At 51.4% G+C, this 57,671-nt stretch carries 50 protein-coding genes, 4 tRNA genes and 1 pseudogene (2 of these 55 only partly in view); 47 read left to right on the plus strand and 8 right to left on the minus strand.

All coding sequences use genetic code 11. The features are described 5' to 3' along the window. From ACFPOF_RS01145 to ACFPOF_RS01180, 8 genes are all read left to right on the plus strand, one after another. Positions 1 to 178, plus strand: the 3' portion of a protein-coding gene (locus ACFPOF_RS01145; RefSeq protein ID WP_378128783.1) for a Gfo/Idh/MocA family oxidoreductase. The gene continues 1,046 nt to the left of window position 1, outside the view; only the last 178 of its 1,224 coding nucleotides appear in the window; the start codon falls outside the window, past its left edge; it ends in the stop codon at positions 176 to 178. A gap of 15 nt (positions 179 to 193) precedes the next feature. Beyond that, complete coding sequence (locus ACFPOF_RS01150) at positions 194 to 934, plus strand: glucosamine-6-phosphate deaminase (RefSeq protein WP_378128785.1); 741 nt, start codon at positions 194 to 196, stop codon at positions 932 to 934. A 19-nt stretch (positions 935 to 953) separates the two neighbouring features. After that, a complete protein-coding gene (locus ACFPOF_RS01155; RefSeq protein ID WP_378128787.1) occupies positions 954 to 2,921 on the plus strand; it encodes an alpha/beta hydrolase family protein in 1,968 nt (655 codons plus the stop codon). Then, complete coding sequence (gene nagA, locus ACFPOF_RS01160; protein ID WP_378128789.1) at positions 2,918 to 4,081, plus strand: N-acetylglucosamine-6-phosphate deacetylase; 1,164 nt, start codon at positions 2,918 to 2,920, stop codon at positions 4,079 to 4,081. Before ACFPOF_RS01155 ends, nagA begins: the two co-directional genes overlap by 4 nt. A gap of 376 nt (positions 4,082 to 4,457) precedes the next feature. Beyond that, on the plus strand, positions 4,458 to 6,089 hold the full coding sequence (locus ACFPOF_RS01165; RefSeq protein ID WP_378128791.1) for a glycoside hydrolase family 13 protein: 1,632 nt from the start codon (positions 4,458 to 4,460) through the stop codon (positions 6,087 to 6,089). Positions 6,090 to 6,242: 153 nt separating this feature from the next. Further along, positions 6,243 to 7,058: a hypothetical protein gene (locus tag ACFPOF_RS01170; RefSeq protein ID WP_378128793.1), complete on the plus strand. Its 816-nt coding sequence runs from the start codon at positions 6,243 to 6,245 to the stop codon at positions 7,056 to 7,058. Between the two features lie 203 nt (positions 7,059 to 7,261). Continuing rightward, the gene (locus tag ACFPOF_RS01175) at positions 7,262 to 9,727 is read left to right on the plus strand and encodes a response regulator (RefSeq protein ID WP_378128795.1); all 2,466 of its coding nucleotides are present in this window, start codon (positions 7,262 to 7,264) and stop codon (positions 9,725 to 9,727) included. A gap of 26 nt (positions 9,728 to 9,753) precedes the next feature. After that, a complete protein-coding gene (locus tag ACFPOF_RS01180) occupies positions 9,754 to 10,221 on the plus strand; it encodes an SRPBCC family protein (protein WP_378128797.1) in 468 nt (155 codons plus the stop codon). Between the two features lie 26 nt (positions 10,222 to 10,247). Here ACFPOF_RS01180 and ACFPOF_RS01185 read toward each other — a convergent pair whose 3' ends face one another. Then, positions 10,248 to 11,063, minus strand: coding sequence for a WYL domain-containing protein (locus tag ACFPOF_RS01185; RefSeq protein ID WP_378128799.1), 816 nt, complete (start codon positions 11,061 to 11,063; stop codon positions 10,248 to 10,250). Next, positions 11,038 to 12,363: a helix-turn-helix transcriptional regulator gene (locus tag ACFPOF_RS01190; protein ID WP_378128801.1), complete on the minus strand. Its 1,326-nt coding sequence runs from the start codon at positions 12,361 to 12,363 to the stop codon at positions 11,038 to 11,040. The genes ACFPOF_RS01185 and ACFPOF_RS01190 overlap by 26 nt, the downstream gene beginning before the upstream one ends. A gap of 185 nt (positions 12,364 to 12,548) precedes the next feature. Here ACFPOF_RS01190 and ACFPOF_RS01195 point away from each other — a divergent pair, with 185 nt between their 5' ends. The 8 genes from ACFPOF_RS01195 (at position 12,549) to ACFPOF_RS01230 (ending at position 17,745) form a co-directional block, all read left to right on the plus strand. Continuing rightward, positions 12,549 to 12,722, plus strand: a complete 174-nt coding sequence (locus ACFPOF_RS01195; protein WP_378128803.1) for a hypothetical protein — start codon at positions 12,549 to 12,551, stop codon at positions 12,720 to 12,722. Between the two features lie 618 nt (positions 12,723 to 13,340). Continuing rightward, positions 13,341 to 13,418: transfer RNA gene (locus ACFPOF_RS01200), tRNA-Pro, on the plus strand. A 31-nt stretch (positions 13,419 to 13,449) separates the two neighbouring features. After that, a tRNA-Ile gene (locus ACFPOF_RS01205) sits at positions 13,450 to 13,525 on the plus strand. 1 nt (position 13,526) lies between these two features. Beyond that, a tRNA-Asn gene (locus ACFPOF_RS01210) sits at positions 13,527 to 13,602 on the plus strand. Positions 13,603 to 13,725: 123 nt separating this feature from the next. Continuing rightward, a tRNA-Ser gene (locus tag ACFPOF_RS01215) sits at positions 13,726 to 13,790 on the plus strand. A gap of 329 nt (positions 13,791 to 14,119) precedes the next feature. Further along, positions 14,120 to 15,625: a TROVE domain-containing protein gene (locus tag ACFPOF_RS01220; RefSeq protein ID WP_378128805.1), complete on the plus strand. Its 1,506-nt coding sequence runs from the start codon at positions 14,120 to 14,122 to the stop codon at positions 15,623 to 15,625. Positions 15,626 to 15,689: 64 nt separating this feature from the next. Further along, positions 15,690 to 16,472: a nucleotidyltransferase domain-containing protein gene (locus tag ACFPOF_RS01225; RefSeq protein ID WP_378128807.1), complete on the plus strand. Its 783-nt coding sequence runs from the start codon at positions 15,690 to 15,692 to the stop codon at positions 16,470 to 16,472. 46 nt (positions 16,473 to 16,518) lie between these two features. Next, positions 16,519 to 17,745 carry an RtcB family protein gene (locus ACFPOF_RS01230; protein ID WP_378128809.1) on the plus strand — a complete coding sequence of 409 codons (1,227 nt, stop codon included), beginning with the start codon at positions 16,519 to 16,521 and terminating at the stop codon, positions 17,743 to 17,745. A 49-nt stretch (positions 17,746 to 17,794) separates the two neighbouring features. Here ACFPOF_RS01230 and ACFPOF_RS01235 read toward each other — a convergent pair whose 3' ends face one another. Both ACFPOF_RS01235 and ACFPOF_RS01240 read right to left on the minus strand, forming a co-directional pair. Continuing rightward, positions 17,795 to 18,226: a hypothetical protein gene (locus tag ACFPOF_RS01235; RefSeq protein ID WP_378128811.1), complete on the minus strand. Its 432-nt coding sequence runs from the start codon at positions 18,224 to 18,226 to the stop codon at positions 17,795 to 17,797. Between the two features lie 24 nt (positions 18,227 to 18,250). Next, positions 18,251 to 18,724, minus strand: coding sequence for a DinB family protein (locus tag ACFPOF_RS01240; protein ID WP_378128813.1), 474 nt, complete (start codon positions 18,722 to 18,724; stop codon positions 18,251 to 18,253). A gap of 310 nt (positions 18,725 to 19,034) precedes the next feature. Between ACFPOF_RS01240 and ACFPOF_RS01245 the strand changes: the two genes are divergently transcribed. Further along, the gene (locus ACFPOF_RS01245; protein ID WP_378128815.1) at positions 19,035 to 20,459 is read left to right on the plus strand and encodes an MFS transporter; all 1,425 of its coding nucleotides are present in this window, start codon (positions 19,035 to 19,037) and stop codon (positions 20,457 to 20,459) included. A 21-nt stretch (positions 20,460 to 20,480) separates the two neighbouring features. After that, on the plus strand, positions 20,481 to 20,681 hold the full coding sequence (locus ACFPOF_RS01250; RefSeq protein ID WP_378128817.1) for a cation transporter: 201 nt from the start codon (positions 20,481 to 20,483) through the stop codon (positions 20,679 to 20,681). 99 nt (positions 20,682 to 20,780) lie between these two features. Here ACFPOF_RS01250 and ACFPOF_RS01255 read toward each other — a convergent pair whose 3' ends face one another. After that, a complete protein-coding gene (locus tag ACFPOF_RS01255; RefSeq protein WP_378128819.1) occupies positions 20,781 to 22,166 on the minus strand; it encodes a hypothetical protein in 1,386 nt (461 codons plus the stop codon). Positions 22,167 to 22,405: 239 nt separating this feature from the next. Here ACFPOF_RS01255 and ACFPOF_RS01260 point away from each other — a divergent pair, with 239 nt between their 5' ends. The 11 genes from ACFPOF_RS01260 (at position 22,406) to ACFPOF_RS01310 (ending at position 29,709) form a co-directional block, all read left to right on the plus strand. Continuing rightward, a complete protein-coding gene (locus ACFPOF_RS01260) occupies positions 22,406 to 22,732 on the plus strand; it encodes a hypothetical protein (protein ID WP_378128821.1) in 327 nt (108 codons plus the stop codon). A gap of 244 nt (positions 22,733 to 22,976) precedes the next feature. Further along, on the plus strand, positions 22,977 to 23,330 hold the full coding sequence (locus ACFPOF_RS01265) for an ArsR/SmtB family transcription factor (protein WP_378128823.1): 354 nt from the start codon (positions 22,977 to 22,979) through the stop codon (positions 23,328 to 23,330). Then, positions 23,327 to 23,833: an SRPBCC family protein gene (locus tag ACFPOF_RS01270; protein WP_378128824.1), complete on the plus strand. Its 507-nt coding sequence runs from the start codon at positions 23,327 to 23,329 to the stop codon at positions 23,831 to 23,833. Before ACFPOF_RS01265 ends, ACFPOF_RS01270 begins: the two co-directional genes overlap by 4 nt. A 27-nt stretch (positions 23,834 to 23,860) precedes the next feature. Beyond that, the gene (locus ACFPOF_RS01275; RefSeq protein ID WP_378128826.1) at positions 23,861 to 24,337 is read left to right on the plus strand and encodes a VOC family protein; all 477 of its coding nucleotides are present in this window, start codon (positions 23,861 to 23,863) and stop codon (positions 24,335 to 24,337) included. A gap of 181 nt (positions 24,338 to 24,518) precedes the next feature. Next, complete coding sequence (locus ACFPOF_RS01280) at positions 24,519 to 24,881, plus strand: DUF6220 domain-containing protein (RefSeq protein ID WP_378128828.1); 363 nt, start codon at positions 24,519 to 24,521, stop codon at positions 24,879 to 24,881. Between the two features lie 27 nt (positions 24,882 to 24,908). After that, entirely contained in the window at positions 24,909 to 25,673 is a 765-nt protein-coding gene (locus ACFPOF_RS01285) for an SDR family NAD(P)-dependent oxidoreductase (RefSeq protein WP_378128830.1), read from the plus strand. A gap of 46 nt (positions 25,674 to 25,719) precedes the next feature. Beyond that, on the plus strand, positions 25,720 to 26,559 hold the full coding sequence (locus ACFPOF_RS01290; protein ID WP_378128832.1) for an SGNH/GDSL hydrolase family protein: 840 nt from the start codon (positions 25,720 to 25,722) through the stop codon (positions 26,557 to 26,559). Then, positions 26,556 to 27,188, plus strand: coding sequence for an NAD(P)-dependent oxidoreductase (locus tag ACFPOF_RS01295; RefSeq protein WP_378128834.1), 633 nt, complete (start codon positions 26,556 to 26,558; stop codon positions 27,186 to 27,188). The genes ACFPOF_RS01290 and ACFPOF_RS01295 overlap by 4 nt, the downstream gene beginning before the upstream one ends. Before the next feature lie 24 nt (positions 27,189 to 27,212). After that, positions 27,213 to 28,757, plus strand: a complete 1,545-nt coding sequence (locus ACFPOF_RS01300; RefSeq protein WP_378128836.1) for an MDR family MFS transporter — start codon at positions 27,213 to 27,215, stop codon at positions 28,755 to 28,757. Next, entirely contained in the window at positions 28,754 to 29,410 is a 657-nt protein-coding gene (locus ACFPOF_RS01305) for a DUF2306 domain-containing protein (RefSeq protein WP_378128837.1), read from the plus strand. Before ACFPOF_RS01300 ends, ACFPOF_RS01305 begins: the two co-directional genes overlap by 4 nt. Next, positions 29,407 to 29,709: a hypothetical protein gene (locus tag ACFPOF_RS01310; RefSeq protein WP_378128839.1), complete on the plus strand. Its 303-nt coding sequence runs from the start codon at positions 29,407 to 29,409 to the stop codon at positions 29,707 to 29,709. Before ACFPOF_RS01305 ends, ACFPOF_RS01310 begins: the two co-directional genes overlap by 4 nt. Positions 29,710 to 29,770: 61 nt before the next feature. Here ACFPOF_RS01310 and ACFPOF_RS01315 read toward each other — a convergent pair whose 3' ends face one another. Both ACFPOF_RS01315 and ACFPOF_RS01320 read right to left on the minus strand, forming a co-directional pair. Beyond that, the gene (locus ACFPOF_RS01315) at positions 29,771 to 30,004 is read right to left on the minus strand and encodes a hypothetical protein (RefSeq protein ID WP_378128841.1); all 234 of its coding nucleotides are present in this window, start codon (positions 30,002 to 30,004) and stop codon (positions 29,771 to 29,773) included. 2 nt (positions 30,005 to 30,006) lie between these two features. After that, on the minus strand, positions 30,007 to 30,327 hold the full coding sequence (locus tag ACFPOF_RS01320) for a heavy metal-binding domain-containing protein (protein ID WP_378128843.1): 321 nt from the start codon (positions 30,325 to 30,327) through the stop codon (positions 30,007 to 30,009). Between the two features lie 216 nt (positions 30,328 to 30,543). Between ACFPOF_RS01320 and ACFPOF_RS01325 the strand changes: the two genes are divergently transcribed. The 11 genes and pseudogenes from ACFPOF_RS01325 (at position 30,544) to ACFPOF_RS01375 (ending at position 48,383) form a co-directional block, all read left to right on the plus strand. Beyond that, on the plus strand, positions 30,544 to 31,992 hold the full coding sequence (locus tag ACFPOF_RS01325) for an SWIM zinc finger family protein (protein WP_378128845.1): 1,449 nt from the start codon (positions 30,544 to 30,546) through the stop codon (positions 31,990 to 31,992). 31 nt (positions 31,993 to 32,023) lie between these two features. Then, the gene (locus tag ACFPOF_RS01330) at positions 32,024 to 33,823 is read left to right on the plus strand and encodes a HEAT repeat domain-containing protein (protein ID WP_378128847.1); all 1,800 of its coding nucleotides are present in this window, start codon (positions 32,024 to 32,026) and stop codon (positions 33,821 to 33,823) included. After that, a complete protein-coding gene (locus tag ACFPOF_RS01335; protein ID WP_378128849.1) occupies positions 33,799 to 34,890 on the plus strand; it encodes an ATP-binding protein in 1,092 nt (363 codons plus the stop codon). Before ACFPOF_RS01330 ends, ACFPOF_RS01335 begins: the two co-directional genes overlap by 25 nt. Next, positions 34,848 to 37,208 carry a DUF5682 family protein gene (locus ACFPOF_RS01340; protein ID WP_378128851.1) on the plus strand — a complete coding sequence of 787 codons (2,361 nt, stop codon included), beginning with the start codon at positions 34,848 to 34,850 and terminating at the stop codon, positions 37,206 to 37,208. Before ACFPOF_RS01335 ends, ACFPOF_RS01340 begins: the two co-directional genes overlap by 43 nt. 3 nt (positions 37,209 to 37,211) lie before the next feature. Continuing rightward, on the plus strand, positions 37,212 to 38,405 hold the full coding sequence (locus ACFPOF_RS01345) for a VWA domain-containing protein (RefSeq protein ID WP_378128853.1): 1,194 nt from the start codon (positions 37,212 to 37,214) through the stop codon (positions 38,403 to 38,405). A gap of 174 nt (positions 38,406 to 38,579) precedes the next feature. Then, positions 38,580 to 42,416, plus strand: a complete 3,837-nt coding sequence (locus tag ACFPOF_RS01350) for an S-layer homology domain-containing protein (protein ID WP_378128855.1) — start codon at positions 38,580 to 38,582, stop codon at positions 42,414 to 42,416. A 361-nt stretch (positions 42,417 to 42,777) separates the two neighbouring features. Continuing rightward, entirely contained in the window at positions 42,778 to 44,202 is a 1,425-nt protein-coding gene (locus tag ACFPOF_RS01355; RefSeq protein ID WP_378128857.1) for an RtcB family protein, read from the plus strand. Between the two features lie 7 nt (positions 44,203 to 44,209). Continuing rightward, positions 44,210 to 45,505, plus strand: coding sequence for an ATP-binding protein (locus tag ACFPOF_RS01360; RefSeq protein WP_378128859.1), 1,296 nt, complete (start codon positions 44,210 to 44,212; stop codon positions 45,503 to 45,505). Between the two features lie 24 nt (positions 45,506 to 45,529). Continuing rightward, positions 45,530 to 46,537: pseudogene (locus ACFPOF_RS01365) on the plus strand (aminoglycoside phosphotransferase family protein); the annotation flags it as partial. Positions 46,538 to 46,735: 198 nt separating this feature from the next. After that, on the plus strand, positions 46,736 to 47,200 hold the full coding sequence (locus tag ACFPOF_RS01370) for a GNAT family N-acetyltransferase (protein WP_378129034.1): 465 nt from the start codon (positions 46,736 to 46,738) through the stop codon (positions 47,198 to 47,200). A gap of 394 nt (positions 47,201 to 47,594) precedes the next feature. After that, complete coding sequence (locus ACFPOF_RS01375) at positions 47,595 to 48,383, plus strand: kanamycin nucleotidyltransferase C-terminal domain-containing protein (protein WP_378128861.1); 789 nt, start codon at positions 47,595 to 47,597, stop codon at positions 48,381 to 48,383. A 387-nt stretch (positions 48,384 to 48,770) separates the two neighbouring features. Here ACFPOF_RS01375 and ACFPOF_RS01380 read toward each other — a convergent pair whose 3' ends face one another. After that, on the minus strand, positions 48,771 to 49,403 hold the full coding sequence (locus ACFPOF_RS01380; RefSeq protein ID WP_378128863.1) for a GntR family transcriptional regulator: 633 nt from the start codon (positions 49,401 to 49,403) through the stop codon (positions 48,771 to 48,773). 77 nt (positions 49,404 to 49,480) lie between these two features. Between ACFPOF_RS01380 and ACFPOF_RS01385 the strand changes: the two genes are divergently transcribed. The 7 genes from ACFPOF_RS01385 to ACFPOF_RS01415 all read left to right on the plus strand — a co-directional run. Further along, the gene (locus tag ACFPOF_RS01385; RefSeq protein WP_378128865.1) at positions 49,481 to 50,116 is read left to right on the plus strand and encodes a GntR family transcriptional regulator; all 636 of its coding nucleotides are present in this window, start codon (positions 49,481 to 49,483) and stop codon (positions 50,114 to 50,116) included. 79 nt (positions 50,117 to 50,195) lie between these two features. Then, positions 50,196 to 51,344, plus strand: a complete 1,149-nt coding sequence (locus ACFPOF_RS01390; RefSeq protein ID WP_378128867.1) for a mandelate racemase/muconate lactonizing enzyme family protein — start codon at positions 50,196 to 50,198, stop codon at positions 51,342 to 51,344. 19 nt (positions 51,345 to 51,363) lie between these two features. Further along, a complete protein-coding gene (locus ACFPOF_RS01395) occupies positions 51,364 to 52,374 on the plus strand; it encodes a galactitol-1-phosphate 5-dehydrogenase (RefSeq protein ID WP_378129036.1) in 1,011 nt (336 codons plus the stop codon). Beyond that, on the plus strand, positions 52,371 to 53,213 hold the full coding sequence (locus ACFPOF_RS01400) for a fumarylacetoacetate hydrolase family protein (protein WP_378128869.1): 843 nt from the start codon (positions 52,371 to 52,373) through the stop codon (positions 53,211 to 53,213). Before ACFPOF_RS01395 ends, ACFPOF_RS01400 begins: the two co-directional genes overlap by 4 nt. 17 nt (positions 53,214 to 53,230) lie before the next feature. Further along, positions 53,231 to 53,998, plus strand: a complete 768-nt coding sequence (locus tag ACFPOF_RS01405) for an SDR family NAD(P)-dependent oxidoreductase (protein WP_378128871.1) — start codon at positions 53,231 to 53,233, stop codon at positions 53,996 to 53,998. Positions 53,999 to 54,434: 436 nt separating this feature from the next. Further along, positions 54,435 to 54,896 carry a phage tail protein gene (locus ACFPOF_RS01410; protein ID WP_378128873.1) on the plus strand — a complete coding sequence of 154 codons (462 nt, stop codon included), beginning with the start codon at positions 54,435 to 54,437 and terminating at the stop codon, positions 54,894 to 54,896. Positions 54,897 to 55,468: 572 nt separating this feature from the next. Beyond that, positions 55,469 to 57,671: the 5' end (the start) of an S-layer homology domain-containing protein gene (locus ACFPOF_RS01415; RefSeq protein ID WP_378128875.1), read on the plus strand. Its footprint extends 3,722 nt past the window's final position; the window shows 2,203 of its 5,925 coding nt (coding positions 1–2,203); its start codon is at positions 55,469 to 55,471; the stop codon falls past the right edge of the window.

The following is a 57,671-nucleotide window of genomic DNA, read 5'->3' on the forward strand; positions in this document are numbered from 1 at the left end:
GGGCGATGAGCATCTGCGCCGGATGATTTTTAGAGGGGATGTTCCCGATGTTCTGGGACAGCAGGCCGGTTCCCGGGCGGGAGCGATGTCGCTGTTGGTTGGAGCCGCTGCCAATATTTCCATTGCCGACAAGCGGCCGGTATCGATAAATGAACTGTTGGGTGAAGACCTATTTTAAGGGAGGAATATGGACATGGAAGTTAAAGTATTGGAGAATAGCGCGCAGTTAGGTATTGAAGCGGCAAAACAAGCGGCAGAAGTGATCAGAGGGGCGATCGCGTCGCGGGGAAAGGCCCGAATTGTTTTATCCACAGGAGCTTCCCAGTTCGATTTTATTCAAGCCTTTGTCCAGTCCGATCTGGATTGGAGCAAGGTGGAAATGTTTCATCTTGACGAGTATGTCGGCTTATCTGAAAGTCATCCTGCGAGTTTTCGCAAATATTTGCGAGAGCGATTCGTCAATCTTGTCGGTCTGAATCGTGCGTACTTTGTTAATGGCGAAGGCGATGTCAGTGAGAACATTCGGGAATTAAGCGAGGAAATCAGGAAGGCGCCAATCGATTTAGCTCTGATCGGCATCGGAGAAAACGCCCATATCGCCTTTAACGATCCTCCTGCGGACTTTACGACAAAGGAAGCTTATTTCGTTGTCGAGCTGGATGAAGGCTGCAAAAAACAGCAAGTTGGAGAAGGTTGGTTCGCGACTTTAAACGATGTACCTAAACAAGCGATTACGATGACGGTCTACCAAATCATGCAAAGCGAAGTGATCATTTCCTGCGTTCCTCATGAGGTGAAGGCAAACGCGGTAAAATTAACGCTGGAAAACGATACGACTCCGCAAGTTCCGGCAACGATGCTAAAAACGCATCCTGACTGGACGCTCTACCTCGATCGAAATTCGGCGTCACTCACGGATTCGCTTGCGAAGTGAGATGGGAGGGTAGATAACCATGCAGCTTGATCAGTTGGAAAGCTTGGATATTGATTTTTACGATGTGAAAGATCAATTGAAGCAATTGGTCTTTACCCGCTCGATGGCGGCATTTGACGCAGGGGATCATGCCAGAGATAACGTGCATAGCAGACAGCAGCTTGAAGAACGCAACAAAAGAATGAGGGAAGCGCTCCTGCAATCATTAGGCGGTCTTCCTTCCAACGATGCGCCGCTTCAACCCCATGTTACCGGCGTCGTGCAATGCAACGGTTACAGAATAGAAAAAATCATCTTTCAGTCCCGTCCCGACACCTATGTGACGTCGAACTTATACATTCCCGAAGGAATCTCTTCCCCCCGCGGCGCGGTACTGTTCTTATGCGGTCATTTTGACACGGCAAAACACGCAGATGAATACCAGACTGTGTGCCAATACTTGGTGAGCGCGGGTCTCGTCGTGTTTGCTATCGATCCTATCGGGCAAGGGGAACGGTTAAGCTATTACGAGCCCTCTTTGGGAAAAGCGATTGTGGAAGGGGGATGTCCCGAGCACGATCACGCCGGAACACAGTGCTGGCTTGTCGGGGACAGCCTTGCCCGATATTTTGTGCACGATGCGATGCGGGCTGTCGATTATTTGTGTACGCGCTCGGAAGTAGACCCTGCTAAAATCGGTGTAACCGGTAATTCCGGCGGAGGAATGCAATCTTCGCTCATGATGATTTGCGATCCCAGAATTGCGGCAGCCGCTCCTGCGACCTTCATCATGAATCGACGCTCCTATATCGGTGCCGGGCAAGCGCAGGATGCGGAACAAATCTGGCCGGGGCTGTCCGCGGCCGGATTTGATCATGAGGACATATTGATGGCGATGGTGCCGCGTCCGGTACTCATCCTTGCTGCATCCTACGATTTTTTTCCCATAGAAGGAACAAGAAGTACGGTAGAGAGAACGCGAAGATTTTGGGAAATGCATCATAAAGGCGATCATCTATCTTATTTCGAAGAACCCGAGGTCCATAAATATTCGATAGCGATGGCCAAGCAAGCTGCCGCATTTTTTGCCAAACATCTACTTACTGAAGCGCCGGGACCATTGAAAATAAGTTCAGAGATCGAGCCGCTCGATCCATCTCTTCTATGGTGTACCCAGAGTGGCCAAGTCCGTGAAGACTACGCACTGGCGCGCGCGGTCTACGAGGAAAATGTCGATCGCCTTGATGGGTTTGAGTCGACTCGAGCCGGGTTATCCGGACCGGAGCGCAAAGAGAAAGCGTTAATATGGCTTAAGGGCAAAGTTCATGCTTGGCGTAAACCGTGCAGCTTGAATCCCCGTGTGGTTCAACGTGGACAGCTTGATGAGCTAACCGTTCACACGGTTGCGTGGTGGAGCCAAGAGGGATTGCTCAATCATGGGTTAATGTTCAGGGATTGCTCGTATATGGATCATAAGCTTCCCTTGACGATTGCGGTTTGGGAGGAAGGCACTCGTAAAATCGGGGGTCATTTTTCCTGGATTCGGGAAACTTGCTCGACCGGGAGAGCGGTAATGGTGCTGGATGTGACCGGAGTCGGGGCTTTATCCCCCAATGCCGTGAATGGCGGAGATTTGAAGGGGCTTTTCGGCACTTTTTATAAATTGACGACTGATCTCTTTTGGCTCGATGATAGTTTGGCGGCTTTGCGTACTTATGACGTGCTTCGGGCGTTAGATCTTGCGGAAATATTGCCGGACATGGTTATCCATGATCTTACGATATATGCGAAAGGCCGATACAGTTTATTTGCCCAACTGGCGACTGTACTCGATGAACGTGTCAAACAGCTGAAGGTAGAGGATGGCATGGAAAGTGTAGCCTCTCTCGTAAAATCGCGCGATTTCGACAAGTATGATGTAGCAGGTTTAATATTGCCTGGGATGCTTCAATATTTTGATCTGCCCGATTTGGCAGAATGGTCCAAGGAAAGGGGATTAGGCCTATGAAGTGGATCGGCAAGCGAGTTGAGGATGGGGCTATTATTCAAGTTAATGTCATTAACGGTGTCATCGAGACCGTAACACAATTGGCGGAGTCAGATTTGCCCAACGAACCTGTCCCGTGGATTTCAGCCGGTTGGATTGATCTGCAGGTGAATGGCTTGGCGGGATTTGATTTTAATTCGGAGCATCCTTCGGAAGAGGATGTACTTGGCGTTACGAACCAATTGTGGAAGCTTGGGGTAACGAATTATTTGCCAACGGTCATTACCGGCAGCTCTCGGCGAATATCCGACGCGCTGACGATAATAGCAAAAGCTTGCGAGTCCAGCGAGGAAGTTAGAAACAGCGTACTCGGCATCCATTTGGAAGGTCCATACTTGGCTGAACAAGACGGTCCGCGCGGGGCTCATGAGCTTCAATATATTTGCGATCCGGATGTAGATCAATTTCATCAATGGCAGCAAGCTGCAGGAAATCAAATAAAGCTGGTCACCCTGGCGCCTGAAAAACAGGGAGCGGTGGATTTTATTTCGAAGCTAGTCCAGGAAGGGATTGTCGTGAGCATCGGACATACCCAAGCCTCAACGGAACAAATAGAAGCGGCAGTTGTTGCCGGAGCAACGGTTTCTACCCATTTAGGCAATGGTTCACATCCGATACTGCCGCGTCACCCGAATTATATATGGGACCAGCTGGCAGAGGATCGCCTATGGGGATGTTTTATTGCCGACGGTCATCACTTGTCTCCCAATACCTTGAAGGCCATGATCCGGAGTAAAGGAGATAAAGCCATCTTGGTGAGTGATGCAGTCAAATTCGCGAGTATGCCGCCAGGCGAATACACCAGCGTCATCGGCGGAGAAGTCGTTTTACACGAAAGCGGCAGACTCCATACGAAACATAATCCCTCGATCTTGGCTGGCTCTGCTCTATCCGTTCCCATAGGCATTGAAAATGCGATTAAATATGTCGGGTTGAGTCTTGTGGAAGCCATCGAGATGGTAACGAAACGGCCGGCAGCAGCAATGAAACTCGAGCATTACGGCAGCTTGCAAAAGGGAGCTCCGGCGAATATGACCTTATTTTCATTTGATCCAAATGAGGGCAAAGTCCGGGTAATGGAAACCGTGTTGGCGGGGAGAAGCGTGTATAACGCGGATTGAGTTCTCTGGGAGGGAATCTCCATGGGTGGAGAAGAAACAATTTGAAGCGGATTGATATGGCTTTAAGAAAGCCTCGTCCTCACGCGGATGAAAAAGAGCTTTGTTACCGTACTTCTGTGACAAAGCTCTTTTGATTGTGGATTTACACACATCCCACTTTATCGCTAAGTCAGTCATCCTCGAAACAAGCGGTTATACTCTTGACCAACTGCCACTTAACAGTGACAATGACATTGATGACCACTTCCGCCTGTCATTCGAGGGGTTTTGCGGCACGTTGATGCGGTTGGTCGGACTGATGAAACAAGTCAAGCCATAGCAATCTGTCCTACAGATTTCGAATGCGAGATCGAGGGTAACCAAAGGAGCGAAACCCATGCACGAAAAATGGTGGAAATCGACGGTCGTCTATCAGGTTTACCCCAGAAGCTTTCAGGATACCGACGGGGACGGAATTGGCGATTTGCAAGGAATCATCGAACGTCTCGATTACTTACAAGAGCTAGGGATCGGCGCGATCTGGCTTAGCCCGGTCTACAAGTCGCCGAACGATGACAACGGCTATGACATCAGCGACTATTGCGACATTATGGACGAATTCGGGACGATGGCGGATATGGACGAACTTATACGCGAGGCGGATACGCGCGGCATTAAGATCGTGATGGATCTGGTCGTCAATCACACCTCCGATGAGCATACTTGGTTCATTGAATCGCGGCGGAGCCGAGACAATGAATATCGCGATTACTATATTTGGCGCGACGCGGCACCAGGCGGCGGGGAACCGAACGGATTACGGTCGACATTTAGCGGCTCCGCATGGCAGTATGACGAAAGTACCGGACAGTATTTCTTGCACCTGTTCAGCAAGCGACAGCCCGACCTCAATTGGGAAAACCCGAAAGTGCGGCAAGAAGTATGGAACCTCATGAATTTCTGGCTGGAAAAAGGCGTCGGCGGCTTTCGAATGGACGTCATCGACCTTGTCGGCAAAATTCCGGATCAAGAGATTACCGGCAACGGTCCGAAGTTGCATGAATACTTGCAGGACATGCACCGTGAAACGTTCGGTCGATACGACGTCATGACTGTCGGTGAGACGTGGGGAGCAACGCCGGAGATCGCGAAGCAGTATTCCGATCCGAAGCGGAAGGAACTGTCGATGGTTTTCCAGTTCGAGCATATTATGCTCGACCAGCAGGAAGGCAAGGACAAGTGGGATTTGAAGCCGCTGCCGCTAGGCGATCTGAAGCGCATATTGAGCAAATGGCAGACAGAGCTAGGGGATCAGGGCTGGAATAGCCTGTTCTGGAATAACCATGATCTGCCGCGCATTGTATCCCGTTGGGGAGACGATGACGCACTGCGTGTCCCGAGCGCCAAAATGTTCGCTATCCTTCTCCATCTCATGAAGGGAACGCCATATATCTATCAAGGCGAAGAATTGGGAATGACCAACTGCCCGATCACGGATATCGCAGAGGCTCAGGATATCGAGACGATCAACATGTATCATGAACGGCTTGGTTTAGGATTTTCCCGTGAGGATATCATCGCTTCCATTAATGCCAAGGGACGGGATAATGCTCGTACTCCTATGCAGTGGGACGATACGCCGAACGGCGGCTTCACGACCGGGACGCCGTGGCTGCGGGCAAATCCTAACTACTCATCTATCAACGCGGCCGCCGCGCTGTCTGACCCGGACTCGATTTTCCATACGTATAAACAACTGATCGCACTCCGCAAAGCCAATCCGATTGTCGTATGGGGCGACTACCAACTGATCGAGGAAGGACCGGAGCAGCTATTCCTGTACATCCGTCGGTACGAAGGACGTACGTGGGCGGTTGCGGCTAACTTCGGCGGCACGGCGATATCGGCCAGCGTCCCGCGACTTGGGCGTAGCGAAGCGATCATTATCGCTAACTATGACAGAACCGCAGCGGACTTTACGCAGCTAGAGCTTCAGCCATTCGAGGCGTTTGCGGTTGAGTTGGTCTAGTACTCCGTAACTTCAACAGACGTCACATCGACGGAATCGGCCATTTCGTTTCCGAAGCATGTGCTCAATCATGTAGAATGACAAAACCCACGGGAGCCCCGTGGGTTTCTAGATTAGGATGGGCGCTTTGTACTTATATACGGAGGGAAGTCCATGAAATCTGCAATTATTTTGCCACTGTTAGGCGTATTAATAGCTGGATGCACACAGTCTCATGAACAAAACCTATCCGAAATGTCATCCACTAAGCCCGCATATCCTACTTCCCCAACAGTTTCTTTTGAAATTTCACAAGACTCAGTCGACTCCAAACCCTATCTCAATAAAATTAAACAAGTCACTTATAATATGGCGAAGTCTTATCGGGACAATCTTCGAATTTCTTTAGAAGATTACTTAAATCAGCCGTCGACCAATGTATCTTATAGCGATCATTACAACGTATCATGGATTTCGGACGGTGTTGGCGCATCGGTTGTTGTCGTGTTTTATTCAGAAAAGCCTAATGAATGGAAGCCTGTTTTTTCTGGAGCCTTTGGCCGTGATATAACGGCAATTTCCTGGAGAACAGATGCGTTTGGAGCAGAAGAACCCCTTTTGAGCGTAGAATCATATAATAGCGCCGGCACAAGACGAATCAACCATACTCAGTTAATTTATCTTCAAGGTAGTACTGCGCAAATTGCATTTGATTTGGATACGGTCACTTATGAAGCGCCGCATATGCTGAAAAACGGTAATGAAGAAAGATGGAAGCTTGTTCAAAACTTTGTAGTTGTCAGTCAAGGCATGAACGATAATCATTCAATCCCAGAGATCGATGTTTCCGGTTATGAACAAACGGACGTCATTCATGGACAAACAATAAAATCTTCATCAAAAGAATTCATATCAGTTGGATACACTTGGGACGCAAGTTCGCATCGTTTTATAGAAACCGCCGAAAAGAACCCCGTTAACAGCTATTAACAGGGGCTTCTTTGGTACGATTGTTGTGGTAGACGTATATTCCCTTGCCGAAATATATTGGACACAGCCCGGGAGCTTCGGCTCTCGTTTTTTGCGCTACAGAAGAGTTGGTAGAACCTCTATGGCAATCACGACGGAGGATTTTTCTAACGTGATGTCGAATTTTCGCAGAAGGAGTCGTTTATTCGTTTGGGGGATTAATCATGAGGTTTGTTTCGGAGCTAATCAAACATTTAAAAGTGAGAACAAAGGTGCTTATTTTACTCGGAGTTGCTCTTTCCCTCATGATTGTCGTTGGCGGTGCCGGAATATTTGCTATGCACAAGATGGAGAGTAAGGCCCATGCATTGTATATGGAAAAGTTAATGCCGAGCAGCTTAATCGTCAAACTTTTATTTGGAAATGCCCGAATCGATGCACTGCAGCTCGAAATGCTTCTTGCGGAAAGTGATCCTGATCGCGTACATATTCAACAACAGTTTGATGATCAACGAACGAGTAACCGGGCAATTCGCAGCCAACTGGAAACGATACCACTGTCTCCTAGAGCAGAGGAGCAGTACAAACATTTTTTAAGTCTGATTCCGACGAATAATGCCTCGAAAACAACAATGGATACATTGACCAATGCCGGGCGCAAAGACGAGGCCTATAAGGAGTATACGGCCCGCTACAAAACAAACCGCGAAGAAATGATTAAAAGCTTGGAGAATGCAGTACGCTTTAATGAAGAGGATGCTCAAGCCTTTTACGATGATACGGTTAGAGCTTATCGTGGAGGTATAACCATCACCACGTTGGTCACGATGCTGGCTTTCATTTTGTGCACTTGGCTTGGTCTGGCTATCTCGAACTATATAACGCGACCAATCATCAAGCTGAGGAAATTGATGGCCGACGCACAACAAGGCGATTTGACCGTGAAGGGCTATTATGAATCGTCGGATGAAGTTGGGGCTCTCATCATGGGTTTCAATCAGATGATCGTAGGACGTAAAGAAGCGGAGGATGCGCTTCATCACTATAAAGAGAATTTAGAGGAATTAGTCGAGCAGAGAACGATCGAGTTAGAAAATAAAAATATGTTGCTTCGCGAGGCCAAAGAAATCGCGGATATTGCGAATCAAGCAAAAAGTCAATTTATTGCGAATGTGAGTCATGAGATTCGAACCCCGATGAACGCGATTATGGGGTTTAATTTATTGCTTAAGCACAGCGAGTTAACAAACCAACAGAAAGATTATGTAGGTAAGAGCATCTTATCGGCTACCAACTTATTAGGCATTATTAACGATATCCTTGATTTTTCGAAAATGGAAGCAGGCAAGATGAAGCTGGAGGAAATTGATTTTGACTTGTATGAGGTATTAAGTAATCTTTCAAATATCGTAAGCCTCAGTGCGTCCGAGAAAGGCTTACGATTGCGCTTTGATGTGGATCATCGCGTTCCCCAGAAGCTGAAGGGAGATCCGTTCCGGTTAAATCAAATTTTGTTGAACTTAACAAACAACGCGATCAAGTTTACTCAGAGCGGAGTCGTTGCCGTCTCCGTGGGCATCCAGGCAAACGAAAATAAAGGAGCCCTCCTCCGGGTTGAAGTCAGTGATACGGGAATTGGGATGACAGAAGATCAACTTCGCCAATTGTTTCTCCCTTTTTCTCAAGCGGATATGTCAACGACGCGAAAATATGGCGGAACCGGTCTTGGCCTAGTCATCACTAAAAATCTGGTGGAGCTCCTTGGAGGGACAATCGAAGTTAACAGTGAGGCAAATAGGGGCAGCAGTTTCGTAGTCACAGCACCCTTTGATTGTAGTGAAGAGCCATTTGTTGACTTCGATCGAGGCGGTGATTTGGAGCGTCTTCGCGTACTGCTCATCAGCGATAATCCGGAAATGCAGAGTGTATTAAATAATCAATTTGGGCAATTTCGCTCTAGCATAACGATAGCGGCTAATGAGAAAGAGGCGATTAAAGCATGCAGTCGCCATCCTCATTATGAGTTGGTTCTGATCGATGTGGAACTGCAAGGGTCGGATATCACCAGGTTGGCCGAAACAATCAAGTCGGACTATTTTTCTCCAAAGCCCAAGATTGTACTCGTAAGCAGATTTCATGAAACTAAAATGCAAGAGATACAGGCATCAGAAAATATAGACAAATGTTTATTTTTTCCGCTTGGTCAATTACAGCTATATGAGGAAATGGTCAGTCTGTTTAAACCACAAACCCCAATCATGAAAGAAATATCAATAGCTGATGAGGAAGTTGCAGCGAATGTGATCTCGCAGCATATAAAACTATTACTTGTAGAAGATAATGAAATTAATCAAATCGTCGTGATAGAAATGATTAAATTAGCCGGTTTTGGAGTGGATGTGGCTAATAATGGGCTGGAAGCGATAGAAATGATTAAAGCCAAAAAATACGATGTCGTGCTCATGGATCTGCAGATGCCCTTAATGGATGGCTATGAAGCTGCACGTACAATAAGAGAGTTGGATCCTCAGAATGATACGCCGATTATTGCGATGACTGCGGACGCGATGGAAGATACGAAACGAAAGGCGCTCGAAGCCGGCATGCAAGGGTATTTAACAAAGCCTATTGATCTTAAACAGCTAACAAGCACACTGCAACGCATATTGGAAAATAATATAATACCTTAATTGTTAAGGAGGTTAAGTGGCAAATCATGAACAATTCGAATCAAAAGCCGGTTGTGAAAGCGGAGATGCTGATTCGCAAGCCGGCGCAAGACGTGTATGAAGCATTTGTTGACCCGGCCATTACGACTCTGTTCTGGTTTACGCGCAGCAGCGGAAGACTGGAGCAAGGAAGCCGAGTGCGATGGGAATGGGAGATGTACGGAGCCGTCGACGAGATTCAAGTACTGGAGCTTGTGCCGAACAAGCGGATCAGGATTGAATCCTCGGATGGGACTCAAGTGGAGTGGACGCTGACAGCACGGTCCGATGCGGAGACATTCGTTACGATTACGAACTCCGGCTTTACGGGCAGCGAGGAGGCAATCGTCGGTCGGGCGCTGGACTCGATGGGTGGATATACGATGGTGCTCTGCGGCTTAAAGGCGCTATTGGAGCACGGCATTGAGCTGAATCTCGTAGCTGATTACGCTCCGGACGCGCATGTTAGCCGGTAGGAGGGGAGGGGGCATCACGGAATTGGCTACTGCGCCTCCTCCTCCTGTACCCCATACCGCGCAAGCGCTCTGGAAGCCGATTCTCTCATGCGGCCTTTAAGGTGTTCTCCTTTTACAATCTTGACGCGCAATCCGAGGAATCGGATTTTGGACAGCAGAAACTCGCTTTCATCTGCCAGATAAGAAATATGAATCCGGTAGGCATCCACATCTTCGTCATAAGAAACGGATTTCTCAAAGCAGGAAAACGCATATAAAATACGCGAAAGCTCGACGTTGTAGGTGGGGACGACCTGGATGACGGCGTGCTCTTTGCGTTCTTCCCATAAGCGTCCTAGCAGCTCTTTCAGAGCGTCCACCCGCTCAGCAGATAACTCGCTTTCCTCAACGGCGACAATGTTCTGCAGCTTCGAGGACATTAGAGTATGCTGGCGAGTGTTATACCAGAGCAGATACCACTCTCTTTTGACCACATTGTACTCCAGCTTGTAGGGGAAGCCATGTTGGTTCGATTTAATGCCTCCGTGCTTCATCCGGTAAGTCAGACGGATGCCGAGATTGCGCATGATGATCCGACGGAGCACGCGAAGCAGCGGGTGGTATACTTGTCGCTCCCGGCTTTTGGCCTTCTCGATGATGATGCCCTGAATGCCCGTTACGTCGTCGGTTTGCAGGATTTCGTCCAGCTTGCCCAGCGTCTCAGGTGTAAAAGCTTGCGTAGACTCGACAGGCTCCAACATCATTTTGAGCCAAGTCCGTTCCTGTCCCGTCAGCGCGAAGGAGCCGGATTCATCAAGACGGGAGATGATCTGGTAATTAAAGATTTTCTCGAACAGATTCATAGTAGTCCCGAATCTCCTTCCACTCCGCAATGAACTCCCGACGAAGCCATGCAGGTTCCAGCACTTCGCAGCTAGACCCGAAGCTTCTTAGCCATGGTTTAATTTCGTAAATGCCGTTAACCGTGATCTCGTATAGGAACGTTGATTCGGATTCCTCCGTAATAACTCCCCACTGCCCTTGCGCCTCGACCCGCTCCCGCACGAAGTTTGCACCGGAACGGTCTGGATTAAAGAAACGCGCTTTCACAGTGGCAGGGCGCAGCGTATCGATTACCCAGCTTTGCTTCAATTGCGCTTCTGCCGATACTAGTCGACCGTCAAACTCTTCCTCCGAAACGGACTCGCCTTCCTCAATCTGCGTTAGCCCCTCCATTCGGAACTTCATGAGACCGAGCCGCGGGCCATACCCAATCAAATACCACCGGCCGTACTGATGATCGAATATGACGCGAAGCGGGAGTACCGTGTGCACAACGCCGTCCGATTCTCGTTCGAACAGCGGGTTCGTATTTTGCGATGAATACTTTTTGCCCTTCTTCGGCGACAGGTAAAGGAAATGCAGCTTTTTGCGCTGCCGGATCGCCCGGAAAATCGTATATAGATGCGCTTCGTCCAGAATACGCGAATGATAATGGTACTTATAACGGTGCGTCTCCGCAACGTCCGCGTCAAATCCACGCTTGATCAGCGCTTTCTTTAAAGTGGAGCGAAGCAGATAACCTTGCACGGACGGAACCTGCGTATTGGCGATAACATCGACGTAATCGAATAGGTCCAGCAATTCGTCGTCGGACAGCCAGTCGATCAGATCGTTGGCGGCTTTGTAGCGGTAAGGGCGACCTCCGCTCAGGCGAACGATGACACCGACTTCCTCCAAATATTTCAGATCGCCCCGAACGGTCTTCTCATCCGGGAGCGGGAATTCAACCGGCATTTGCTCGCTGCAAATGTCCTGCAAGTCTTTGGCTGTCAGTTCCTGTGACTGCAACGCGGTCAACAGCAGCGTGAGCCGAACGCTCTCCGTTTCCTTCAGCGACTTGGCGCGGAACAGGAAAAGCAGCAGCGGATCGGCGGACTCGTAATAGTTATAACGAAGCCCTTCCGTTAGCTCGGTTCCTTGCTCCTGAGGGACTCCTTGCTGAAGCGTACTGAGCATTTCCTTGAGGTAACGGAGCGTTTTGTCATAGGTATGCACCGAAATGCCGAGGCGATCGGCGAACTGCTGCCTGCTGTATGCGCCTCCGGCCAGAGCCAGCATGCGAAGGAACTGAATTTCTTTGTCGAAGCTTTCCCGGGCCACCTTTGTTTCCCCCAACCTGTACCGAATCACATTATGCTGTTTATTGTATCAAGCTCGGAAGCTGGGGGAAATGGAAAAATTTTATCCCGTCGCCATACTTTCGCCCTGTTCGCAGGTTGCTTTTTCGGGGAAAATCAGGTTGTGAAACCAACATTACATTCCACTCGAGAAAGGAGTGCAGAAGCATGCACGAGATCAATCGATTCCAATGGGAAAATGATTTAGCTCACAGCGAATATCCGATTACGAATAAGCAGCAGGAGATAAGCAATCCGCTTGACTTCTACATCCAATCTCATAAGGGCATTCTTTACAGACGCAGATCCGTTCCGCTTCGTCGGTTGTTTTCTACAGCCTGACGTCGTTCGCGGTGAACCTACATAGGCGTTCTCGTAAAGACTGCTTGAAGCTGAGCGGTCTTTTTCTATGGCTAAATTCGCTGTAGGAAAGGATCTCTGGCGACAGGGGTCTTTTTTTTGATGATACAGAATTGACATGTTTCACGCTTATCATTGTCTGTATCATCTTCGCAAAGCTTCTCCGGCATCAACGGATGCCGAAGACGTTTTTGCTTAATCCCCTGCAAAGTACATATCGCGGTGAAAAAAACGGCCGGAAGTGCGGCTGGTGAAGAGAGGAGGCGAGAAAATTGATAAATAGTTTACATGAATTTGCACAGGAGTGGCAGAGGCCGGAACATAAGCCGGAGACGATTATTCTGGATAGCCGATTTATAGCGTTGAGGTACGGTCCGCCCAATGAGCGGGCAGGATGGCCTTTACCCACCAGGTAAAGTGTACCCTCATATGTGAATCGAGCTATCTGCAATCCGGATCATCCATTCGCTGCTGTTCAGTAGAGGAGGAACGGAATACAGGTAGCTTTTTATTTTTCTAAATATGGATGGGCAACATCAAATAGGCTGCTGCTAGTGGCGGCTGACAGATCGGCGGGGAAAACCCGCTCCTATCCTCCATCGGGACGTAGCTCAGCTTGGCTGGAGCGCTTGCCTTGGAAGCAAGAGGTCGCAGGTTCGAATCCTGCCGTTCCGACCATCATTCGGCGTGGTGGTGAAAATGGTGTAACAGGGACATAGTTCAGAAGGCAGAACACTCGACTGATATTCGAGAGGTCGCCGGTTCGATTCCGGCTGTCCCTACCATAGGGTTGTAGCTCAGATGGTAGAGCACCTGACTGTTAATCAGGTCGTCGCAGGTTCGAGCCCTGCCAACCCTGCCAACTTCACAGTGGATAAAATTTCTTCGTCGTCATACTTCCGCCATGTTCGGATGGATGTAGATGAGCGAAGATAAGAGCATGAAGCCGATGCCCGAGGCAAAGGCGAACAATACAAATCGTTGAGGCGTATGGAAGGGTTACTTCGACTGTTAATCGGCTTGTCGTTGGTTCGAGTCCAACTCTCGTCATAGGACGGGATAGCTCAGATGGTAGAGCGGCATCGTACCTTTCCGACCTTTTCCTCAACGATCCTGTAAGTTTCACTAGAGCGAGGCGCTTGAGAGGGCTACTTCTCCAAAAAGTATTTGAGCGGTATGGCCATGTCGCCTGCCGCATTCCTTCTCAGACTTTTCCTCGCTCTTCCATCATAAGATTCAACCGGCGAAGCGCCGGGGAGGGTTTCTTCGCTACTTAAAGCCGGCAATTTGATTCACCCGGGCATTACGGCAGGTTCGAGTCCTGCAGTTAACCTTCCTCAACATTTCTTCGCCGGTTCAATTAAAAGGAGGCCAATCAGATGAGCTTCGCAAAAAAACTGTTCACGGCCATTCGGCCAACGATGCTAAACAAAGAAGGATATCCGGCCTATACTCGCTCTGCTGAAGAGCAATATGTGCAGACGCTGGTGACCAATACATTCGGCAATACATTCTATGCGGATCAAAACGAGCTACTGTCGGAAGCGGAACAATTGCACCGCGAGATGGCACAGCGCAATCCGCAGTTTATGGCTAAAGCATTGGTTTACGCCAGGAATGAAGGCTACATGCGGCTGCAACCATTGTTTGGCTTGGCAATCTTGTCGGCTTATCGCCCGGACCTGTTCGCGAAAGTATTCCTTCAAGTCGTTCGAATTCCTTCGGACTTGACCGACTTCCTTACGATTCTGCAAGGCATGGGACGTGGTGAAGGCGGTCGAGCGATCAAAAGGCAAGTCAACCGGTTTCTGAACGGCGTGTCCGAATATTGGGCGATCAAGTACAATGGCCGCGGACGCGGCTATAGCTTGGGCGATGCAATCGCTACGGCTCACCCGAAACCCGCGGATTTGAAACAGCAAGCGCTGTTCCGTTACTTGCGCGGCCAGGAAGCAAACTTGTCGCTGCTTCCACAGGTGGGAGCGCTTGAACAATTGAAACGGGCGGCAACCGAAGAGGAGAAGATTTACTGGATCGAATCGGGCAAACTTCCGCACGAAGTCGTAACAGGTGCGATTAAACCGTCGAAAGCGGTATGGGAAGCATTAATTGACCAAATGCCGACATTTGCTCTGCTGCGCCACTTGAATACGCTCGAACGGGCCGGAGTGCTGGAAAGCCGTTACTGCCTGGAGACGGTGGCTGCCCGATTGACGGATCAACGGGCGTTGCAGAAAGCGAAGATACTGCCTTTCCGCTTCGCCAAAGCGTTCCGCCAAGTTCAGCATCCGGTATTGCGCGATGCGCTGCGGGATGCGGTCGAGTATACGTTCGCGAACTTGCCGGAGCTCGAAGACCGGACGGCGATCTTCCTCGACATCTCGGGTTCGATGAACGGAGAGTATTTGCAGATCGGTTCGGTGTTTGCGCTGGCGCTGTACAAGAAAACGCAAGGCAACTCTCTGTTCTGGTTGTTCGACACGGAGGTGGAGGATGCCAAGCCGTCCCGCCGGGACAGCATTTTGTCGCAGGCGGACCGGATTCACGCGCGAGGCGGCACCGATACCGGCGCTCCGGTGCGGAAGCTGCTCGCCGAACGGCACAAAGTCGATCAGATCGTCATCATCACGGACGAACAGCAAAACAGCGGCAGCCCGTTCTACGAGGCGCTGCTGAAATATCGAACGAAAGTAAATCCGAACGTCAAAGCGTTCATCATCGACATCGAGCCTTACCGCAGCGCTATGGTTCCGCCGCAAGATCGCAACACGTTCTACATCTACGGCTGGAGCGATACGGTATTGAGCTACATTGCGCAAGCGGCAAAAGGATACGACACGATGGTGCAGCAAATTGATGCGACGGATTTGGAGGCTATGCAGTAATCAGTTGGATGGTCATGAATGTTTGTTTATTCATGACCATGTGGCTGGAGTGGGGGAGTCTGAAATGGTTGATATACATAAAATCATAACCGATCAACTAGATCGGATAGAGCGAGATGAGCAAGTCCAAATCCTGTATGCCTGCGAATCGGGCAGTCGCGCTTGGGGATTCCCGTCGAAGGATAGCGATTACGATGTGCGGTTCATTTATATTCGTAAGCCAGAATGGTACTTGTCCATTTTCGATAAGCGCGATGTCATCGAGCGTCCGATCAGCGACCAACTCGACATCAGCGGCTGGGATATACGCAAAGCGTTGAACCTGTATCGCAAATCAAACCCGCCGCTGCTCGAATGGCTGCAATCGCCAATCCGGTATACCGAGAAGTACAGTGTGACGGAACAACTCCGCACGGTATCTCCGCTCACTTTTTCGCCGAAATCCTGCATGTACCACTACTTGAGCATGGCTCGGGGCAACTATCGGATGTATTTGCAGGGAGAGCAGGTCCGGATCAAGAAGTATTTTTACGTATTGCGGCCTGTCCTGGCTTGTGAATGGATCGAACGTTATGGCGAAATGCCTCCAATGGAGTTCGACGCGCTAGCTGAACATCTCCTTCCCAAGGGTGGAGCGTTGTGGGATACGGTGATGCAGTTGCTCGTTCGGAAAAAAGCGGGCGAAGAGTTGGATTATGAGCCGCGGCTTAGTCCGATTAACGATTATTTGGAGAATCGGCTGCAGCATCTCGAGCAAACAACTATATCGTTAAACACGGCGGAAAATAAGCTGGATGGCCAACTCGATGATTTGTTTCGTTCAGCGCTGCAGGAAGTATGGGGATAAACTTTAGGAATCGTGACCCGAAAGCAGAACAGGAGTGTTAAGCAAAATGACTTACCAAATCATCGACAACGTGCGGGTCTGGGGCAATCCCGATCCGGGAGCGTTGTCTCAAGCCAAAACATGCGCGGAACACGGTAATGTGGTTCAAGCGCTGTTAATGGCCGATCATCACAAGGGCTACAGTCAGCCAATCGGCGGTGTAGTGGCATACGCGGGGCAAATCTCGCCTTCGGGCGTCGGTTACGACATCGCGTGCGGGAACAAAGCAGTACGGACGAACTTGATGGCAGCTGACGTTAAGCCGCATTTGTCCGCGATCATGGATCAAATTGCGCGTAAAATTTCGTTCGGCGTCGGACGTGTGAACAGCGAGAAAGTGGACCATGAACTGTTCGACGATCCCGACTGGAGGGTCTATGCTACGGTCGGTCGGCAGGAACACGATAAGCTGAAATCGCTGGCCCGCGATCAACTTGGAACGGTCGGCAGCGGCAACCATTATGTTGACTTGTTCGAGGAAGCGGGAACAGGGCGTCTGTGGATCGGCAACCATTTCGGAAGCCGAGGGTTCGGCCATAAAACCGCCAGCGGGTTCATCAACTTGACGGCAGGGCGCGATTTTCTGGCGAATGCGCCCGGGGAAAAGATGGATCAGCCGCCTGTGCTGCTCGATCTGGACAGTGAATTGGGCGACATGTACTTCCGTGCGATGAAGCTGGCTGGCCGCTACGCATACGCCGGGCGAGACTATGTGATTAAGCAGGTGCTGTCGATAATCGGCGCAACAGCGGATTTCGAAGTGCATAATCATCATAACTTTGCATGGCTGGAGTCGCACGAAGGCAAAGATACGGTTGTCGTTCGTAAAGGCGCGACTCCTTCGGCTCCGGGACAGCTCGGCTTTATCGGCGGAAGCATGGGGGACATCTCGGTCATCGTGCGGGGCAAGGATTCGGTTGAAAACCGCGATTCGTTCTATAGCACCGTTCACGGAGCCGGCCGGGTCATGAGCCGTACGCAAGCCGCAGGCAAGATGAACTGGAAAACCCGCACGCGATCAGGCGGACAAATCGCTCCCGAGCAAATGCTGCAAGCCGTCCGCAACTACGGTGTAGAGCTTCGCGGAGCCGGAACGGACGAAAGTCCATTCGTCTATCGCAAACTTCAAGAGGTACTGGATGCTCACTCGGAGACGATCGACGTGCTGAATGTGCTGAAGCCAATCGGTGTATGCATGGCGGGAGCGGATGAGTTTGATCCGTATAAGGACTGAAGGATAAGTGAAGAGACCGTCTCAGTCGACGGTCTCTATTTGTTTTCAATTACCGAATCGTCTGACTCCTCCCGAATGAACGGTTACGCCACCAATAACTCGCCTCGAATATCGCGAATATGCCGACGACTACTGCGACAAGTGCAACCGCCCACTCGCCGAGAACAGTCATTGCCGAGGTCGTTTCTTCATCTTCGAGCAATATAACGCTGCCGACAACCCACAGAATATCGAGCACAGCAATGACGAGGATTACGATTGGAGCAATCAAGCTTCTGGACGCCGTCCACAGAAGTATTGTGACGAATACGAGCAGGAATATTCCAGTTTCGACCAACGCGTTTTGATTACTTAGCCCCATCCAATCGGAGACGTATCCGGATAGAAGCAGCAGAATAAGTCCGCATCCCCCGGATGATACGGCATTTATGAGCAGAATTTTACGCATGAATGCTTCCCCTATAGGCTTGTTTGTACTCATACTGTACACCTCTTTCTCGGAAGATTATTTGCTGGCCAGAACAGCTTTTACAAGCGACGAGATGACCCCAAGATGCAGCCCTTCATGAATGAACGCAAAGCTAAACACTTCCCCGGCAGTCAAGAACTTTAATCCGCCCCATTCAAATGGCGACTTCAAAGGCAGTTCCAACAACCCCGGATCGATCAGAGACAAGTCATCAAGCTGTGCGGTTAAATACTGAAGCAGTTCCGCTTTCGACGGTGGCGTTCCTTCCCAATCGGACGGCTTCGTACCTGACTTAAATAAATCGGAGTAACCTTCAGGCAGCTTCGTTAATAAAGGCGAGCCGGGAGATAGGAACCAATCTAATGTCGTAATCATATGACCGGCGTTCCAGCGGATCGTATTATTGAATCCTGCGGGCGTAATATCGTAAATTTCTTCCGGTATAGACTGCATAGCGCCGATCACCAATTGACGAGCCGTTTTGGCAGCTTGGATGCTTGCTTGAGACATTTTACATTCCTCCTAGTGGTTTGGGTTTCTTGCTCCTGCAACTCGAGATTAGGCCACAAATGACTGCCAAAACCATGATTTTCACTGCCGTTTGGTGCCAATTTGGCGATTTTTCCGTTTAAAACAAGAAAAAACGACCGCTTCCCGGAAAATTTTTCGGAAAGGCGAGCCGATAAGTCACTTCGTGAAGGGGCAGATATGAACGGATGAGGGACAAGTTGATAAATTTCTGTGTTGACAATATAGGTTAGGGGGGTATACTATAAATGCAAGACGTTAGGAAAATGATGGATTTGAGGAGGCAGTTATCATGAACAATCAAGGGGTTGGGGCTAATGCAATTCCGCAAGCAGACCCGAAGCGTTGGATGGCTCTAGCGTTACTATGCTTAGCGAATTTCATGGTCATAATGGACACTTCTATTATTGGTGTTGCTCTGCCAGCGATTAAAGAAGCGCTCGGCTATACGCAATCCAGTTTGCAGTGGGTATTTAACGCGTATGTCATTTTCTTTGGCGGTCTGTTGTTACTGGGGGGAAGATTGTCCGATCTATTCGGTCAGCGTCGCATATTCATGTGGGGATTCGCCATTCTTACATTGGCTTCATTGCTGGCCGGGTTCGCATGGAACGAGGAGTCACTCAATGTTGGACGCGCGCTGCAAGGTCTCGGTTCAGCATTCATTGCGCCTTCCGCTTTAACGATTGTGATGATGCTTTTTAGCGGTAATCCGAAAGAATTAGGGAAAGCATTGGGCTTCTGGGGGGCATCGGCTGCCGCAGGCGGATCAGCTGGAGTGTTCCTGGGTGGTGTCATCACTGAATGGCTCAGTTGGCAGTGGACTTTCCTCATTAATGTGCCGGTCGGCATTGTCGCATTGCTCTTGGCGCCGAGGTTGTTGGGCAAGGGAGCGAGAAGGAAGGGCAGTATCGACGTGGTCGGTTCCATTTTCGTAACAGCGGCATTGGTATTAGTCGTATATGGCATTGTCACTGCAGAACATAACGGGTGGGGGGCGCCGTCTACGCTGTGGACGCTGATCTCGGGTGCGGTGTTGTTCATCCTGTTCCTGATCATTCAAGCCGTTAAGAAAGAGCCGCTTGTTCCTCTGAAAATTTTTAAGGCGCCTAATTTGGCAGCCGGTAATATCGCGCTGATCATGTTGTCCGGCGGCTGGATTCCGCTATGGTATTTCCTTAATCTCTATATGCAGCAAGTGTTGAAGTTTTCTGCTTTCGCAGGTGGGGTCGGCTTGCTGCCGATGACGATTCTGATCGCTGTTTTCATGATCTTGATTACCGGCAAATTAATCGGAAAGTTCGGTATGAAGGTTAACCTGGTCATTGGATTGCTTGCGCTTGGGGGTTCGATGCTTCTCTTCGCGGGGAATACGCCGGTTGATGGAAGCTTTGTCGCTAATGTTCTTCCGGCTTCCTTGCTCGGTGCTCTTGGGATGTCACTTGCTTATATTCCCGCAACGATGTCTGCCATGTCGGGCGCCAAACCGGAAGAAGCGGGTCTTGCATCGGGGCTTGCCAATACAAGCTATCAGATCGGCTCGGCCATTAGTCTAGCTATTATGGTTGCGATCGCTGGGGCAACGACCGCTTCTCAATCTGGTGTTGGTCAGACCGTTGCACTGAATGAAGGGTTTCAACAAGCGTTCCTGTGGTCCGGTATTGTCGCTTTTGCAGGTGCGGTGTTAGCTTTCTTTTTCATCCGTAGAACAAATTGATCCATTAAGGAGCGAACGAAAATGGCAAATCAAACATTACAGGTTAAAGGAATGGGCGGCCACCATTGCGTGCTCGTCATCGAAGGTGTGCTAAATAAACTTGGAGCAGCGGGAAAAGTGGACTTGGCAAGCCATACGGTGGATGTATCCTACGACGAGAACCGAATCGACATCGAGGACGTTAAAGAAGCGATTGAGGAGCAAGGATACGACGTCGTTTGATGAATGTTAAGAAGAGGAGTGCAACAGCCTGCCATCGGCAGTCTATTGCACTCCTCAAAGTTCCGTCCAGCCTAAAAGGCAGCCGCCATCTACGATACGTTATTGCGCTTGGGCCAAATCATTCTTTTCTCTCAGGCTCGACGCGATAAGTCGTGCCCCGGCATTTTGCCAATTGTAGCAAGTTCGCTCCGGCACATAAGTTCGGAACCAGTCCAAGGCTTCTTTGGACGGCGTGTCCAACTGTTCGTCCGAATAACGAACGCTATAAGGCTTTATCCCGACAACATAGGGGAAATACAATGCGTTGTAAAATTTCCACTCATCAGTCGTGCCGAATGGTTTATCCCCGCGCGGCTTCATTTCGATAATGGTATCGATAAGTAAAAACTTCAGCTCATTCGCTCGCTCCACGATTCCATTCCCTGTCTTACGTCTATGGATCCGCTCCTCGATCAGCTTTAATTGTACGAGGGGGCTCGAAGCCAATCGCTCTAGATTGCCCAAGTTGCTGAGCGCACGACGTATATGACGATAGAGTTCCTCCTCGTTCATCTCCTCTGGTTTCGCATCGGTATCGATTCGAACCTGAACGCTTTCGGCTATGCGAAGCTTGGAACGTTCCGTGCGCAGCTTCGGGAAAGTCATGAAAGCAATGTTATCAAGGAAAGCCCGGATCGGATACACGAACACTTGAAATGAAATGGAAACCGCGATGCTGATCATCAGCAACAATAACGAAGTAAAATCGAGACCCTTCCCTAGCCAAATCACAAGTGCGACCTGGCCAGAAAATATGAGCGTAAAAAAGATCGAATAATCAAGCGACCGGAAAAGATCCGGCAGCCAGGACTCCCCTTGCTTTCGAATTTCCTTGATCATCGTATATGCGCCAAACAGTATTAATCCAGCGCTGTTCACGATAAGCTTTCCTTTTTCCCAGGTGCCTTCTGGCAAAAAGATAATCAATGCCGTCAAACAGGCAAAAACCAAAAGCGGCACGTAACTGCACACAATATAGGATAGCGATCGTTTTTGCCTCCCCGTCACGACCGAATCCCAAATGGATAAAGCAGTCAACAGAAGCGTGATCATGCCTGTCACCAGACTGTAAAACATGTCATACCCATCTGAATTCCTTGCGAGAACTAGCCAAATAACACTTCCTATCGTTAAAGCAGCAAGCGCGTACTTCCACAGCTTCCATAAGATGTTTCGTTTCTCCTCTTCTCCTACTGCAGGAGAGAGGATAGCACCTTGCCACAAAACCAAAGGGAGGTAAAAACAAATGTCTCGCACATTGCCGAGGAATACGATCGTCTCAGCATGTTGGCTATAAGTCAGTAATAAAGCTGTGCCGACACAGAAAGCGCTGACTAGAACACTTATACCGGCGAGCAATAACCGCAAGTTTCTGGCATCCCGATTCATCATATATAAACCAAACCACAGTATGAGTCCGAAATATCCGAGTTGCAAAGTAAGCAATCCGCTCAATCTCCTTTGTCCCTCCGCTGGATGAGTAGCCGTAAAAAAATCCACCCTTTTGTTAGCTGCGAAGGTGGATGGTTATTGTGCCTAAGGTGCATCGTTATTGTAGCATAGGGAAATATTGCTGTCAGTAATTCAGAGAATGCAAACCAAAGGCTAAGAACGGACGGAGCGCCGACCGAGTTTTGCCATGATATAATGAGTTTATCTATTGAAGTCGCAGGAGGATGATATGGATGCGATGGGAAGAGGTTCAAGAAAGGTTTCCTGAAGAATGGGTTGTATTCGAGGCCGTAGAAGCTTATTCACAAGATGGTTTCCGATTTATTGATTCGGTGTCTGTTATTGATCGTTATGAAGACTCACTTGATGCGATGAAACGATACAAGCAATTGCACAAAGACCAGCCTGGTAAAGAAATTTATTTTTTGCATACGTCGCGTCCGGATTTAAAAATTGAAGAGAAATGGATCGGGTTCAAAAGATGGAACGGAAGTGGTTTTTACAAAGTGGTTCGATGCCGTGATTTTAGGCGATTGGGCAGTAAACGCGTGCAAAGTTGAAATTGGTGCTATGGATTATGGTATTGAGATTGATGGTATCCTTGGGTTCGATTTTATAAAGGCAGCAGGCCTCATAATTGATACAAATACGATGCAAGTTTACGGTCCTCATTAAGCCCCTCTTTTTCTCAGCAGAAATGGGGGCTTTTTTGTTGTGTTCAATATTTTATTAAAGCATTTACTTTATAAAGAAAATTATTTAATATAAACAACAGAAGGGAAGGAGGGCACAGGAACAAGCTGTATGCCTAACGATATATTTTCCGCACTTGCGGATCCGACGCGCCGACGCATTATGGAGATGCTTGCCGACCATGAAGAGTTCTCGGCATCTCAGATCCACGATCAATTCCAGGTTAGCCCGCAGGCGATCTCCCAACATTTGAAAATTTTACTCGAGGCGAATCTGGTCCATGTGGAGAAGAGGGCGCAGCAGCGCATTTACCGGATCAACACCGATGCAATGGTTGAACTGGAAGATTGGTCCGCCAACATGAGACGTCGATGGAGCCAGCGCTTGGATGCGTTCGAAGCAGTCATGAAAGCAGAAATGAAGAAAGCCGCCAAAGCCCAAACCGAACAGGAGCGATCGAAATGAACCCAAATTCGAATAACCGAGACCTCGTGATTACCCGTGTCTTCGATATCCCTGTTGAATGGGTGTGGAAAGGCTGGACAGATCCCAAGCTGGTTCCGTTATGGTGGGGGCCGGCGGATTATACTTCTCCTCGATGCGAAATCGATTTTCGAGAAGGCGGGAAATATTTGTTCTGTATGCGGGCGCCGCAAAATCAAGGAGGCCTGGATTACTACTCCACCGGTGTCTATACGAAAATAGTGCCGAACGAGCGCCTTGAATTTACGCAGAGCTTGGCCGACGCGGACGGCAACCCGATCGACCCCACACAAGTCGGCATGCCGCCAGACTTTCCGCCGGAGGTCCAGTTTGTCATCGAATTCAAAGCATTAGACGACAATCGGACAGAGCTGACGATCACCGAACACGAATGGGCGCCGGGCCGAATGTCGGAATTCGCCGTCATGGGCATGAATCAGTCGCTTGATAAGTTTGCCGCAAGTATCGGTCCGTTATTTCGCTAAACCTAAATTTTAAGGAGATGAGCATGGATGTCCAACAAAATTACCCCGTTTCTGTGGTTCGACAACAACGCGGAAGAGGCAATCAACTTTTACAGCTCCATTTTCAAAAATGCGAAAACAACCCATGTTTCTCGCTACGGCGAAGGAGGTCCGTTCCCGAAAGGGACGTTGATGACCGCGACTTTCGAGCTGGAAGGGCAAACGTTCATGGCGTTAAACGCCGGGCCGCACTTCAAGTTTAACGAAGCCGTCTCGTTCTTCGTGAACTGTACGACGCAGGAGGAAGTCGACGAGCTATGGGAGAAACTTACTGCCGATGGGGGAGAACCCGGCCGGTGCGGCTGGCTGAAGGATAAATTCGGCTTATCGTGGCAGATCATTCCTACGGCTCTAGGTGAGCTGATGGGAGATAAGGATCCTGTGAAGGCGGCAAACGTCGCGCAGGCGATGATGCAAATGAATAAAATCGATATTCAGGGATTAAAACAAGCGTATGAGAAATAAATGGTTTCACCATGAGAAGTCGCCCGTTCCAGGGCGGCTTTTCTTTTTTTACTCCCAATGACTGGTATGTAACTGTTCGTTGAGCGTTTTGTGATTTTTTCGCACAGTGTTTTTTGATATTCCGAGGTTACTGTAGGAAATGTGGAAAAAACGAAATGGCGGAGAGGGGAGGAAGGAAACATTGCAAGCTGGAAGCGTAATTTTCAAAGTATTGGCTTGGATATTTTTGATTTGTATTGTGTCGCAAGTATTTATTGCCGGCCTGGCCATTTTTTCCGATGCCGATAATTGGTCGGTGCACACTTCGTTCGTCAAAACTTTTGCTTTGGCTCCTTTAATTATGTTCTTGATGACTTTCGTCGGTGGAATTAAGGGGCTTAAACGCTGGGTGAGTCTCGGACTATTTGCACTCGTGGTATTCCAGTTTCTGTCGATTCAAGTGTTCTCGTCTTCATCCATTATTGCTGCCCTACACCCGGTCGTTGCCCTGTTGTTGTTCTGGGGGGCAGTTGTGACGGTAAAAAAGAATGCAAAAGAAGCTTGAGAAAACCAATGGCAAGGAGGATGAATGATGAGTTACCAACTGGAAGGACAAAGGGTGCTTGTTACGGGAGGAAGCGGAGGTATTGGAGGCGCGATTGCGCAGAAACTTGCGTCCAACGGTGCGATCGTTGCCGTTCACTACATGCGGAATAAAGAAGGAGCGGAAGAGACGGTTCGCATCATTCGCGAAGCGGGAGGAGAAGCTGAAGCCTTTCACGCCGATCTCACCCGGCTGGATCAGATTAACTCTCTGGCCGCTCAAGTTCAAACCGCATTCGGAGCTTCTATCGATATTCTTGTTAACAATGCCGGTCAGATGAGCCAGAGGGCCCAACTGCTGGAATTGTCCGAGGATTACTACAATGAGATGTTGGACGCCAACTTCAAGTCCTGCGTGTTCTTATCTAAAGCCGTACTGCCCGGGATGCTGCAAAAGGGCAAAGGAAATATTGTGAATATCGCCTCGCTTGCAGCCCATAACGGGGGAGGCCCGGGCGTGGCGCTGTATGCGGCAGCCAAAGGGGCGATGCTTACTTTTACGAAAAACATCGCTAAAGTCTATGCCGGCCAAGGCATTAGAGTGAATGCGATTGCCCCTGGCGTAATTGCCAACACATCGAACGATCGGTTTAAAACCGAGGAGATCCGCAAATCCATCATCGCAGGTATTCCGCTTGGACGGGAAGGATTGCCGGAAGATGTGGCCAACGGCGTGTTGTATTTGACTTCCGATCTCTCCTCCTTTGTAACTGGAGAGACGATCGAAATCAACGGCGGCATGTTCATGCGATAAATTGATAGGTATCACCCAAAATCAACGAGTACAAGGAGAGATAACGATGGAACCCACATTCAATCCTCAATGGGCTAAACTGGTCCAAATGCAGCATCCCAAGAAGGTGCTCGGTTATGCACGTCATCTTGATGACCAACTGTTAGCGGCCATTTACGGCATGGAACTGGATATGTACTTAACCATCAAAGGCAAATTGGCGCAGCAGACGAGGGAAGCGGCGGAACAACTGCTGGAATCCTCCGATTTTGCGGACCGGGTTCGCCGTCTGCCTTTCAAAGAGGGGGCGACCATCGTCGCGGTAGGCGAAAGTACGACCGACGATCTGCTGTCGTGGTTTGAAATTCTTCGCCAATTGCTTGGATTGCAAAGGCCGCAGGACGGCATACAACTGATCAATGAAGGGATTTCCGGAAGCACGACAACGGAGGCTCTTGCTCGATTCAGCGGAATTGTCGCTCACCAGCCCGATTGGATCTTCTGCCTGCTTGGTGCCAATGATGTGCAGCGAGTCGGTCCCGATTCCGCCAAAACATTGGTTAGCCTGGAAGAGACGGTCCAAAACTTAAAAGAAATGCGGCGAATTGCCGAAGCGCGTACCCAATCAGAATGGGTCTGGGTCACGCCGCCGACGTTCATTGAAGAGCGGGTTGCTGCATTCCCTTACTTCCAAATGGGACAATTGAGCTGGCGGAACGAAGACATCCTTCGGGTTGGCGAGGCGGTTCGCGGCCTGCCAGGCGTGGTTGTAGATACACAAGCAGGATACGGGCAGCCAGCGCAGGCCAGTTACATGGGATTCGATGGCGTTCACCCTACGATTGAAGGACATAAAGCGATCGTGCGCGGGCTTGTCGAAAGCCTCACCGGGGGAAAAGAACAATGAAAGTTATTGTTTTCGGAGCCACTGGGGGCACCGGTCGTCAGGTTGTCGAGCAGGCCATCGAGTCGGGTCATGAAGTGACCGTTGTCGCGCGCAATCCAGAAGCTGTTGATATCCGGAATGAACGATTGGAAGTCGTCAGGGGGGATGTTCTCAATCTCGACTCGTTCAGCGAGAGGATCGCAGGCAAGGATGCGGTCATATCCGCGCTTGGCGTTAACCACCGCAAGCCAACGACGGTGTACTCGGAGGGGACGGCGAATATCGTAAAGGCGATGCAAGCCGCGGGTGTACGTCGGTTAATCGGTCTGTCTTCGGCCGGGTTGGACATTCCCGACGACACGCCAACGATGCAGAAGCTTGTGATCAAGTACGTGATCCAGCCCATGTACAAATACGCGTATGAAGATATGGCGCGAATGGAAGAGAAACTGCGGAAATCCGGGTTGGTCTGGACCGTTATTCGACCTCCGCGATTAACGAATGGACCGAAATCGGGGACGTACCGGACTTCGATTAACGAGACGTTACCCAAGGCGCAAAGCATTGCGCGTGCGGATCTGGCCGACTACATGTTGAAGTCGGTTGAGGACTCATCGTCGTATCAGGCCATCGTTGAAATTTCCAATTAGTGAGTAAGAAAGGAGAGCCACTTGATGTCAAACATCCGTACGACAAAAATCGGATGGGTCATTGCGGCGTTGCTGCTCGGCATTCTGATGGCGGCAATGGACAATACCATCGTCGCTACGGCCATGGGGACGATCGTATCGGACCTGGGGGGATTCGATCGCTTCGTCTGGGTCACTTCCGCATATATGGTCGCGATGATGGCGGGCACGCCGATTTTCGGCAAACTATCCGATATGTACGGCCGTAAAATATTTTTCGTCAGCGGTTTGGCGCTGTTTATCGTAGGTTCCATTTTATGCGGGATGGCCCAGGACATCGTTCAGTTAAGTATTTTCCGGGCCATTCAAGGAATCGGGGGCGGCGCGATTATGCCGATCGCCTTTACGATTATCTTCGATATTTTCCCGCCGGAGAAAAGGGGCAAAGTCGGCGGATTGTTCGGTGCCGTCTTCGGCGTGTCCAGTATTTTCGGACCGCTGCTCGGCGCATTCCTGACGGAGACGCTGGACTGGCGATGGGTGTTCTATATTAATCTACCTCTCGGTATTCTATCCCTCATCTTCATTGCTCTCAGTTATCATGAATCAAAGAAATACGTGAAGCAGAAAATCGATTGGGGAGGCGCGTTAACTCTTGTAGCCTCTATTGTAAGCCTGTTGTTTGCGCTTGAGCTTGGCGGTAATGAGTATGCCTGGGATTCAGGCGTCATTCTCGGTTTGTTCGCCGCGTTCCTGCTGTTATTAATTGTTTTTATTCGAGTGGAAACGAAGGCGTCGGAGCCGATCATTTCCTTCTCTATGTTCAAGAACCGGTTATTTGCGACAAGCAATGCAGCCGCATTATTTATAGGCGTAACCTTCATTTCCGCGACCGTCTACATTCCGATTTTCGTGCAAGGAGTGCTCGGCGGATCCGCGACGAATTCCGGAAATATTTTGACCCCGATGATGCTCGGTTCAGTCGTTGGCAGCCAGCTTGGCGGTTTCCTGACGACCCGAACAAGCTATCGGAACATTATGATGGGAGCAAGCTTGTTCTTCGTCGCCGGGATTTGTTTGCTCGGCATGCTGACCCCGGATACGTCGCGAACGATGCTCGTGCTCGATATGATCTTAACCGGATTTGGCGTCGGATTCTCGTTCTCGGTGCTGAGCATGGCGGCGGTTCATTCGTTCGACATGAGACAGCGAGGAGCTGCGACTTCCTCGAACCGGTTTATGATCTCGCTGGGAACGACGCTTGGCATCACGGCATTCGGCATCATCCAGCGCAATCTATTTACAAGCAAAATGGTTGACAGCGGTGTAAAAGGGCCTGCAATGAGCGGTGGAGCCGGAGCAGGGGCGAACAGTTTTCTGACGCCGGAAGGCCGCGAGCATATTCCCCATGATGTGCTGGATGCCATGGTACGAGCATTGTCATCTTCGATCTCCCATACGTTTGTGTGGGCGCTGATCCCGGCTGTACTGGCAGCAGGCGCAATATTCCTGATGTCGAAAGAACGGCTCGCAATCCCCCCTAAAGGAAACATACAACCTTCCGGCCGTCAGGCGGAGGGGAGAGGATGACGGGAGAGCGTAAAATCGGAACCGGTTGGAAGGTTATCGTTGTACTTACGTTAGGCGCCGCCGGATTTGCAGTATTTCCGTATTTCAGCTTCGATCCGGATCAAAGCCGAGTTGCGATTGACGATTCATTCAGTTGGCATTACCCTTTGCTGCTTGTCCATATATTCGTTTCGTTATTTGCGCTTCTTATCGGGTGGCTTCAATTTCTTCCGAGCTTGCGTGCGAAAAGGCCGGACATTCACCGGTTGATCGGGAAGTTCTATCTGGCGTTCGTAGCGATCGGCAGCGTATCGGGGTTAGTCGTAGGGATGTACACGTCCAGTTACATTAAGCAAATGGCCTTCCTGACTTTGGTCGCGTTGTGGTTATTCACCGGCTGGAAAGGATATTCGGCCGCCCGGCGCAAAAAGTTCGACGCCCACGGCGTGTGGATGATCCGCAACTATGCGATGACCCTTGTCGCCGCAAGCGCTCGGCTAGTGACCCCGATCTGCATCTTAGTTTACGCGGTAGGGCATAGAAACGAACCGTTCCAGGGCGTTGAAGCGATTCTGGAACATGTGCTCGAGGTCAATATATGGCTCGGATTGGTCGTTAATATCGCCATTGCGGAGTGGGTCATTATTCGCCGGTTGACGAAACGGAAGATGTGAATAAGTGTGAGGAAAAAAGCCGCGGCGCAGTAAGCGGTTTTTTCCCGCTTATTCCGCCCGATTCGGCCCGGTCCGGCGCAGTAGGTGGGTTTTTCCCGCTTATTCCGCCCGATTCGGCCCGGTCCGGCGCAGTAGGTGGGTTTTTCCCGCTTATTCCGCCCGATTCGGCCCGGTCCGGAGCAGTAGGCGGTTTTTTCCCGCTTATTCCGTCCGATTCGGCCCAGTCCGGCGCAGTAGGCGGTTTTTTCCCGCTTATTCGGCCCGATTCGGCCCGGTCCGACGCCTGTAAGCGGGATTAATTCGTAAGCATAAAAACAGGGATGCTCCTTAGTCATCTTTCATGACTTATAGGACATCCCCTTATTTTTTATCGATTCTTTGATAAAATCTTTCTCCGGTTTCGGGATTGAACCAGACTTGTTGCTTCACGCCGGTGGTAGGGTCAATGAATACTTCATCGGTGGGGAGGAAGCCGATCGGCGGCCGAAATGAGTTCTGTTTCAACCGTCGGCGGCGGGCTGCGATGGTGTACCATACAGCCGCCGCCACGATTACAACCTGAAGACCTATGTAAAGCAATACGATGTCAGTCATCGTTACGCTTTCTCAGTGACAACAGCCGTTCCGTATGCAACGATCTCTGACATCGTATTTCCGATCTCTCCCGAATCGAATCTCATCATTACAATGGCATTCGCTCCCATGGCGTGGGCATTCTTGATCATGCGGTCTATCGCGGATTTGCGGGCGTCTTCAATCATCTCGGTGTATTCCTTGATCTCGCCTCCAACGATGCTGCGTAGGCCCGCAGCGATGTTGCCCCCTATACCCCGGCTTCTAACAACTACCCCGAATGTATGGCCTAACACCTTGTCAATGCGATGCCCCGGTATGTTTTCAGTTGTCACGACAAGCATGGCTGATCCCTCCTGCTCAATTTGCCCCAAACATAACATGCCCGCAAACAGGTTGTCAAAGCCGTTGTTTGCGCAGTTCAGGAGCCGAGTTTACGAAGGTGTTCTATGGAGTCAACAATTTTCGTATGATGTATTTTACTGCCGGCGGGGAAGGTGTTTTGGCAAATCGTACCGAATCATTAACATTGTAAAATAATTGTATTCGTGGGGGTTTTCATGATATCGATTACGGAAGCCTATGTGGACAGTCTGGCTCTGAATGCCGCAGCGAGCAAAAATGGCCGCGATCTTGTCAAGAAGAACAGCTTTCCCCTGTTGTGCCGATCGGAAGACGATACGCTTCTGTTCGGAGAGTGCAAAGGCAGCGGCAGCGAGCCGTATCGCTGCTCCGTGGACTTTCTTAAGCCGGACGACCCGGTGTTCCGCTGCTCCTGTCCGAGCCGGCAATTTCCGTGCAAACATATTCTTGGATTGTTATACGCTTATACAGGTGGTAAAGCATTTGCGACGGCAGAAATTCCGCAAGATATTAAGGACAAGCGGGATAAAGCTTCGCTTCGCGAGGAGAAGAAAAAAGAAGCGGAAACGGCAGTGGAGAGCGATGCGAAACCTCGCCGACGGCAGTCGAACAAATCGGCTTTAACGAAGAAAATCGCCGCGCAGCTCGAAGGAATCGAACTGGCGGATAAGCTGCTGGCAGGCATTGTGCAGTCTGGTCTTGGGAGCGTAGACAAGAAGACCGTACAGACGTTAGCCGACCAGGTCAAGCAACTCGGGAATTATTACATACCGGGCATTCAAATTGCCTTCCGGGCGCTGCTGCTCGAGCTGCAGTCCGACGGAGACCGGGAGTCGATGTATACGGCGGCCATTCCTCGCTTAACGTTGCTCCATTCTTTGCTGAAGAAGGCCAAAGAATATTTGGAGCAGCGGCTTCCGAATCCCGACGAGACGCCGATGGATACGGCCTCTACGCTGGAGGAAGCAATCGGTCACGCCTGGCAGTTGGCGGAACTGAAACAACTCGGGTTGACGGTTCCAAATACAGAGCTGCTCCAGCTTTCCTTTCGCTCCTATGTCGATTCTTCCAGAGAAGAATTCGTCGATGAAGGGTACTGGATCACGCTCGGTTCGGGACATATCCATGCAACCAGAACATACCGGCCTTATCGTGCCGCTAAATTTATTAAAGAAGAAGATTCCCAGTTCAAGTTGGTGCAAATCGAAGAATTGTTCGTTTATCCCGGTGAACTGAATGCCAGGGTCCGCTGGGAAAATACGACGTACCGCAACCCGCAACCGGTAGATATGAGAGCGGTATGCAGCCATGCTCGCCGGTCTTTTCCAGAGGTCGTTAAGCAGGTGAAAAATCAAATCAAAAATCCGCTTTCCGACAAGCACCCGGTGACGCTGCTTGCTTATAAGGAAATCGTGAACATGAGCGGACAGTACGTGCTTGTGGACGAACAAGGCAAACAGATCCCGCTCAAGGACATTGCCGCTGTCAATCATGCGACGACCCCGATGTTGTCGCTTCTCAAACAGGGAGATTTGCGGGACAACGCGATGCTCGTTATGTTCGAGCACGATTTGGAGCAGAATCGACTATCGGCCCAACCTCTTAGCGTCGTTACGGATCAGGGCGTTATTCGCCTGTTGTACTAATCTATCGAATCCATCGCAAGGAGACCATCGGATGAGTATCGAGTTGTTGAAGCAAGCGGATTACGAAATACGACGGTTATTGATCGCTGGAAGCAAGCTCGCTCCGGGCGACGCGCGACTAGCGAAACTGCAGGCAGCGCTCACGCAAGTCGGGCAATCCAGTCCGGTATTTGCCAGAGTCGCGCAGGCGGTGGGGCGGGCGATTGAACCGAACGCGGAGAGTTCTTCGACCAGCTTACTGGAGCTTGCCGCTCTCATTCGCTCGATCCTATACACACAAGGCCAAACGGACGTCGCAGGCGAGCAAGTCGCTATCGCAGGAACAAACCATTTTCCAATCACATCCGTCACTTTCCGCGAACTGAATCCGGTGCTGCTGGCTTTGACCGTCAAAGGGCAGGGCAGATTGGAAGTCATTCGCAAAGCGGATGAAGACGGCATTTTCCGAGATTATCGGTTGCTGATTCCCGCTGTAGCCGCGCTTGATGAGAGCTATACCGAAATTTCCGACTACTTGGAAGCTCGCGTCATTCCGCAGTACGGCGCGGATGCGCTATCGGCGCTGCAGCAGCAGTTTCGTCCGGACGGTGGCAGGGGCGATGCGAGAAGATTGCAGCTGATTCACCGCATTCTCGGCGGGTCGGGCATGCAGCTATACGAACAGGTTGCAGCTGCAGGATCGGTAGAAGTGCGGGTTGCTGCGCTCGGGCTGCTCGGACATTATCCGGAGCAGGAGCCTTTCTTGCTCGAACAAGCGGACGAACGACGCAAAGAAATTCGCCGGGCCGCTTTGCTGGCATTGTCCAACAGTCATACGCCGAAATCGTCGGATCGCATCTATCAAGCGCTTGTTTCCAAGGACAGAGAGCTTGCGGTGGAGGCGATCCGTCGTTCACCCGATGAAAATCTCAGAATCCGGACGATCGAGTTTGCGACGAATGTTTTCGACCAGTGGAAAAGCGGAGGCAAGAAAGAGGAGGCGCTTGACCAACTGCGTACGGCTTTAGAGGCATTGCACGGTCATCGGACGGCAGGGTTGTTCGAGCTGCTTCGCATGCTGTTGTCCGATTCGGCGTTCTACTCCCCGGAAACTTCGCAGCTTCAGGAAACTGCCGCACAATTGCTGCTCGGACTGGATACGGGAGAAGCGAAAGCGTACGCAGTATCCCTCAAGGACACGAACAAAGGCAAGCTCATCGACTACAGCCTGCGGGCAGCTGTACGCAGCTTGTCCCCTTCCGAGGTGTATGAGCAGTTCCATGGTTATTTTGCCAAGGGCGCAGGAAAGGCAGCGTCAAAGCTGCTCGTCGAAGCATTCCACCGTGTACTGCCGAGCATCTATGAACGAATGACAGGCCAATTCGATCATGCTGAATCTGTGGACATCGACCCGCGATGGGTGGACGTTTTTGTCCGGGCGGATGTTGCGGAACTCGTGTGCAGGTCGGCCCACGCGCCGGACCGGTCGATGATGAAATATTTGGCAGACAAGTGCCGGGAGGACCATGCGTGGATCGGCAACGATACGACCGTCAACGCATTTTTGACCCTATTCCATATTGGCTATGCGGATGCCCCGGAGATGCTGATGGATTCTCTTACTGCCAAAAGAAACCGCGGCATCTACTATTTGGATCACGTTCAATTGTTCCTGCTCGGCCTGCTACCGGCATCCTACGCGGATCGGCTTGTGAAATTCGCGGAAGAAGCGGTTCCCTACGAAAGCGTGAGGAAGCAAGTCATCGAAGTGGCGGATTTCGTTCGAACGAAGCCGCAGCAGCAAGACGACAAGAAAGGATGGGTTAAATGGATAACAAGCAAAATGTTCTGAGACTTCCGTCCGAAAAGCTGTACGCAGAGGAGTTGGAGGCACTGAAGGCTTCCGACAAGGAGCCGCGGCCAGCGGGCTGGCAGCTTTCGCCTCGCGCGGTTCTGACTTTCATTACCGGAGGCAAAGCCGGAGGGGTAACCATTAAACCGAAGTACATCGGCAACCGTCGGCTCGTCGAGATGGCAATTGCGACATTGCTGACCGATCGGGCGTTGCTGCTCATCGGAGAGCCGGGAACAGCCAAATCGTGGTTGTCCGAAAATTTGACTGCGGCGATTCACGGGGATTCCGCCAAAGTCATTCAAGGCACGGCCGGCACGAGCGAGGAGCATGTACGTTATTCATGGAACTACGCTATGCTGCTCGCGCAAGGGCCTTCGGATCAGGCGCTTGTCAAAAGCCCGATTTATCGGGCGATGGAGGGCGGCGGCATCGCGAGATTCGAGGAAATCTCCCGCTGCGCGTCGGAGGTTCAGGATGCGCTCATTTCCATCTTGTCGGAGAAGACGATCGCCATTCCCGAACTGGGCAGAGAAGTGACGGCGGCGAAGGGATTTTCCATTATCGCGACCGCCAATACTCGCGACAGAGGCGTCAACGAGATGTCCGCAGCGCTCAAGAGGCGCTTCAACATCATCGTGTTGCCTTCTCCGGCCGACGTGGAGACGGAAGTCGATATCGTCAAACGGCGCGTGGCGGAAATCGCGGCGAGTTACGAGCTAAAGGCAGCTTTGCCGGAGGAAGATGCGGTTCGCCAAGTGGTTACGATTTTCCGTGAGCTGCGCAATGGGGCCACGTTGGATAGCAAAGAGAAAATTAAGCCTCCTTCCGGGGTTATCTCGACGGCTGAGGCGATTTCGCTGCTGACCGGCAGCATGGCGCTGGCGGCAAGCTTCGGCAACGGACGAATAACAGAAGACGATTTGGCTGCCGGACTTCAAGGGGCCGTCGTTAAAGATGACGAGAAGGATCGGGCCGTGTGGAAGGAGTATTTGGACAATGTCATGAAAAAGCGGGGATCGGAATGGCGAAGCCTGTACAACGCATGCCGGGAGATGAACGGTTGAAAGAGACGGCAGACGGCGTTCACCTGTTCGGCATCCGCCATTTGTCTCCATCGGGCGCGCATCACTTGCTGTCTTTCCTGGACGAAATACGCCCGACGGCTGTACTGGTCGAAGGGCCAAGCGATGCGAGCGGCCTGATCTCCCAGATCGCTTCGAAAGGCGTCGTGCCGCCGATTGCGCTGCTTGCTTATACGGAAGAGCTTCCGGTTCGCTCCTTGTTGTATCCACTGGCGTCGTATTCGCCCGAATATCAAGCTTTTCTATGGGCGAGCAAGGAAGGCGCGGCTTGCGAATTTTTCGATTTGCCTTCGGGCTATGCGTTGGCGTTACACGGGTTGAAGGAGAAGACGGACAGCGCGTCTGCACAGGACGAGGAAGGGCGTACACGATATATCCGGCACCACAATGGCCTCTATGAGCGTATCGCCGAGTTGGCCGACGAGCCGGACTATGAAGCGTACTGGGAACGTTATTTCGAGCATAATGGCAACGCGGGCGCGTACCGCAGCACGATTCATTCTTTCTCTGACCAAATGAGACGAATGAATTCAGAGGACGAATATGCCAGCTGGCCGCAAGAGACGGCCTACACGGATATCCGCGAAGCTTTCATGCGAAGAAGAATTATCGAGACGATCGCTGCAGGCCATCTCCCCTCCCGAATTGTTGTTGTAACCGGAGCACATCATGTGTCCGCGCTTGTCGGCGACCAGTCGGCAATGACGGATGACCAATGGGCGCGGTTGCCTTTTGCTCCGACAAGATTGACGTTAATGCCTTATACGTATTACAAGCTTTCCTCCCGTTCGGGTTACGGGGCGGGCAACCGGACACCGGCGTATTTCCAATTGTTCTGGGAATGTCTCCGGGACAATCGTCTGTCTGAATTGCCTAAGATGTATATGTCCAAGATAGCGGCCGCTATGCGTGACAAAGGCACCTATCGGTCTACCGCTTCCGTTATCGAAGCCGTCCGAATGGCTGAAGCGCTCGCCGCCATGAAGGGCGGCAGTCTGCCGACGTGGCAGGACCTTTGCGACGCTTCGATCGTCTGTCTGGGCGGAGGGGAAGCATCCGTCGTCGCCGATGCGCATGCCCGGATCGATGTCGGCACGGCGATTGGGGTGCTGCCGGAAGGCGTAAGCCAGACGCCGATCCAGGACGACTTGAATCGCGAGCTGCGCCGATTGAAGCTGGATAAGTATAAAACGCCGGTGGCGCAAAGCCTCGAACTGGACCTGCGGGAAAACCGCCGCGTGCAATCCGAAGAGGCGGCCTATCTGGACTTGAATCGGTCGGTGCTGCTGCATCGATTGGAGTTGCTGGGCATTCCTTTTGCCCGTAAGCTACCGTTAAAACAGGACGCCGCCACATGGGCGGAGCATTGGACGTTGCAGTGGACGCCGGAGACGGAGATCGGCGCGGTGGAATCGACGTTGAAGGGCGAAACGATTGAAATTGCCTCCGCTTACGTCATCCATGAACGGTTGCAAACGTGTGCGGACATCGTTGAAGCGGCTAAAATCATTCGCGATGCGAGCCTATGCCGGCTGTTAGAAGCGATGGACGAGGCGGGACGGATGCTTCAGGCGCTGACCGTCGATTCCGACAATTTCGAACGGATCGCCGAGGCGGCGTTCGAGCTGTCGGCATTGATCCGATTCGGCTCGATACGCAGACATGATACACAATCTCTCGTACCGCTGTTGCAGCGGTTGTTCCTTCGAGGAGCGCTGTCGCTCAGTCAGGCGGCTAACTGCAATAACGATGCGGCCGCCTCCGTTCTATCCGCGATGCAGATGCTGCATACGGTCGCACAGGAGCATTATGACGATGTCGACGAAGCGTTATGGATTCGGGAATTACGCGAACTGACATCCCGGGATGACCGCAATCCCATGCTATCAGGCTTCAGCTTCGCTATTTTGCTGGATCGGAACGAGTTCTCTCCTCAAGACATCGAGCGTGAAGTATCCCGTCGATTGTCTCCCGGCATTCCGGCGGATCTCGGCGCAGGCTGGTTCGAAGGATTGTCGAAGCGTAACAGGTATGCTTTGTTGTCTCGTATTTCGCTCTGGGAGCAGTTGGACGCCTATATCGGTTCGCTGGATGATGAACAGTTTCGCAGATCGCTTGTTTACTTGCGCCGGGCGTTTGCCGCCTTCGAACCGAGGGAGCGGGCTGCCATATCCGATATGCTCGGCGAACTATGGGGAACGGGAACGGACGACGCAAGCATGCTGCTTCAACGACCGCTTACCGAAGAAGAGAAGGAGAAGTTGGATGAGCTTAACGAGTTCGATTTCGGAGATTTATAGCTTATGACGGGGGCCGATCAAGCGCAGCTGGCAAGGTGGCGACTTATCCTAGGAGCGGCGGCGGATGAGCCGCTGACTGCAATGTCGAGCGGAGGCGTTCCCTTGTTGTCGGAAGAGGAAACAGCCATGGATGCCGCACTGGCAGCTATCTATGACGAAACTTATGAATCCTTCGGTCAGGGAAGCGGCGGATCGCGTTCTGCCGGACTTGGCAAGTCGTCGCCCCGGTTGGCGCAATGGCTTGGAGATATCAGGTCGCTGTTCCCGGAAGACATCGTGTCCGTGATCCAGACGGATGCGATCGAGCGTAAGGGTTTAAAGCAATTGCTGTTTGAACCGGAAGTGTTGTCCCAAGTGAAGCCTGATATTCATATGGTCGCGACGTTGATGGCCCTGCGGGGACAAATTCCCGAGAAAGCCAAAGAAGCGGCGAGACAGCTTGTTCGTTCGGTCGTTGAAGATATCATGAAGCGGATGGAGCAGGAGCTCCGACGCGCCGTGACGGGAGCATTGAACCGTCGGCAGCATTCGCCGCTTCCGTCGGCAAGCGGCCTGGATTGGAAGACGACGATCCGTCGGAACTTGCGCAATTACGACCGTGAGCGGCAAATCCTCATCCCGGACAAAGTGTACTTCTATGACCGGGCGCGCCGGAGCAAGGAATGGACCGTCATTCTCGACATCGACCAGAGCGGTTCGATGGCCGGTTCCGTCATTTATGCCTCTCTAGTCGGCTCGATTTTTGCCAGCATGCCGGCGCTCGATACGAGAGTCGTTGTTTTCGATACGGAAGTCGTTGACTTGACGGATACTTGCGCGGACGATCCGGTCGACATGCTGTTCGGCATCCAACTCGGCGGAGGAACGGACATCAATAAGTCGCTCGCTTATTGTGAGCAGTTCGTGCGGGAGCCGAACAAAACTTTGTTTATACTTGTCTCCGACTTGTACGAGGGGGGCAACCAGGCCGAAATGATCCGCCGTCTCGGAGAAATGAAACAAGCGGGAGTGAAGGCGCTATGCTTGCTCGCTTTATCCGACGAAGGCGTCCCGTCGTATGACGAGAATGTCGCCAAGAAGCTGGCCAAACTCGGCATTCCTTGCTTCGGATGCTCGCCGAACCGGTTGCCGGAGCTGATCGAAGGCGCTCTGAAGGCAATGGACTTGGAAGCGTTGGCGGAGCGGTTAAAGATATAGCGAAGGGCTTCATACTCCAGGGCTGAAATAACGAGAGGGAAGGCGTGTATTCGCCTTCTCTTTTTGTCTTTTATTTTTCTGATCGGCGTTGGGAGTATTTTGGGAGAATGCGCTTCTAGAATAAATCGTACGAGTCGACACGCTAGGGCTCGGTACGAAGAAGGGAGCGCATTTATGAGATTTAGACTGCTGCAAATGATAGGAATGGTTGCGATCATTTTGTCGCTGTTATCCAGCCCGACGATCACGTTGGCGGATAACGGCGATGCCCAGACGGGGGCTGGGGAAATTCATCCGGTTAAAGTCGTGACGTCAAGGAGCTTCACTATTGCTCTGGATGCTAATGGCACTGTATGGACTTGGGGGCATAATCCATACGGCCAGCTCGGGACCGGTGATTCCGCCGATCGTTCGTATCCCGTGCAGGTTGCGATTAACGGTGCGCCGATCATTACGGACATTGCCGCCGGCGTAGATTACACCATGGCTCTTGATAGTCAAGGGCGCGTGTGGATGTGGGGAGAGTTGGACTCCCAAGCGAACAATACCGTGATGGGTTCGCCGACATTAGTGAATGGATTAAGCGATGTTCGACAGATTGCGGCGGGACCGACGACGGCGATGGCGCTAACCGCCAATGGTCAGGTGATGACCTGGGGAAGCAATTATAACGGAGAATTGGGACAAGGCAGCCAAGCATCGGCGAGCTTCACCCCCTCTCCGGTCGTGATTGACGAGAACGATACGATACTAACTGGCATTAAGCAAATTGCCAAAGGCCAACTCGCTTCCTACGCTTTAAAGGACGATGGAACGGTGTATCAATGGGGCCGCATCGATCTTCAGCATTCCGCTAGCGTTGCCACCTCGGTCGACGGCATAACCGGGGCCAAAGCGATCGAATCGAATGCCAATGCCGTATTTGTTTATGCCGTAACGAACAACGGCGTGTTCGCCTGGGGGCAGAACAGCTACGGGCAACTGGGCACGGGGGAGACGCGAGATTCAGATACTCCAGTTCGGGTGTCATCGTTGGATGGCAAGAACGTGACATCGTTAAGCGTCGGCAAGTCCCATGTCCTGGCGCTTCTGAACGATGGCTCTGTGTGGGGCACGGGCGATACGACGCAAGGACAACTGGCCGATCCGAAAATTTATTGGCAAACAACTGAATTCAAGCCAATTACGACCGTGTCCGATGTGAGGGCCGTATACGCAGGTTTTAACAACTCCTTTTTCTTCAAAAGGGATGGATCGGTCGTTGCAAGCGGCTTGAACTCCGATTACCCCTCGCAAACTTACGGCCTATTGGGCATCGGACACACTGTCGATCTGGTGCGTGTCCCCGTGCCGATGATTGCACTGGCGCCATCCTACGAAGTAGGGCCTAAACCGCTGAATAACGTTGCCATTCAAGTGGTTAATAACGATCAATTGAAATTCACCTATGACATTCCGGCTCTATCGAACTTCAACAAGATCTATTTTGACGTATACCCGCAAGCGGGAGGCGCCGCCATTCGGACCGGGACGATAGATTATTACTCATGGGAGGACATTGTAGGCGTAACCAATACATTGGATGGACATTTCCAACCGGGGAAGTATATCGTCAAAATCCATACCGGGAATACCGGCGATCAGACCGTATCGCCGACGGTAACCTATGACAACAACGCAGCGGGATATACGATTGTTCCGGGCACCGTGACATTAAAAGTAGCGGTTAAGGAGTGGAATGCGGTCGTGCCCGCCGGTCTATCCGATGCGAATTCCGATAACGGCACCCTGTACAATGTGCCTGCTTCCGGCGTCACCGTTACGATTGAGGATGCAGCCGACTTCCGCAATTCCAGGACGGCAGTCACTTCGGAGAACGGAGTGGCACAATTCGATCATCTGTACCCCGGACTTTACAAGGTAGAAATTACGGACGGCTCGGACGGGGAGAGGTCCAATTTTATCGTCAAGGACGAGGTGTTCGTATTCGGCAGCCAAGTTTCGCATACGCTGAATACGATTGCAGATTCGCAACCGTCAAAGTTTATTTATCAGCCGGATGCGAGTACGCCGAGGGGACAAGTCGGCGGCAATTTGTCCTGGTATCCGCCGTCGGCGCCGTCGCAGACGACGGCTTATCGGTTCTACTTTGAAGACGCGCACGGGAATAAGCTGGGCGACAGTCTCGGTGAGACTCCTCATTATCCCGCATGGACGAATTACTACAGCGACGTACAGGAAACCGATATTCCTGCCGGCGCCGTAGCTATACGGTTGTATACATTTGATGGCGTTTCTGAGCATATGACTCCGAATTTCGTTACGCTATGGAACGAATCGATGATGCCAGCAGACGCCGTGATGCAGAGTACGGACCCAACCGGCAATAACTTGAGCGGAACGATCCAATGGAGCGCGGCTGACGAAGAGGAAGGAATAGCGAGTTATGTCATTATGCCTGACTTCACTGCGGTTGACGGCAGCAATGAACGGAATGAGAGCCGGATTGCGGTCATTCCGGCGACCGGAGCCAAGACTTATTCCTATGCCTTGTCTGATTTTATGCTGCTCGACGATTGGAACTCTCCGCCCAGCGCCAATGCGTATATGATCGGCGTCCAAAATGCGATGGGGCAGTTGTCGGGGTATTTGAATTCAAATCAGGATTTTGTCCCATATGCAAAGGGTGTTGCAATTCATCCGTACAAGCCCGATTCCGGAAGCGTCCCCGGTGTGGGGACGGGCGGAGCCGTACAGCCGGAATCCGACGGCAGCGTTGTTGTGAACCCGACGATCTTGACCGACTCCAGCGGGCGCAAAGTAGCGCAGGCCACGATTACCGCGAGTCAAATTTTTGCGGCATTGGAGCATTTGCCATCAACGGCCGACCCAAATCAAGTCATTTTGCAAATTCCATTTGACGGATGGGACGATTTCGAGCTTCTGTTGGAAGCGGAGTTGTTCCGCAAGCTTCTGGATCGCAATCCAGCTATTGTACTAGTGATTCAGTCCAAATTTTCAGCCATACAGTTCTCGGCCAGCACGGTTCAGCGGTCGCTTGATCAATTCGGAGTGTCGTTAGCCGGTGCACATGTGAAGCTGCGTATGTCGAAGCAAAGCACGCTAAACGAAAAGCTCTTGCAATCGCTAGGGTTGTCATCCGTAACAACGCCCATCGATTATAAGATGAGCTTGATCGAAAAAAGCGGTGTGAGCCGCAATCTGAACGGGTGGGATTCCTATACGACATACTTCCTGCCTGTGCCGAGTTCATTAAACGATACGGGATTCGAGCAGCTCGCCGGCGTGGCGGTCGATCCTGCTACAGGCGTCTATTATCCGGTGCCTACCGTATTTGCGCGAGATGCAACCGGCAAGGTGCAGGCGCAAATCTACGGAAGGAACAATGTCGTCTATACCGTTGTCGCCAACAGCCGGACGTTCAGCGATATCGGCAGCAGCTATGCGAAAGAAGCCATTACGGTTCTGGCTTCGAAATACGTGCTGAACGGATATGCAGACGGAAGCTTCAAGCCGATGAAGCGAGTGACGCGCGCGGAATTCGTCTCTATGCTGACAAGAGCGCTTGGTATTGTCCCTTATGGCGCTTCTCTGTCCAGCTTCACGGATGTGAGGCCGGAAGACTGGTTCTCCCCGGCTGTCGAGGCGGCGGTGAAAGCGCGTCTAGTCAGCGGCTACTCCGATGGCAGCTTCAAGCCGAACGCAGAAATCAGCCGAATGGAAATGCTTCAGATGATCTACAATGCGAGCCGTTCAAGCGGAAAGTGGAAGATAACGTTATCCGGCGAGGAGATCGACAGCCTACTAGCCCGTTATGCCGATCACGACAAAGTGAGCGCATGGGCGAAAGAGGCTATGGCCGCAATGATTAAGGCAGGGATCGTGAACGGCTCAGAGGACGGTCGACTGACTCCGGGGACGGATGCTGACCGCGCGCAGAGCGCTTCCTTCCTATATCGGATGCTGAAGACAATCCATTTCATCAACTAAGCGCAAGTTGAAGATTCCAGGCGACAATCATTTTATGTATTGACAATGATTCCCTTCCACCCTTATGATAAACACTATCTTAATTCAGAAAGGAGGCCGACCGACATGATCGGAACTATCAATCGTCGCAACGTCGCTAAGTCGCAACCGAATATTCCGTTCATTGTCTATCGGCCTCTTCGGGCCCAAGCAAAGGAAACATAAGAAGACTGCCGCATCCCGCCTCCGCTTTCAGCGAAACGAGGGGGAACAAGCGGGAAGTCCTTCTAAATTTCACATTGCGAGAAGACCGTGAGCGAAGTGGGCTTGCGGTCTTTTTGCATTTTCATTTTTCAAATCAGAGAGGAATTTAACGACCTATATGAATAACAACGCTAATTATTATCGGCGAATCGATCTTCCCGCGGGGGATTTACACGTATTCGCACACGACGATTTATTTCATGCCATGGGGGCCAAAGTGCTCGAGATGGCGAACAACAATTTGCAAATTCCGAATATCCGGTATATGAGCTACACGCCAGACGCGCATGTCGGGGTTGGCACGTGCATCGGCACGACGGCGGTGTGGGGGATGGCTGACGGCTTCGTGTCCCCATCCATCGTCGGCAGCGATATCGGGTGCGGTATGCGTATGCATCTGACGAATTTGCAGGCGGAGGACTTGCAGGATGTGAAGCTGCGTCGCAAGCTGGTCAAGGCGATTGAGAAACGGATTCCTGTAGAAAATCACGCGCGGGGGTACTTTTCCGATATTCGTTTGGAAAATGTACTGCGCAAAGGGTTGCACGGCCTGCCGGGCAAATATGTGCCGGATTCGTACACGCCGCGCAAAGCGACTTCGCTTACGCACGTCGAGTGCAGCCGATTCCGGTTCGACGAGGACGAACTCGATCGTATCCCGGAGCCGATGTGGCACAGGTCTCATCGCCAATTGGGTACGCTTGGCAACGGCAATCATTTTATCGAGATTCAAGCTTTGAGCGTGAACGAGGAAAATCGAGGTATTGCCGAACAGTGGGGGCTGCGCGACGGGCAAGTCGTTGTCATGATTCATTCCGGCTCCCGTTCATGGGGCGGCTCAGTTAACCAGCATTGCAGCTCGCAAGTCGCCAAAACCATGAGCAAGATGGGGCTTGGCACCGCCGATCCCAAGCTCGCCTATGCGCCGCTCGACAGCGAAGCGGGACGGGCGTATACGAATCTGATGTATTCGGCGCTTAACTACGCTGTTGCCAACCGGCACCTGATGGCTTTTGCCGTGCGTGACGCATTCAAGGAAACGCTCGGTTCGCAGGCGGAGATGAGCACGCTTTACGATCTCATGCACAATTACGCCTGCGAGGAAGCGCACAGCGAAGAGCCGCTGCTCATTCACCGCAAAGGAACGACGCGTGCGCTGCCGGCCGGGCATGCCGGCAATCCGGCACCGTATCTCGACACAGGGCATCCGGCGCTCATTCCCGGCTCGATGGGGACGGCCTCTTACTTGATGGTCGGCGCACCCGAAGGTGCGCGGAACTACCATTCGATCTGTCATGGAGCTGGCCGGATTCGTTCGCGCAATGCGACCAAACAGCTTGTGACGGTAGACGAGTTCGCTTCTTCCATGCGCATCGGGCAAGAAGACGAAATCGTGCTCAACCACCGGGCGCTTGAATCGCTCGTTGACGAGTCGCCGCAAGCTTACAAAGACGTAGATCAAATCATAGACAGCGTCGTTCAGGCTCGGCTGGCTTCCGTTGTAGCCAAATGCCGGCCGCTGGCGGCGGTAAAAGGGGTGTAACACAAAGATGACGATACAACTTAAGGCTAAAGAGCCGCCATTTATCGTAAGATCAGATGAGGCAAGAGATTCATGTAACGAGGATAACTATTTTAATTACATTGCGGTCGTGCAAGCTATTCTCAATTTTCTAAAAGAAAAATTCGGTGATGGCTTTCGCCTGTATTATCAAGACGATGGTAACGAAGTATGGAACGGACTTGGTGAAGATTTGCGCAATGGATATGCCGGCGTCGAGCATGCGGCAAGTTTGTTTGATCTGGTAGAGACGAGCATATTCGAGTATTCGTCGGACGCAGATCCGAAGCGCGCGGGTTACGCGATCAGACCAGCCGTACGCAACAATTTGTTTGTTTATCCGCAGCACTCGGTCGCGCTTGCCAGAATTCCAAGGGTAACGCATCACGGACTCGGGTATGAGGATCTGATTTTCTGCCAATCGGACGTTGGGTTAGTGCATTTCCTGGAAGAGATGAGGCAGCGCCAGCTTTCAGATCCGAAAATCACGATATTCACCGACGCTAGCGACGGTTTGGAGCAAACCCGCGAACCCGTCTCATACTCCGTAAGCCGTGACGAAGTGTTTATGGAGGATACGCTGAAAACGCAAATTTACCGCTCGATTGATGAGTTTTTCTCCAAAGACCGTGCCTTTTTCCAAACGTACAAGCTTCCTTACAAGAGAGGCATTCTGTTATACGGCAAACCGGGCATCGGCAAAACGACGCTCGTCAAATCGATCTCTTCGACAATGAGCGCCCCGGTCGCCTATTGGCAAATTACCGAGCATACGAGCAGCGGTTCGATTAGGGAAGTCTTCGAGACAGCCGCTCAGATGGCGCCGATGGTGCTTGTCATTGAGGACATTGACTCGATGCCGGCTTCCTGCCGCTCATATTTCCTGAATACGCTGGACGGTGCGACTTCGAAAGAGGGAATATATCTGATCGGCACGACGAACTATCCAGAGAAAATCGATCCCGCCCTCATGAACCGTGCCGGTCGTTTCGATCGAGCATACGAGGTGAAATGTCCGGATGAGTCGCTGCGAGGTGCGTATTTGACGCATATCGGAATGACCCGCGTGGCGGATGAGGAGGCAATCGCCCGAGCCGCCCGTGCAACGGAAGGGTTCACGCTTGCCCAGCTTAGCGAATTGTACGCTTCAGCTGCGCTGCAAATGCACTACGAGAACGAAACCGACCTCGAGCAATTGATTGCCGGAATGAAATCGGACTATGCAAAAGGACGCAGCCGCGAATGGATGACGGATGAACAGTCCCGCAAGCTGGGGTTTATGTAGGGTAGAAAACGGAGGTTGGAAGAAATAAGGATTAAACTCGAAACGCTAACCTATGCCTTGAGCCGACAGTTCAAGAAGGATATTATCTTGGTCGACTACCAAACCCTGCCGTTGCAGGGCGGAACAGTGGCAAATGTGAACCTGGTAACGGGGATCGCCGAATCCGTGGATGGCGAAATATTGCCATACCGTATCGTGCTGAAAATCCAAAAGAAATGGGAGCGCTATGGCGATCCGGGTTCATGGCGCCGGGAATATGATCTCTATGCGTCTGACTTGGGAGCAACATTCTCGGATGCCTTCCGCTGGCCGACATGTTATCTCGCCGAGATCAATGCCGAAGAAAATGAATTCCAGCTGTGGCTGGAATATATCGACGGCATAACCGGCTTAAACTTGACCGGCGATATGTATGAACAGGCCGCGCTGGAGTTAGGACGCTATCAAGGCAAGCTGTATGCGGAGCAGCCTGCCGTGCTGCGGAGCCTGACCAACCTGAGCCATGCGGATCTCATGAAGAATACGTATTTGCATTACCGGTCCTGGCCGGTCGTCTACGACTATATACGCTCGGAGGACTGCGAATTCCCGCAGCACGTTCGGCAAATGCTCATCGACATCGATGAGCACGCAGACGAAATATTTGCCCGCATCGAAAAGTTGCCCCTCGTGCTATGCCACCGGGACTTCTGGGTGACCAACCTGATCTTTGCCGACGGGAAAATCGCGCTCATCGACTGGGATACATCCGGATGGGGCTACCTGGGCGAGGATCTCGCAAGCCTGATTGCGGATGAGGCGGATACCGATCACATGGTCGAATACTACCAGCGATGTGTCCCCGCGTATTACAAAGGTTTTTCGGAGTATGCGGATGTATCTTCTATCGTTGATCATTGCGTCTATGAGATGATCCTTATCGCATTCGGTTACAGGCTTGTGGAAGGGTATCTTCACACAGAGGACGATGATGAGAAGACGAAGCGTGTCCATACGCTCCAAAAAATCTATGAAATGAAGACCAACCTTGTGCAGAGTAGTGAGGTGGGTTCTTTGTCGGATGGAATACCGAATAAAAACTTGTTTATGATGTGTACCGCCTTGAATCCTACTGCAGTTCGAAGTCTCCCAACGGGGTTTCAAATTCGAAAATGCCGCGAAAATGAGCTTGAAACTTGGATGGACTTTCCGTTTGATGATCCGCGGGACGCTGAAAAGTATCGTGAATTTATGTCAGCCTACTTTCACAATGTTTATTCAGATAAGAAGAAAGCGTTTTTTGATAAATGTCTGTTTGTTGTTGATTCGCAGGATCGCCCTGTTGCTACCTGCTTCGCTTGGAAAGCTTACGAGAAGATCACGACCATTCATTGGTTTAAGGTGTTGAAACAGTTCGAGGGATTGGGGATTGGCAGAGCATTGCTTGCTTATGTCATGCAAGGTTTGCCTTTGTCTGAGTTTCCGGTATATCTACATACGCATCCATCGAGTTATCGTGCAATTAAACTGTATAGCGACTTTGGTTTTGAATTGCTAAGCGATCCGGTTATCGGCACTAGAACAAATGATTTAGAGGAATGTCTCCCGATCCTGCAAACAATGATGCCCATCCAGGCTTTTCATGCGATGAAAATAACTGCGGCACCGGCATTCTTTTTGGAGGCTGTGAATTCTTCTTCGATTGAGCAGTTTTAGCGTGTGAGTTCCGTGTATAAAGTGGGACGAAATCCGTTCCTTTGACATACAACAAGGAGGAGATCTTATCGTTGATGTTTTTGCTGTAGCTGATGTTATTGTCAAACATATTAAAACTCACTTCTCTCAAGATGTTGCCATTATCGGATATTACGGATCGTATTTGCAGGGCCGAGCGACTGAACGATCGGATTTGGATTTTTTCTTCATCCCGGCCACGGATAGAGGTAGACAAGTAGAGTGCCAGTTTATTATCGACGGGATAAGTTTTGATTTTTGGCCAATCGGATGGGATCGTGCTGAAAGGATGGCAGCATCAGAGGAGTGGAATACAACGATTATAGCAGACTGTGAGCTATTGTACGTCCGCTCGAAAGAGGATCTTGCGAGATTCATGAAGCTTCGCGAGACGATATCCAACATTGAGAGCGAATCCAGCGCACCTGTTATGCTTAGCAAAGCAGAATCTGTGTTAAAGGAATGCCTGATCAGCATGGCTAAAATGCGGATTGCCGAAAACTCCAGGAACCTATCTTATAGTCGAACCCAGGCTCAAAATATTGCGGGAAGCATTTTTATGTCTCTTGGTTTCTTGAACCAAATTTACTATAAGCGTAGTTGGGGCCACTATCGTGAGCAAGTTAAAAATCTCCCGGTAAAACCAGACCAACTGGATCAATACTTGGATACCATTATGTTCAGTTCTACACCGGATGAAATAATGTCAGCGTGTGAGCAACTGATTGCGGATACACTTTGCCTTATAGCGGAGAGGCAAAACGGCCAAGAAGAGAATCGCTCCTATAAAGATCGTATGAAGGGATACTACGAAGAGGAAAGAGGGATGATGAACAAACTTTTAACCGCATGTGAAAAGGGCCATTACGAGACAGCATTCTTCGTTGCCATTGGTCTACAAGACGGGCTATCTCGAATTTTGTACTCGGCAGAAAAAGGACGCTGGCCTAGTACTGTCGACTTGGGTGAGCATCGAGAGTTTTATGTTCGTTTTGGGTATCCTGATCTTGTTGCTCTGTTGGATCCAACGGATTTCGAACCGTTGAGATTAGCCGTTCTGCAGCTTATAGAGAAGTTAGAGAATCACCTTAAGGCAGAAGGTGTATCATTGAACCGTTTCAACTCTATTACTGAATTCGAGTCTTTTTATAAAAACAAAGTTTGATGATCCTAAAAGGCTTCGTTTCGGTTTTGTGGTCAGATCATCTTATTGCTAGCTGGCGGCACTTTTGTGCGATTTATCGTACAAATGATGTTCGAGCAACTTCGTCTTTTGGCTTTTTGTATGATCTATCGTACAAAACGACTGAGATTGAGCGACGAATGGCGAGTTTTGTATGAGGATTCATACAAATCGTCGGGGAGAGGCGGCTTGGAAATAGGTGTTGTATGAAAAATCGTACAACAAGACAGATGAGTTGGCTTCATGAGCGGCGGTGAGGCACATATCGTTTCCGGACGGAATGCGAGGCTGTCACGTCTTCGATCCTGAAGGTAATATGTTGCTTATTTGTACTCGGCCCGAAGTGTGACCGAGCATGACGAATAGGGATCAAAGCCAGGTCCGCTTAAGCGTATGCAAATAGGCGAATATAGCTTCGCGGAACGCATCGGCAGTATCATCGGCAAGCGTGTCGATGATGCCGCCGATGTTTTTTATCGTTTCGGAAGTGAACGGAGCCTGCCATCTTCTGCGATTACGGCTCCAGAAGAGTCTGCTACTCGCAGAGTGGAAAGTTCGCGCCATTTCGTCGTTATGGCATAACGAGATCATGTCGCGAAGCAGCTCGAATTCGAAATCGATTAATGGCTGCAGATCATCGTGCGCCGAGGTGGTCAACGAGCGAAAAACTTCGTTTTTGGCGGAAGCAAAGGAGCGCAGTTCCTCCAGTCTGGAATATCTAGATGCGCAGACGGAGAACAACGTCATCGAGATCACGATTTCGAGCAGATCGCCGACGCGCTGGGAAGAAGAGTCCAGGATGATAATGCCATGTTTGGATGCGATCCGAACATAACCTTCAAGCTCGAGTTGCTGCAATGCGGCTCTAATCGGGGTACGGCTCATCTCGAGCCTCCGGCTTAGCTCGACTTCCGAAGTCGCCGTTCCTTTTGGGAAGTCGCCGTTGACTATCCACTCATGTATTTGTGCGTACGCCAATTGGCGTAAGGAAGGACTGCTCATTCCATTCTTCCTTTCCGTTCTCGTATTCGGGTATGATCATCATAGATCATGCGATCAGGGAAAGGAAGACTACGACCATGTCGACAGCAGGAATCACGTTGCGGGACACTGCTTTTCAGAACATCAAGAGGAAAATCGTTAATGGAGAGTGGGAGGGCGGAACGTTCTTATCCGAGAAAATGCTCAGCGAACTGCTCCAGATGAGCAAGACACCGATACGTTCAGCGTTGGACCGGCTAGAGATGATGGGGCTCGTGAAACTCATGCCGAACCAGGGCTTTGTCGTCCAGGAAATAACGTTGAAGAGAATTATGGATATCTATGAACTGCGTCTCGCTTTGGAGACTTTCGCGGCCAATGCCCTGACAGGCAAGATGGATCGAGCTTTCTTCGACAAAATGGACACAAACCTGGCGCGGCAATCGGAAGCGGTGCAGGCGGAAGATATCGTCAGCTACGTGGAGCTAGACCGTCAGTTCCATGAGACGATCATCTCGGGAATGGCCAACGAGGAGTATGCAGAAGCGATGTCCCGAATTCAGGACAAGTTCCTTATGGCTGTCCGAACAACGTTCTACAAAAACAAGCAACGCTTATGGGGCAGCCTGGACGAGCATAAGCAAATCCGCGATGCATTGGCAGGCGCAGACCCGCAAGCGACAATCGAGCTTGTGAAACGGCATATCAAGTTTGTGGAGCGAATTATGCTCTGATGTATACAAGTGTGACATCTTGAGCATCTAATTTTATCGTGCTACGTTTAATTCATCCTTGGTATGGAGGTTACGTGGCATGAAGATTACAGATGTGAAAACCTATATTGTAGGCAACCCGTGGAAAAATTGGCTGTTCGTCCAGGTGGAAACCGATGAAGGTTTGACGGGGATTGGGGAAGGAACGTTAAACGGATTAACGAAGACGGTTGAGGCCGCCATTCACGAACTGAAACATTTGGTTCTCGGCGTGGACCCGTTTAATGTAGAGATGATCTCGCTCAAAATCATTCGCGACGTGTACTCAGACGGGGGGCAGGTGCAAGGTTCGGCACTCGCGGCTATCGAGACGGCATGCTGGGACATTATGGGCAAAGCGACAGGACAGCCGCTGTACAGACTGCTCGGAGGCAAATGCCATGACAAACTTCGGTGTTATGCGAACGGCTGGTATCGCGGGGACGCAAACGAAGAAAGCTTCTACAATCAGGCGAAGGAAGTTGTGGACAAAGGGTATACGGCACTGAAATTCGATCCGTTCGGTGCGGCTTGGCGCACGATAGACAGAGCTGATTTTGCAAGCGCCATTCGCAATATTGCCGCTGTTCGCGAAGCGGTCGGGCCCGATGTCGACATTTTGATCGAAGGTCACAATCGCTTCAGCGTACACACTGCATTGCAATTCGCCGATGCTATGGCCCCGTATAGTCCGACCTGGTTCGAAGCGCCGGTCCCTCCTCACCGCGTCTCATCGGTTATCGAAGTTGCAAAGCGCAGCCCGGTGCCGATCGCTTGCGGCGAAGATTACTACACTCGAGAACAGTTCGCGGAGCTTCTCATGCATGACGCCGTTCATATTGTCCAATTGGAGCCACAGTTCCTCGGACTGAGCGCCTCCAAGCAGATTTGCGGCATGGTTCACGCTCATAACGGGGTGACTGCTCCTCACAGCGCGCAAGGTCCGATTTGTTCGATCGTTTGCTCTCATCTGAATATGGCGACTCCGAATTTCTTCCTGCACGAGATATTCGACGACTTTAACCATTCATGGGCGCAAGACATCTTCACGCCTCCTTTCAAAGTGGAGAACGGTTACTTGCAGCCGCCGGAACGGCCGGGCCTTGGGGTAGAACTGAATCTGGAGGAAGCGTCGAAGTATCCGTACCATCCCGGACACTGGTTGCCGTTGTTTAAGCAAGGATGGGAAAAAAGGGAACGGGTGGAATAGAGGAGGAAAGCTTGTGGGTATGCAGGCATTAGTGTATGAAGGACCGCGCAGCATGAACATCCGGGAAGTTCCGGTTCCGTCGATCAAGCCGGATGAAGTGCTGATCCGCGTAGAGCGCGTCGGCATTTGCGGTTCGGAGCTCAGCGGTTATTTGGGCCACAACTCTTTGCGTAAACCGCCCCTGATTATGGGGCATGAATTTTCCGGCGTTATCGCGCAGGCGGGAGATCAGGTAGAAGGGGTTAGCGCCGGCGATCGCGTGACTGCCAATCCGCTGATTACTTGCGGCACTTGCCGCTATTGCCGCAACGGACAATCCCAGCTTTGCGGATCCAGAAACTTGTTAGGTGCGCACAAGCCTGGGGCTTTCGCGCAGTTTGTGGCTGTGCCGGCCCGTAATGTATATCAATTAGACGATACGGTGACGTTTGAGGAAGGCGCATTGGCGGAACCGTTTGCCTGTGCCGTTCATGTATGCAGACTGCTCGAGCTTGAGCCGACGGACCGGTTACTCATCTATGGCGCGGGGCCGATCGGACTGTTCGCTCTGCAAGCGGCTCAAGTGTACGGTGTTCGGGATGCGGTCATCGTGGATTTGAATGAAGCGAGACTCGAGATTGCCCGGGAGCTTGGGGGGATTGCGGTCACATCGCTGGAAGGCATGGATGTGACCGGCGGTTTCGACGCCGCCATCGATGCGGTTGGTGCGGGAATAACCCGGCAACAAAGCGTTGCCGGGGTCCGGGCAGGGGGACGAGTCGTCTTCACGGGACTGCACGAGGCGGACAGTAACCTTCCAATTAATGATATGATCCGGAGCGAAGTGACCGTGAAAGGCGCTTTTGCTTATTCGCAGGATGACTTCGAGACGGCGTTGCGCTGGATCGCGCAAGGGAGAACTCATCTGCTTCCGTGGACGGAGACGGCGCGCTTAAGCGAAGGCGGCGCGTGCTTCGAGAAGCTGATTACAGGACCCGGTAAAATCGCGAAATTCTTCTTAAGTCCAGACAACCAGGAGGCAGAATCATGAAGTTGCTGCAGTTCTATCATTTGCAAGATCAAGAGCGTAAACTTCAAGTAGGCTTGTTGGAAGGCGATTCGACGGTAAACGTCCTAAATAAGGTCGATACTGCGAAGGACGTCATTGGGCAGCCTAACATCGAATCGTTAATAGAGGGCAGTGTCTCGTATCGCTTGGACGAAGTCAAACTACTGCCAGCGATTACAAACCCTGAGAAGATCATTTGTATCGGGCTGAACTATTACGATCACGTGATCGAATCGAACGCGCAAGTGCCTAAGGTGCCGGTTCTTTTCCCTAAGTATAACAATAGCCTTGCCAGCCACGAGGATGAGATTGTGATCCCAGCGGAAGTGACCCAATGCGACTACGAGGTCGAACTGGCCGTCATCATCGGCAAAACCGCGAAAAGAGTGTCGAGAGAGGCAGCGATGGATCATGTCTTCGGCTATACGGTGTTAAACGACGTGAGCGCCCGCGATATTCAGTTAAACGAGCCGCAATGGACGCGCGGGAAGGCGATTGACGGCTTTGCTCCTGTTGGGCCGTGGATCGTTACCGCCGACGAGATCGCCAACCCGGGTAATCTTGCCATCTCTTTGAAGCTGAACGGCGAGACGATGCAAAATTCCAACACGAAAGAATTGATTTTCGACATACCGCATCTGATTTCTTTCCTCTCCAACACCATTACGCTGCAGCCTGGGGATGTGATCAGTACGGGTACGCCGCCGGGAGTTGGAATGGGCAAGAAACCTCAAGTATGGCTGAAGCCGGGAGACGTGGCCGAAGCCACGATTGAGGGTATCGGAACGCTTAGAAACAAATTTGTGGCAGATCATGTCTGACAATATCGAGGTGCGCAATGAACTGGGCTGGTAAAGTAGTGATCGTGACGGGAGGCGGAGGCGGCATCGGCCAGGCGGTTGCTCGGCGATTTGCCGAATCCGGCGCTCAAGTCGTCGTCGTAGGCCGTACGCTCAGCAAAGTCGAGGCTGTTGCGTCGCAGCTAACGGGCGAAGGGCTCCTTGCGGTGGCCATGGCCGCTGACGTCTCTTCCGAACTCGACGTTACGGGTGTGATCCGACAAACGCTGGAGCTATTCGGACGAATCGACGTCATGGTGAACAATGCTGCCGTATGCCCGCAGATCAGGTTGACGGATATGAGCCTGCAAGAGTGGAATGGCGTGATCACGAATAATCTGACTTCCATTTTCCTGTTCTGCAGAGGTGTAATACCGACCATGCTGCAACAAGGTGGAGGAGTCATCGTTAATGTAAGCTCCGTTCATGCGCTCGCTACGCTTGATGGTTATTCGGCGTATGCGGCATCCAAAGCAGGTATCGTTGGTCTCACACGGGCGATTGCGCTTGATTACGCGAAGCAGAATATTCGAGCCAACACTGTGCTGCCGGGCGCCGTGCGGACGCCGATGTTGGAAAGCAGCGTGAAAAACCTCGATACGCCTCGGGAAGAAATTATGAAGCAGTGGGATCAATCGCAGCCGATCGGCCGCGTCGGGCAGCCGGAAGAAATTGCTGCCGTCGTCATGTTCGCCGCGAGCCCGGACAATTCGTTCATGACGGGATCGACACTGGTTGCCGACGGCGGTATGACGGCAGAATTGTAAGGTGTGATTGTCGGGCAGATTGTCGGCTGTGTATTTAACAGCGCGAGAAACGTAGGGGGCATTTTTCCCTTCGCTTCTCGCGCTTTTGTCGTTGGGGCGGGATCCGCACGCAGTTGTCTTTTGAGCAACTACAGCCGTCCCACCGCCGCGTTTCCCGCAAGCAGTTGTCTTTTGAGCAACTACAGCCGTCCCGCCGCCGCGTTTACCGCACGCAGTAGTCTTTTGAGCAACTTGTTAGCATTATGAGGGACATGTGGGGGAAAGAAGTTGGTTATTATTTTTGTCCTCTAATCATGGAAGCAGCGGCGTTAGAGTTAGGGCTTTCACGGGAAGACTAGTCGTGTATGAAGTAGGCACACTTTGATTCGATAGGAAGGGATTCGGCGCATTCATGTCGAATGTTGGTCGAATATTAAAAGTAAGAGGAGGAGTTTTAATGTCGTATATCGTTGACTTTAATAAGGTGTCTACAATCGGTTTAGAGTCTTCGCCTGTGGCAGAAGCGCTCGCTGGATTACGCGCGAATGAAGCTCGCTACTTTATGAACAAATACAAGCATGAATTTACGGTTATTCCGGCAAGCGAAAGTCAGGAGAATCTTGATTATGTGAACCGCATTTTGAAAGAGGAACGCAATATCGAATTTGCGGCCAAACCGTTGGAAACATCGCGTTTTCAGGTGGAAAATATTCAATTCACCTATGTCTTCTATGAAGACGGTCTTAGCCTTAATGTCATGTACACGGTTGACGATCCTAAGAAGCGGGCAGTTGGTTTTAAGCTTTCTGAGGGTATGGAGATACCGAAGGAGCTAGAGAAGTTTAAGTTTGCCAGGCAGAAGTCCAAATTGGCCGGAACGATCCGAGGATCGTATTTTGTCATTAAAGGACAATATTAAGGCCCTCTCTGCAAAAGAGTTGAATCGTACAGAAACGTCAATTTCGTTGCTAGCTAAGGATGCGGCAGCGGAATTGGCGTTTTTTTAACTACGACGGCACGATGAACAACAATCTTGTCGCTGTTGACTACTACGGCGTAACTGTTTCTCGTCACGTACGCCCGTCCAGTTGCCGATTCACCCGATTGTGTATGAATTTTCATACACATACGCCAGTCCAGTTGACGACTCGTCCGATTGTGTACGAATTTTCACCCAAATGCGCCACCTAGTAGCCGATCCCCCCGATTGTGTATGAATTTTCACCCAAATACGCACGCCCAACTACCGATTCTCCGATTGTGTACGAATTTTCACTCAAATGTACCCGTACAGGTGTCAATCGATCGCCCTTATTCGCGGCACATTCTCCGTTTGTTCATCGATGGACGCCGAAGGCGTTTTTGCTTATATCCACCCAAATAAAAAATATCATTTTACCGCAATTTTACCGACCGCTTGTATGCTCAAGAGAACGGTGTCGATTCATGCAGAAATCGACCGGAATTTGAGAGAGCGAGAGGCGGAAAATAATGAAGAGGAACATGAAAGGACGAACACGGGGATTTGTCGCGATGTTGCTGGTTGTTGCAATGCTCGTGCAGCTTCTGCCGCAATATTCCGGTTATTCGGCCACGGCGAGTGCGTCGGACTTGGCAAACTTTATTGCAGCAACGGCCTCGGCTTCGGCAACGGCCTCGGCTCCGGCCAAATCTCCGAGCGAGTCGCCCGTCAATACGGATATTTCCGGCCATTGGGCGGAAGCGACGATTCAGATGTGGCTGCAGGAAGGGTTGGCCAGTGGCTTTCCGGATGGCAACTTTCATCCAGAAGGCAAAGTCGTTCGCGCCGAATTGGCGGCGATGATTAACCGGGCGTTCAAATACACGAAAGCGGCAGCAGGATCTTTCGCGGACGTTCCGTCCGCGAAGTGGTACGCCGCGGACGTCGCGCGGGCGCAAGAAGCGGGATATATGCAAGGAGACGGGAAAGGGTTATTCCATCCGGAGTCTCCCGTTACGCGGGGAGAAGCGGCCGTTGTGCTCGCCAGATTGCTTAAGCTAAACACAAGCAGCCAGGTCGAGGCCGGCAAGTTCGCCGATGCGAAAGATATGGCTTCATGGAGTCGCGGCGCTATTAGCGCGGTTGTGAAAGCCGGGATCATGAAAGGGTATGACGGCAATCTGTTCAAAGCAGCCAAGCCGCTCACGCGCGCCGAAGCTGTTGTTCTGTTGCAGCGCGTCAGAGGAGAGTCGTCGGGAAGCAAGACGGCACCGTCTTCCATTGATAAGGCGGGAACGTATGGGCCGGCGACCGGGACGGAGACGATTACAGGTAATGTCGCGATCAATGTGCCGAATGTCGTGCTGAGGAATGTCACGATCAAAGGCGATCTTCTTCTCGGCGAAGGGATCGGCGAAGGTGACGTTACGCTTGACCACGTCGTCGTCGAAGGGACGACGACGGTCAAAGGCGGCGGCAAAAACAGCGTGCACGTACTGAATTCAACGTTGACCCGGGTGTTCATTACGAAGGTCGACGGACAGGTCAGAGTCGTGATCGAAGGTTCGACGGCGGTCGATCAAGTGACGGTTGGATCCGGCGCGACGTTGCAAGTGGCCAGCGGAAGCGGGGCTAGCTACGGCACAGTGAAAGTGTCGACGACCGGCGAAGTGACGCTAGATGGAGACTTTCCCAATGTCGTGCTCGTCGCTGCGGCGCAATTGACCGTGACGAACGGCAAAGTCGACAATTTGACTCTGACGGAACAAGCCGCAGGGGCGGATATCACTTTGCAGAAAAACGTGCAGGTAGGGACCGTAAACGCAGGCGCGTCCTCGACGATTAAAGGAGACGGGAAAATCGCGACCGCTTCGGTCACGGCGCCGGGCGTTACGATTGTCCAGAAGCCGGCTCAGACAGTTATCGCTGACGGTATCTCGGCTAATGTCGGAGGAACGGTGACGCAAGGAACGGGAGCAGGGGCGGGCGGCGCTCCGTCGGTTACGAGCGTTGCAGTAACGGTCGACAATCCGACGGCCGCCGGATTCGATCTGAAGCTGGCGCCGGCAGTCCCGAATTTGACCTCAGCTAATCTTATCATGGTGAATGCCGACGGGATGCCTGCGCTTGTATCGAAGATCAGCAGCACGGATGGGGGCGCGAATTACAGAGCGCAAGGCTTCCTGACCGGCGGCGCCACTTATACGCTATCGCTTGCGAAGCCGGGCTATTCGTTCGGCGGCAGCCAAACGGTCTCGATTCCGGACGTGCCGGCGATTACCGGCGCGATGGTCAGCCCGGACTTGACGAAAGTGACGCTGCTGTTCAGCAAACCACTGGCCAGCTTGCCCGTATCGCCTGCGGGTTTTTCGCTTAAGGACTCCGGTTCGACGGTTGCGATTACAGGTGCGACGCTGTCGGAATCGACGACACGAATCGAACTGGCGCTCGCTGCATCGGTGCATCCGAGTGCGCTGGAACTGACCTACACCCCGGGCTCGATCCGCTCCACTGACAATAAGGCGCTCCCCGCCTTAACCTGGAAGGATTTCACTGACGGCAGCACGCCGTCCGGAAGAGCGGCTTACGACCGGATGCTGGGGATGACCGCCGAGCAGACGGCGACGGATTTGAAAGATAACGCGAGCGTAAATGCAGGAATCGCGGCGAAAGCATTAATCGAGGGCGGCTACAACACGAATGCGCTTATTAAAGCGTTGAACACCGTCTATC

The organism is Cohnella soli (assembly GCF_042655525.1).
Lineage (GTDB): Bacteria > Bacillota > Bacilli > Paenibacillales > Paenibacillaceae > Cohnella > Cohnella soli.

What these genes read in the sequence shown, in the direction of transcription:
- ACFPOF_RS01180 (WP_378128797.1), top strand. Translation starts at nt 9,754, where the DNA reads ATGAACAATTCGAATCAAAAGCCGGTTGTGAAAGCGGAGATGCTGATT.
- ACFPOF_RS01370 (WP_378129034.1), top strand. Translation starts at nt 46,736, where the DNA reads ATGTCAGCCTACTTTCACAATGTTTATTCAGATAAGAAGAAAGCGTTT.
- ACFPOF_RS01290 (WP_378128832.1), top strand. Translation starts at nt 25,720, where the DNA reads ATGGAACCCACATTCAATCCTCAATGGGCTAAACTGGTCCAAATGCAG.
- ACFPOF_RS01195 (WP_378128803.1), top strand. Translation starts at nt 12,549, where the DNA reads ATGCACGAGATCAATCGATTCCAATGGGAAAATGATTTAGCTCACAGC.
- ACFPOF_RS01315 (WP_378128841.1), bottom strand. Translation starts at nt 30,004, where the DNA reads ATGACTGACATCGTATTGCTTTACATAGGTCTTCAGGTTGTAATCGTG.
- ACFPOF_RS01220 (WP_378128805.1), top strand. Translation starts at nt 14,120, where the DNA reads ATGAGCTTCGCAAAAAAACTGTTCACGGCCATTCGGCCAACGATGCTA.
- ACFPOF_RS01260 (WP_378128821.1), top strand. Translation starts at nt 22,406, where the DNA reads ATGCGATGGGAAGAGGTTCAAGAAAGGTTTCCTGAAGAATGGGTTGTA.
- ACFPOF_RS01305 (WP_378128837.1), top strand. Translation starts at nt 28,754, where the DNA reads ATGACGGGAGAGCGTAAAATCGGAACCGGTTGGAAGGTTATCGTTGTA.
- ACFPOF_RS01335 (WP_378128849.1), top strand. Translation starts at nt 33,799, where the DNA reads ATGGATAACAAGCAAAATGTTCTGAGACTTCCGTCCGAAAAGCTGTAC.
- ACFPOF_RS01245 (WP_378128815.1), top strand. Translation starts at nt 19,035, where the DNA reads ATGAACAATCAAGGGGTTGGGGCTAATGCAATTCCGCAAGCAGACCCG.
- nagA (WP_378128789.1), top strand. Translation starts at nt 2,918, where the DNA reads ATGAAGTGGATCGGCAAGCGAGTTGAGGATGGGGCTATTATTCAAGTT.
- ACFPOF_RS01165 (WP_378128791.1), top strand. Translation starts at nt 4,458, where the DNA reads ATGCACGAAAAATGGTGGAAATCGACGGTCGTCTATCAGGTTTACCCC.
- ACFPOF_RS01340 (WP_378128851.1), top strand. Translation starts at nt 34,848, where the DNA reads ATGGCGAAGCCTGTACAACGCATGCCGGGAGATGAACGGTTGAAAGAG.
- ACFPOF_RS01405 (WP_378128871.1), top strand. Translation starts at nt 53,231, where the DNA reads ATGAACTGGGCTGGTAAAGTAGTGATCGTGACGGGAGGCGGAGGCGGC.
- ACFPOF_RS01395 (WP_378129036.1), top strand. Translation starts at nt 51,364, where the DNA reads ATGCAGGCATTAGTGTATGAAGGACCGCGCAGCATGAACATCCGGGAA.
- ACFPOF_RS01185 (WP_378128799.1), bottom strand. Translation starts at nt 11,063, where the DNA reads ATGAATCTGTTCGAGAAAATCTTTAATTACCAGATCATCTCCCGTCTT.
- ACFPOF_RS01320 (WP_378128843.1), bottom strand. Translation starts at nt 30,327, where the DNA reads ATGCTTGTCGTGACAACTGAAAACATACCGGGGCATCGCATTGACAAG.
- ACFPOF_RS01300 (WP_378128836.1), top strand. Translation starts at nt 27,213, where the DNA reads ATGTCAAACATCCGTACGACAAAAATCGGATGGGTCATTGCGGCGTTG.
- ACFPOF_RS01390 (WP_378128867.1), top strand. Translation starts at nt 50,196, where the DNA reads ATGAAGATTACAGATGTGAAAACCTATATTGTAGGCAACCCGTGGAAA.
- ACFPOF_RS01170 (WP_378128793.1), top strand. Translation starts at nt 6,243, where the DNA reads ATGAAATCTGCAATTATTTTGCCACTGTTAGGCGTATTAATAGCTGGA.
- ACFPOF_RS01350 (WP_378128855.1), top strand. Translation starts at nt 38,580, where the DNA reads ATGAGATTTAGACTGCTGCAAATGATAGGAATGGTTGCGATCATTTTG.
- ACFPOF_RS01155 (WP_378128787.1), top strand. Translation starts at nt 954, where the DNA reads ATGCAGCTTGATCAGTTGGAAAGCTTGGATATTGATTTTTACGATGTG.
- ACFPOF_RS01240 (WP_378128813.1), bottom strand. Translation starts at nt 18,724, where the DNA reads ATGTCTCAAGCAAGCATCCAAGCTGCCAAAACGGCTCGTCAATTGGTG.
- ACFPOF_RS01410 (WP_378128873.1), top strand. Translation starts at nt 54,435, where the DNA reads ATGTCGTATATCGTTGACTTTAATAAGGTGTCTACAATCGGTTTAGAG.
- ACFPOF_RS01225 (WP_378128807.1), top strand. Translation starts at nt 15,690, where the DNA reads ATGGTTGATATACATAAAATCATAACCGATCAACTAGATCGGATAGAG.
- ACFPOF_RS01235 (WP_378128811.1), bottom strand. Translation starts at nt 18,226, where the DNA reads ATGAGTACAAACAAGCCTATAGGGGAAGCATTCATGCGTAAAATTCTG.
- ACFPOF_RS01325 (WP_378128845.1), top strand. Translation starts at nt 30,544, where the DNA reads ATGATATCGATTACGGAAGCCTATGTGGACAGTCTGGCTCTGAATGCC.
- ACFPOF_RS01285 (WP_378128830.1), top strand. Translation starts at nt 24,909, where the DNA reads ATGAGTTACCAACTGGAAGGACAAAGGGTGCTTGTTACGGGAGGAAGC.
- ACFPOF_RS01380 (WP_378128863.1), bottom strand. Translation starts at nt 49,403, where the DNA reads ATGAGCAGTCCTTCCTTACGCCAATTGGCGTACGCACAAATACATGAG.
- ACFPOF_RS01355 (WP_378128857.1), top strand. Translation starts at nt 42,778, where the DNA reads ATGAATAACAACGCTAATTATTATCGGCGAATCGATCTTCCCGCGGGG.
- ACFPOF_RS01230 (WP_378128809.1), top strand. Translation starts at nt 16,519, where the DNA reads ATGACTTACCAAATCATCGACAACGTGCGGGTCTGGGGCAATCCCGAT.
- ACFPOF_RS01250 (WP_378128817.1), top strand. Translation starts at nt 20,481, where the DNA reads ATGGCAAATCAAACATTACAGGTTAAAGGAATGGGCGGCCACCATTGC.
- ACFPOF_RS01330 (WP_378128847.1), top strand. Translation starts at nt 32,024, where the DNA reads ATGAGTATCGAGTTGTTGAAGCAAGCGGATTACGAAATACGACGGTTA.
- ACFPOF_RS01275 (WP_378128826.1), top strand. Translation starts at nt 23,861, where the DNA reads ATGTCCAACAAAATTACCCCGTTTCTGTGGTTCGACAACAACGCGGAA.
- ACFPOF_RS01375 (WP_378128861.1), top strand. Translation starts at nt 47,595, where the DNA reads ATGAAGCTTCGCGAGACGATATCCAACATTGAGAGCGAATCCAGCGCA.
- ACFPOF_RS01385 (WP_378128865.1), top strand. Translation starts at nt 49,481, where the DNA reads ATGTCGACAGCAGGAATCACGTTGCGGGACACTGCTTTTCAGAACATC.
- ACFPOF_RS01345 (WP_378128853.1), top strand. Translation starts at nt 37,212, where the DNA reads ATGACGGGGGCCGATCAAGCGCAGCTGGCAAGGTGGCGACTTATCCTA.
- ACFPOF_RS01270 (WP_378128824.1), top strand. Translation starts at nt 23,327, where the DNA reads ATGAACCCAAATTCGAATAACCGAGACCTCGTGATTACCCGTGTCTTC.
- ACFPOF_RS01360 (WP_378128859.1), top strand. Translation starts at nt 44,210, where the DNA reads ATGACGATACAACTTAAGGCTAAAGAGCCGCCATTTATCGTAAGATCA.
- ACFPOF_RS01400 (WP_378128869.1), top strand. Translation starts at nt 52,371, where the DNA reads ATGAAGTTGCTGCAGTTCTATCATTTGCAAGATCAAGAGCGTAAACTT.
- ACFPOF_RS01265 (WP_378128823.1), top strand. Translation starts at nt 22,977, where the DNA reads ATGCCTAACGATATATTTTCCGCACTTGCGGATCCGACGCGCCGACGC.
- ACFPOF_RS01175 (WP_378128795.1), top strand. Translation starts at nt 7,262, where the DNA reads ATGAGGTTTGTTTCGGAGCTAATCAAACATTTAAAAGTGAGAACAAAG.
- ACFPOF_RS01150 (WP_378128785.1), top strand. Translation starts at nt 194, where the DNA reads ATGGAAGTTAAAGTATTGGAGAATAGCGCGCAGTTAGGTATTGAAGCG.
- ACFPOF_RS01295 (WP_378128834.1), top strand. Translation starts at nt 26,556, where the DNA reads ATGAAAGTTATTGTTTTCGGAGCCACTGGGGGCACCGGTCGTCAGGTT.